The sequence below is a fragment of the Acinetobacter sp. ANC 5414 genome, assembly GCF_013004295.1.
Classification (GTDB): Bacteria; Pseudomonadota; Gammaproteobacteria; order Pseudomonadales; family Moraxellaceae; genus Acinetobacter.
The window spans coordinates 115,344-173,014 of the sequence record NZ_JABERM010000002.1; the positions used below are offsets into that span (position 1 = coordinate 115,344).

55 protein-coding genes, 1 pseudogene and 1 riboswitch (2 of these 57 cut by a window edge) are annotated in these 57,671 nt (G+C 39.9%); of the genes and pseudogenes, 37 read left to right on the forward strand and 19 right to left on the reverse strand.

The window, feature by feature from the left end; all coding sequences use genetic code 11:
- Nucleotides 1-635: the final stretch of an AMP-binding protein gene (locus tag HLH18_RS02500; protein WP_171527969.1), read on the forward strand. Its footprint begins 1,057 nt before the window's first position; only the last 635 of its 1,692 coding nucleotides appear in the window; its start codon lies off the left edge, out of view; it ends in the stop codon at nt 633-635.
- A 134-nt stretch (nt 636-769) separates the two neighbouring features.
- Here HLH18_RS02500 and HLH18_RS02505 read toward each other — a convergent pair whose 3' ends face one another.
- Nucleotides 770-1,210, reverse strand: a complete 441-nt coding sequence (locus HLH18_RS02505) for a DUF2147 domain-containing protein (RefSeq protein ID WP_171545672.1) — start codon at nt 1,208-1,210, stop codon at nt 770-772.
- Between the two features lie 497 nt (nt 1,211-1,707).
- Here HLH18_RS02505 and HLH18_RS02510 point away from each other — a divergent pair, with 497 nt between their 5' ends.
- Entirely contained in the window at nt 1,708-1,977 is a 270-nt protein-coding gene (locus tag HLH18_RS02510; RefSeq protein ID WP_171527970.1) for a hypothetical protein, read from the forward strand.
- 74 nt (nt 1,978-2,051) lie between these two features.
- Here HLH18_RS02510 and HLH18_RS02515 read toward each other — a convergent pair whose 3' ends face one another.
- On the reverse strand, nt 2,052-2,651 hold the full coding sequence (locus tag HLH18_RS02515) for a hypothetical protein (RefSeq protein WP_171545673.1): 600 nt from the start codon (nt 2,649-2,651) through the stop codon (nt 2,052-2,054).
- Nucleotides 2,652-3,356: 705 nt separating this feature from the next.
- On the opposite strand from HLH18_RS02515, the gene urtA reads away from it, so the two are divergent.
- From urtA to urtE, 5 genes are all read left to right on the forward strand, one after another.
- Nucleotides 3,357-4,637, forward strand: a complete 1,281-nt coding sequence (gene urtA / locus HLH18_RS02520) for an urea ABC transporter substrate-binding protein (RefSeq protein WP_171529238.1) — start codon at nt 3,357-3,359, stop codon at nt 4,635-4,637.
- Between the two features lie 152 nt (nt 4,638-4,789).
- Complete coding sequence (gene urtB / locus HLH18_RS02525; protein WP_502707646.1) at nt 4,790-6,394, forward strand: urea ABC transporter permease subunit UrtB; 1,605 nt, start codon at nt 4,790-4,792, stop codon at nt 6,392-6,394.
- 5 nt (nt 6,395-6,399) lie between these two features.
- The gene (gene urtC, locus HLH18_RS02530; RefSeq protein WP_131287116.1) at nt 6,400-7,470 is read left to right on the forward strand and encodes an urea ABC transporter permease subunit UrtC; all 1,071 of its coding nucleotides are present in this window, start codon (nt 6,400-6,402) and stop codon (nt 7,468-7,470) included.
- On the forward strand, nt 7,471-8,298 hold the full coding sequence (urtD, locus tag HLH18_RS02535; RefSeq protein WP_131287114.1) for an urea ABC transporter ATP-binding protein UrtD: 828 nt from the start codon (nt 7,471-7,473) through the stop codon (nt 8,296-8,298).
- A 10-nt stretch (nt 8,299-8,308) separates the two neighbouring features.
- The gene (urtE, locus tag HLH18_RS02540; RefSeq protein WP_171529207.1) at nt 8,309-9,007 is read left to right on the forward strand and encodes an urea ABC transporter ATP-binding subunit UrtE; all 699 of its coding nucleotides are present in this window, start codon (nt 8,309-8,311) and stop codon (nt 9,005-9,007) included.
- 293 nt (nt 9,008-9,300) lie between these two features.
- Here urtE and HLH18_RS02545 read toward each other — a convergent pair whose 3' ends face one another.
- The 4 genes and pseudogenes from HLH18_RS02545 to HLH18_RS02560 form a co-directional block, all read right to left on the reverse strand.
- Nucleotides 9,301-10,722 (reverse strand): cryptochrome/photolyase family protein, encoded by a 1,422-nt coding sequence (locus HLH18_RS02545; protein ID WP_171529208.1) that lies wholly within the window; start codon nt 10,720-10,722, stop codon nt 9,301-9,303.
- A 120-nt stretch (nt 10,723-10,842) separates the two neighbouring features.
- Nucleotides 10,843-10,992 (reverse strand): annotated as a pseudogene (locus tag HLH18_RS02550) (lipocalin family protein); the annotation flags it as partial.
- 190 nt (nt 10,993-11,182) lie between these two features.
- Nucleotides 11,183-11,428, reverse strand: coding sequence for a hypothetical protein (locus tag HLH18_RS02555; protein ID WP_171545674.1), 246 nt, complete (start codon nt 11,426-11,428; stop codon nt 11,183-11,185).
- Nucleotides 11,429-11,648: 220 nt separating this feature from the next.
- A complete protein-coding gene (locus HLH18_RS02560; RefSeq protein WP_171529210.1) occupies nt 11,649-12,122 on the reverse strand; it encodes a CinA family protein in 474 nt (157 codons plus the stop codon).
- A gap of 239 nt (nt 12,123-12,361) precedes the next feature.
- Between HLH18_RS02560 and HLH18_RS02565 the strand changes: the two genes are divergently transcribed.
- Together HLH18_RS02565 and katE are read left to right on the forward strand one after the other, a co-directional pair.
- The gene (locus HLH18_RS02565) at nt 12,362-13,774 is read left to right on the forward strand and encodes an iron-containing redox enzyme family protein (protein ID WP_171529211.1); all 1,413 of its coding nucleotides are present in this window, start codon (nt 12,362-12,364) and stop codon (nt 13,772-13,774) included.
- 58 nt (nt 13,775-13,832) lie between these two features.
- Nucleotides 13,833-15,992 (forward strand): catalase HPII, encoded by a 2,160-nt coding sequence (gene katE, locus HLH18_RS02570; RefSeq protein WP_502707645.1) that lies wholly within the window; start codon nt 13,833-13,835, stop codon nt 15,990-15,992.
- Between the two features lie 112 nt (nt 15,993-16,104).
- On the opposite strand, the gene HLH18_RS02575 is transcribed toward katE, so the two are convergent.
- On the reverse strand, nt 16,105-16,428 hold the full coding sequence (locus tag HLH18_RS02575; protein WP_131287102.1) for a pyrimidine/purine nucleoside phosphorylase: 324 nt from the start codon (nt 16,426-16,428) through the stop codon (nt 16,105-16,107).
- A 629-nt stretch (nt 16,429-17,057) separates the two neighbouring features.
- Between HLH18_RS02575 and HLH18_RS02580 the strand changes: the two genes are divergently transcribed.
- A complete protein-coding gene (locus HLH18_RS02580) occupies nt 17,058-18,248 on the forward strand; it encodes an MFS transporter (RefSeq protein ID WP_171529240.1) in 1,191 nt (396 codons plus the stop codon).
- 95 nt (nt 18,249-18,343) lie between these two features.
- Here the strand turns inward: HLH18_RS02580 and HLH18_RS02585 are convergent, their stop codons facing one another.
- Together HLH18_RS02585 and otsB are read right to left on the reverse strand one after the other, a co-directional pair.
- Nucleotides 18,344-19,777, reverse strand: a complete 1,434-nt coding sequence (locus HLH18_RS02585; protein WP_171529213.1) for an alpha,alpha-trehalose-phosphate synthase (UDP-forming) — start codon at nt 19,775-19,777, stop codon at nt 18,344-18,346.
- Nucleotides 19,765-20,613 carry a trehalose-phosphatase gene (gene otsB / locus HLH18_RS02590; RefSeq protein WP_250850268.1) on the reverse strand — a complete coding sequence of 283 codons (849 nt, stop codon included), beginning with the start codon at nt 20,611-20,613 and terminating at the stop codon, nt 19,765-19,767. The genes HLH18_RS02585 and otsB overlap by 13 nt, the downstream gene beginning before the upstream one ends.
- A 475-nt stretch (nt 20,614-21,088) precedes the next feature.
- Between otsB and HLH18_RS02595 the strand changes: the two genes are divergently transcribed.
- Nucleotides 21,089-21,271, forward strand: coding sequence for a hypothetical protein (locus HLH18_RS02595; protein WP_171529214.1), 183 nt, complete (start codon nt 21,089-21,091; stop codon nt 21,269-21,271).
- Between the two features lie 258 nt (nt 21,272-21,529).
- On the opposite strand, the gene HLH18_RS02600 is transcribed toward HLH18_RS02595, so the two are convergent.
- From HLH18_RS02600 to HLH18_RS02610, 3 genes are all read right to left on the reverse strand, one after another.
- On the reverse strand, nt 21,530-22,078 hold the full coding sequence (locus HLH18_RS02600) for a hypothetical protein (RefSeq protein WP_171529215.1): 549 nt from the start codon (nt 22,076-22,078) through the stop codon (nt 21,530-21,532).
- Between the two features lie 87 nt (nt 22,079-22,165).
- On the reverse strand, nt 22,166-22,762 hold the full coding sequence (locus tag HLH18_RS02605) for a hypothetical protein (protein WP_171529216.1): 597 nt from the start codon (nt 22,760-22,762) through the stop codon (nt 22,166-22,168).
- On the reverse strand, nt 22,762-23,910 hold the full coding sequence (locus HLH18_RS02610) for a hypothetical protein (RefSeq protein WP_171529217.1): 1,149 nt from the start codon (nt 23,908-23,910) through the stop codon (nt 22,762-22,764). The genes HLH18_RS02605 and HLH18_RS02610 overlap by 1 nt, the downstream gene beginning before the upstream one ends.
- 708 nt (nt 23,911-24,618) lie before the next feature.
- Here HLH18_RS02610 and ureE point away from each other — a divergent pair.
- The 14 genes from ureE to HLH18_RS02680 all read left to right on the forward strand — a co-directional run bounded on the left by ureE (nt 24,619) and on the right by HLH18_RS02680 (nt 36,032).
- Nucleotides 24,619-25,101 (forward strand): urease accessory protein UreE, encoded by a 483-nt coding sequence (gene ureE, locus HLH18_RS02615; protein ID WP_171529218.1) that lies wholly within the window; start codon nt 24,619-24,621, stop codon nt 25,099-25,101.
- The gene (locus HLH18_RS02620; protein ID WP_171529219.1) at nt 25,088-25,753 is read left to right on the forward strand and encodes an urease accessory protein UreF; all 666 of its coding nucleotides are present in this window, start codon (nt 25,088-25,090) and stop codon (nt 25,751-25,753) included. The genes ureE and HLH18_RS02620 overlap by 14 nt, the downstream gene beginning before the upstream one ends.
- Before the next feature lie 36 nt (nt 25,754-25,789).
- Complete coding sequence (gene ureG, locus HLH18_RS02625; RefSeq protein ID WP_131287086.1) at nt 25,790-26,404, forward strand: urease accessory protein UreG; 615 nt, start codon at nt 25,790-25,792, stop codon at nt 26,402-26,404.
- A gap of 11 nt (nt 26,405-26,415) precedes the next feature.
- Nucleotides 26,416-26,982, forward strand: coding sequence for a HupE/UreJ family protein (locus tag HLH18_RS02630; protein WP_171529220.1), 567 nt, complete (start codon nt 26,416-26,418; stop codon nt 26,980-26,982).
- Nucleotides 26,983-27,010: 28 nt separating this feature from the next.
- The gene (locus HLH18_RS02635) at nt 27,011-27,901 is read left to right on the forward strand and encodes an urease accessory protein UreD (RefSeq protein WP_171529241.1); all 891 of its coding nucleotides are present in this window, start codon (nt 27,011-27,013) and stop codon (nt 27,899-27,901) included.
- 188 nt (nt 27,902-28,089) lie between these two features.
- On the forward strand, nt 28,090-28,392 hold the full coding sequence (gene ureA / locus HLH18_RS02640) for an urease subunit gamma (RefSeq protein ID WP_131287082.1): 303 nt from the start codon (nt 28,090-28,092) through the stop codon (nt 28,390-28,392).
- Nucleotides 28,393-28,408: 16 nt separating this feature from the next.
- Nucleotides 28,409-28,717: an urease subunit beta gene (locus tag HLH18_RS02645; RefSeq protein ID WP_171529221.1), complete on the forward strand. Its 309-nt coding sequence runs from the start codon at nt 28,409-28,411 to the stop codon at nt 28,715-28,717.
- 41 nt (nt 28,718-28,758) lie between these two features.
- Nucleotides 28,759-30,459 carry an urease subunit alpha gene (ureC, locus tag HLH18_RS02650; protein ID WP_131287078.1) on the forward strand — a complete coding sequence of 567 codons (1,701 nt, stop codon included), beginning with the start codon at nt 28,759-28,761 and terminating at the stop codon, nt 30,457-30,459.
- A 98-nt stretch (nt 30,460-30,557) separates the two neighbouring features.
- A complete protein-coding gene (locus HLH18_RS02655; protein WP_171529223.1) occupies nt 30,558-31,688 on the forward strand; it encodes a PIN domain-containing protein in 1,131 nt (376 codons plus the stop codon).
- Between the two features lie 192 nt (nt 31,689-31,880).
- Nucleotides 31,881-32,843: an allantoinase PuuE gene (gene puuE / locus HLH18_RS02660; protein WP_171545675.1), complete on the forward strand. Its 963-nt coding sequence runs from the start codon at nt 31,881-31,883 to the stop codon at nt 32,841-32,843.
- Between the two features lie 143 nt (nt 32,844-32,986).
- Nucleotides 32,987-33,490: a 2-oxo-4-hydroxy-4-carboxy-5-ureidoimidazoline decarboxylase gene (gene uraD, locus HLH18_RS02665; RefSeq protein ID WP_171545676.1), complete on the forward strand. Its 504-nt coding sequence runs from the start codon at nt 32,987-32,989 to the stop codon at nt 33,488-33,490.
- Nucleotides 33,487-33,807 carry a hydroxyisourate hydrolase gene (uraH, locus tag HLH18_RS02670; RefSeq protein ID WP_171545677.1) on the forward strand — a complete coding sequence of 107 codons (321 nt, stop codon included), beginning with the start codon at nt 33,487-33,489 and terminating at the stop codon, nt 33,805-33,807. Before uraD ends, uraH begins: the two co-directional genes overlap by 4 nt.
- A 33-nt stretch (nt 33,808-33,840) precedes the next feature.
- A complete protein-coding gene (locus tag HLH18_RS02675) occupies nt 33,841-35,199 on the forward strand; it encodes a nucleobase:cation symporter-2 family protein (protein ID WP_171545678.1) in 1,359 nt (452 codons plus the stop codon).
- Nucleotides 35,200-35,318: 119 nt separating this feature from the next.
- A complete protein-coding gene (locus HLH18_RS02680) occupies nt 35,319-36,032 on the forward strand; it encodes an outer membrane protein OmpK (RefSeq protein ID WP_171545679.1) in 714 nt (237 codons plus the stop codon).
- A 57-nt stretch (nt 36,033-36,089) separates the two neighbouring features.
- Here the strand turns inward: HLH18_RS02680 and HLH18_RS02685 are convergent, their stop codons facing one another.
- Together HLH18_RS02685 and alc are read right to left on the reverse strand one after the other, a co-directional pair.
- Complete coding sequence (locus tag HLH18_RS02685) at nt 36,090-36,587, reverse strand: ureidoglycolate lyase (protein ID WP_171545700.1); 498 nt, start codon at nt 36,585-36,587, stop codon at nt 36,090-36,092.
- A gap of 12 nt (nt 36,588-36,599) precedes the next feature.
- Nucleotides 36,600-37,604, reverse strand: coding sequence for an allantoicase (alc, locus tag HLH18_RS02690; RefSeq protein WP_171545680.1), 1,005 nt, complete (start codon nt 37,602-37,604; stop codon nt 36,600-36,602).
- Between the two features lie 207 nt (nt 37,605-37,811).
- Here alc and hpxO point away from each other — a divergent pair, with 207 nt between their 5' ends.
- Entirely contained in the window at nt 37,812-38,969 is a 1,158-nt protein-coding gene (hpxO, locus tag HLH18_RS02695) for an FAD-dependent urate hydroxylase HpxO (protein WP_171545681.1), read from the forward strand.
- A 165-nt stretch (nt 38,970-39,134) separates the two neighbouring features.
- Nucleotides 39,135-40,022 (forward strand): DMT family transporter, encoded by an 888-nt coding sequence (locus HLH18_RS02700; protein ID WP_171545682.1) that lies wholly within the window; start codon nt 39,135-39,137, stop codon nt 40,020-40,022.
- 48 nt (nt 40,023-40,070) lie between these two features.
- Here HLH18_RS02700 and HLH18_RS02705 read toward each other — a convergent pair whose 3' ends face one another.
- Nucleotides 40,071-40,286, reverse strand: coding sequence for a hypothetical protein (locus HLH18_RS02705; RefSeq protein WP_171545683.1), 216 nt, complete (start codon nt 40,284-40,286; stop codon nt 40,071-40,073).
- 13 nt (nt 40,287-40,299) lie between these two features.
- Nucleotides 40,300-41,232: a LysR family transcriptional regulator gene (locus HLH18_RS02710; RefSeq protein WP_171545701.1), complete on the reverse strand. Its 933-nt coding sequence runs from the start codon at nt 41,230-41,232 to the stop codon at nt 40,300-40,302.
- 279 nt (nt 41,233-41,511) lie between these two features.
- On the opposite strand from HLH18_RS02710, the gene HLH18_RS02715 reads away from it, so the two are divergent.
- The 7 genes from HLH18_RS02715 to HLH18_RS02745 all read left to right on the forward strand — a co-directional run bounded on the left by HLH18_RS02715 (nt 41,512) and on the right by HLH18_RS02745 (nt 49,953).
- A complete protein-coding gene (locus HLH18_RS02715; protein WP_171545684.1) occupies nt 41,512-42,567 on the forward strand; it encodes a Rieske 2Fe-2S domain-containing protein in 1,056 nt (351 codons plus the stop codon).
- A 158-nt stretch (nt 42,568-42,725) separates the two neighbouring features.
- Nucleotides 42,726-43,211, forward strand: coding sequence for a nucleoside deaminase (locus HLH18_RS02720; protein ID WP_171545685.1), 486 nt, complete (start codon nt 42,726-42,728; stop codon nt 43,209-43,211).
- Nucleotides 43,212-43,617: 406 nt separating this feature from the next.
- Nucleotides 43,618-44,718, forward strand: coding sequence for a BMP family ABC transporter substrate-binding protein (locus HLH18_RS02725; RefSeq protein WP_171545686.1), 1,101 nt, complete (start codon nt 43,618-43,620; stop codon nt 44,716-44,718).
- 124 nt (nt 44,719-44,842) lie between these two features.
- Nucleotides 44,843-46,447 (forward strand): ABC transporter ATP-binding protein, encoded by a 1,605-nt coding sequence (locus HLH18_RS02730; RefSeq protein WP_171545687.1) that lies wholly within the window; start codon nt 44,843-44,845, stop codon nt 46,445-46,447.
- 38 nt (nt 46,448-46,485) lie between these two features.
- Nucleotides 46,486-47,583, forward strand: coding sequence for an ABC transporter permease (locus tag HLH18_RS02735; RefSeq protein WP_171545688.1), 1,098 nt, complete (start codon nt 46,486-46,488; stop codon nt 47,581-47,583).
- Nucleotides 47,584-47,615: 32 nt separating this feature from the next.
- Nucleotides 47,616-48,536: an ABC transporter permease gene (locus tag HLH18_RS02740; RefSeq protein WP_171545689.1), complete on the forward strand. Its 921-nt coding sequence runs from the start codon at nt 47,616-47,618 to the stop codon at nt 48,534-48,536.
- A 43-nt stretch (nt 48,537-48,579) separates the two neighbouring features.
- Nucleotides 48,580-49,953, forward strand: a complete 1,374-nt coding sequence (locus HLH18_RS02745; protein ID WP_171545690.1) for an amidohydrolase family protein — start codon at nt 48,580-48,582, stop codon at nt 49,951-49,953.
- A 147-nt stretch (nt 49,954-50,100) separates the two neighbouring features.
- Here the strand turns inward: HLH18_RS02745 and HLH18_RS02750 are convergent, their stop codons facing one another.
- Nucleotides 50,101-50,559 (reverse strand): universal stress protein, encoded by a 459-nt coding sequence (locus HLH18_RS02750; protein ID WP_171529226.1) that lies wholly within the window; start codon nt 50,557-50,559, stop codon nt 50,101-50,103.
- A gap of 271 nt (nt 50,560-50,830) precedes the next feature.
- Entirely contained in the window at nt 50,831-51,220 is a 390-nt protein-coding gene (locus HLH18_RS02755; protein ID WP_131287045.1) for a hypothetical protein, read from the reverse strand.
- 316 nt (nt 51,221-51,536) lie between these two features.
- Nucleotides 51,537-51,646, forward strand: a riboswitch (guanidine-I (ykkC/yxkD leader).
- A gap of 28 nt (nt 51,647-51,674) precedes the next feature.
- Here HLH18_RS02755 and HLH18_RS02760 point away from each other — a divergent pair.
- Genes HLH18_RS02760 through uca form a run of 3 tightly spaced genes read left to right on the forward strand, consistent with a single transcriptional unit; the run spans nt 51,675 to nt 56,715 of the window.
- A complete protein-coding gene (locus tag HLH18_RS02760) occupies nt 51,675-52,412 on the forward strand; it encodes an urea amidolyase associated protein UAAP1 (protein WP_171529242.1) in 738 nt (245 codons plus the stop codon).
- Between the two features lie 15 nt (nt 52,413-52,427).
- Complete coding sequence (locus HLH18_RS02765; RefSeq protein WP_171529227.1) at nt 52,428-53,090, forward strand: urea amidolyase associated protein UAAP2; 663 nt, start codon at nt 52,428-52,430, stop codon at nt 53,088-53,090.
- A gap of 4 nt (nt 53,091-53,094) precedes the next feature.
- On the forward strand, nt 53,095-56,715 hold the full coding sequence (gene uca, locus HLH18_RS02770) for an urea carboxylase (RefSeq protein WP_171529228.1): 3,621 nt from the start codon (nt 53,095-53,097) through the stop codon (nt 56,713-56,715).
- Nucleotides 56,716-56,792: 77 nt separating this feature from the next.
- Here the strand turns inward: uca and HLH18_RS02775 are convergent, their stop codons facing one another.
- Nucleotides 56,793-57,671 carry the 3' portion of a HEPN/Toprim-associated domain-containing protein gene (locus tag HLH18_RS02775; RefSeq protein ID WP_171529229.1) on the reverse strand. Its footprint extends 285 nt past the window's final position, so only the last 879 of its 1,164 coding nucleotides appear in the window; its start codon lies beyond the right edge, outside the window; the stop codon is at nt 56,793-56,795.

The window sequence follows — 57,671 nt, forward strand, 5'->3', positions numbered from 1 at the left end:
GTATGACTGAAACAGCGCCTGTGAGTGCGCAAAGTTCAACAGCAGATTCTGTGGAACGTCGTGTCGGTACGGTTGGCCGGGTTCATCCACACCTTGAAATCAAAATTGTCGATGAAAATGGCAAAGTTGTCCCACGTGGAAACCTCGGTGAACTCTGTGTACGCGGCTATTCAGTCATGCTCGGTTATTGGGAAGATACGGACAAGACTCAAGAAGTGATTGATGTTGCCAAGTGGATGCATACTGGTGATATTGCAGAAATGGACGAAGAAGGCTTTGTTAAAATCAAAGGCCGGATTAAGGATATGGTCATTCGTGGCGGTGAAAACCTGTTCCCGAAAGAAATTGAAGATTTTCTGTATACCCATCCAGACGTTTCTGATGTACAGGTCATTGGTTTACCGGATGCCAGATATGGTGAGGAACTCTGCGCTTGTATTATTCTGCACGAGCATCATCAGGTAAATGAAGAAGCGATTCGTAGGTATTGTGCAGAGCATATTTCTCACAATAAAGTACCGCGATATGTCCGCTTCTTTACTGAATTTCCAATGACTGCTTCAGGCAAGGCACAAAAATTCAAATTACAGGAATTGATGCGTCAGGAACTAAATTTACTGGAAGATATTGCTTAATATTGATTCAATATGGGCTAGCATCATCTGCATACCTCCCGATATTATTAAATAACGGGAGGAGCAGACATGGTAATCCTCCCATAAAAAAGCGACTTTAATCAGTCGCTTTTTTTTTGATACATCAATCAGGATTAGTTCATACGAATCCAGGTTTGGCTACGTCCTAAAACCGAAATACCAATATAGCCACGACCCGCTAAGGTTTTACCATCATTGGATAATTTGACACTAAAACTATAGGTTTTACCATTTTTAGGATCGGTAATTTTTCCGCCATCATAAACATTCTTTGCAGTCTTTTTCAGACCTGAAACAATCTGCAAACCTTCAATTGGTTTATTATGGAATTTACCTACACATTTCGTGCATTTTTTACCTTCAGTACCGTCCAGTACATCTAGAATTTTTGCAGAAAGGACACCGTTCGAGGTTTCAGAAAATTGAACAATCGATAATGGCTTTTTGGTTTCATCATCGATGGTTTTCCATTTATTGCCATGTAATGGATCAGAAGCTAAAGCAAGGCTAGACACTAGAGATAGTCCCAATACGCTTAGAGTTGTTTTTATCATCATTAGACCTCAACTGATTTGAGTAAGTTTGTTCTTTAAAATGAATAGAAGTTTTGTATTACACATGCCTAGACTTCTACTCGGAAAAGAAGAACATATATTCAATTAGAATTATTATAAAAAAAATAGTCGTTATTATGGATTTTTTATATATTTATGTTTGTAGTCTTTGCCAAAATAAAGTGAGCAGTAAATAGAGTCCTGGCATTGAATCCTATATTCGCTGTCTTATATTTAATTAAAATCTGGCTCATATCATCAAATATTTTCTTCATATTACAGTTACGATTGATCCAGTTTCTAAAAAAATCACTCATGCAAGTTGTGGTTGATTTTTATAACAGTGATTGACGTATAAACAAGAAATTAAAAACTCATTGCAAGGTGGGTTTTTTTTATAACTAAATGTGAACAATCAGCTAACAAATGCAGTGAATATTTTTAAAATTCTTCGGGTATATATTATGGAATGAATATGCTTGCTGGAGCAATGAAAAATGAAAAGTGCCGTTAATTTTCAGATGTTACAGCAGGTTTATAACTTTATGGCAGAGCAACCAAATTTCAAAACTAAGGCGGAGCTCGATCTATTATTAGAATTTTTTTCAGAAATACAGCAGGATCAAAAAACAGGAGTCAGGCTTGATTCACCTTCTAAAATTATCGGTAAATTTGGGAGTCGGCAAATAATCAATATTAATTTAGCACCTCCGATAAGGCATAAAAACGAGTTTCTGGCATGGGTATATAAACAATTACATCGCTAATGATTTGATTTATTTTAGCAATATCACCCTTAATCAGTACAAATAACAACAGGAAGCTTACTTAATAAAAGGGCTTATTGATTTTCCAAAATTGATAAAAATGCTTCAATAAAGTTAGGAAGTTTTTTTCGGTGACTTTGACCCACTTTTATTACCTCGAAGGTCAAATCTTCAAGTTTTAATTTTTCACTTTCTGTTTTTAGTTTTTGATGAGTGGATTGTAAGCCTTTCACCCAATCCTCAAGTACCTCTATAGACATATCTTTTTTAATATTTAGACTTTGAGTAGCTGTTTTAAAATGACTTATAGTTGTACTATCTTTAAAAGATACTTCTATACGATGATTTATGCTCTCAAATAGGTCATGCTTAATAATAAATTCAAATTTTCCACTTGCTGGTTTTATAGCACTTATATAAATGTTTTTAAAAGCTTGCGTATATCTTTTATTCTTTGCATCTTGGATTTCTGAAATCCATCCTTGAGATTCCAAGAATTTATCCATCTCAATAAATATTAAATTCGTGACTTTTTCTTCAATTTTATGCGCCAATTCTTTAAGTTCATGACTTTTTGCGACCAGCTTATTGTCCAATTTAGATCGATAAGATTGCTCACCATCATGTTGTATTGATTTGGCAAATATTGCTTGCAAGCGTTGTTCAGGTGTCATGGTTTCTACTCACTTTTAATTAATAAAAGCCTTATTCATTATAATGTGGCTCAGTTCATATATTTCAAGTCAGCATGAAAAAACAGGACTCAATCCTAAAAACGAGTAGAGGATGGGAGTTTTACTTCGATTTTTCGTTTCGTACAAATCATTGGATGTATATTGCAAATAGATGATTGAAAATAGCGCTACAAAATTGATTGCGCTTTATTTTTGTAGGTAAATGCTTACAAGAAAACAAGTAATTGTCACTATAATTTAGCTTAAATATATGTAATTATTCATTTAATAAATTCCATCATGTATAGATGGAAATCGCATAATAATAATTATAAACACATAACTTAACTTATAATAAGGTAAGTTATGAAGAGGAAGCAACAGATCTAAGCCTTATAGTTTTGGGAGAGACTATAAGGCTTTATTTTTTTAAATATTTTTCTTATCTACTTAAAAAATGAACTCAACCTGGATACTTTCAATTCTGCATCCTCATCGGTCAATTATTTATATTTATTCCATTTCTATGGTGTAGCACTCGTTCCATTTTAGTGCTCATAGAATAGAAAGCGCCGACCATTTAATCATTAATATTTATAATAATCATTAATTTAAGTATAGGTAGTCACAATTGGCACATTATTTGAATAACACATTCTGACTTTACAAGAAAATGCCTTAAAAAGGGTCGGAGAATAAATGATGATGCAACAAAAATTGATTTCTAAAAGTTTACTTACTGCTGCATTACTGGCAAGCATTTCACTTGCAGGATGCTCAAAATCTGCTGAAAAAAAAGAAGCAACTCAGCCTGAAGCAAAAGCAGCTGCGACAAGTGGCGATACGATCAAAGTCGGTATTTTACATTCCCTTTCAGGCACGATGGCAATTTCTGAAACATCGTTAAAAAATACCGCATTAATGGCGATCAATGAAATTAATGCAAATGGGGGGGTATTAGGTAAAAAATTGGAAGCTGTTGTGGTTGACCCGGCTTCCGATTGGCCTTTGTTTGCAGAACGTGCACGTCAGTTAATCACTCAAGATAAAGTAGCAGTGATTTTTGGTGCCTGGACTTCAGTATCGCGTAAATCAGTATTACCCGTGGTTGAAGAATTAAACGGCTTAATGTTCTATCCAGTTCAATATGAAGGACAAGAACAATCAAAAAATATTTTCTACACCGGTGCTGCACCAAATCAACAAGCAATTCCTGCTGTTGAATATCTTATGAGTGAAGAGGGTGGTAACGCTAAGCGTTTTGTATTGTTAGGTACAGACTATGTTTACCCACGAACCACTAACAAAATCTTGCGTGCATTCTTAAAATCCAAAGGTATTGCTGAAGCCGATATTATGGAAGAGTATACACCCTTCGGTCACAGCAACTATCAAACCATTGTGGGGAATGTTAAGAAATTTGCTGCAGGTAAAAAGACTGCGGTAATCTCCACAATCAATGGCGATTCAAATGTACCCTTTTACCGTGAATTGGGTAACCAAGGTATAAAAGCTTCGGATATTCCTGTTATGGCATTTTCAGTGGGTGAGGAAGAACTCCGCGGCATTGATACCAAACCACTAGTAGGACACTTGGCGGCATGGAACTATTTCATGACCGTGAAAAATCCGGTTAATACTAAATTTATTGATAAATACAAACAATTTGCAGTGGAGTACAAGCTACCGAATGCAGCGAAGGTTGTAACCAATGATCCAATGGAAGCGACCTATGTCGGTATTAACATGTGGAAGCAAGCGGTAGAAAAAGCGGGTACTACAGATGTAGATAAAGTGCGTGAAGCAATGGCAGGGCAAACTTTTGCGGCTCCATCGGGTTATACCTTGAAAATGGATGAAACCAATCACCATTTACATAAGCCGGTCATGATTGGTGAGATTCGTGGAGATGGTCAGTTTGATATCGTTTACAAAACACCGAATGCTATAAAAGCGGAGCCATGGAGCCCGTATATTCCTAAATAAGTTTTCCCTAAGCCTGTTGCATGTGCAGCAGGCTTTTTTGATTTATTTTTCCCTCATGGGATTAACACTTAATAGGGAGGCTTAGCATGATTTATCGAATAAATTACCCCACTATTCTATTCATTATTACTCAATTTTTTTTCCTGCAAAATTTGAATGCAGAGACGCCAAATTCTTCTTCAGCAGAAAATTCTCAAGTCATTACTCAGGCTGAAAACACGCATAAGGCAGTTGCCTCATCGGGTGATACGATTCAACAATTTGTCCATGCGGGATTTTCTGAACGTCGCAATATGTTAAACCAATGGCCAGCCAGCATTGAAGAGCTCGATCGTTTGGTTGCCTATGTGAATAAAAATGAACTGTATACAGATGGTTCTGGACAAACCTATATTTTAAAAAATGATGAAAAATTATTCAGCTATCCAAATGAGCAAGTCATAGAAACTTGGCCATCAGATTTATCTCAAGTCACCTTGGTGAACACCTTGCGTAAGGCCTTGAGCTTTGGACAAGCCAAAGTAAGATTACAGTCTGAAGATGCTTCTCAGCGTTTAGAAGCTATTGAAATTTTGGAAAATAATTTATCCGAATTGGATACAGCAATGGTGAATGCGCTGTATTTAAATGAAACGAATAACAAGGTTAAAGCCCGATTAGAACAACTCAAAGCACGTTTGGACTATAGCAGTACAGATGTATTGGTCCAGATCCAAGCGGCAAAAGTATTAAAACAATCGAATCATCCCGATGTACTGGCTTTGGTTGAACAAGAACTGCAACAACCAAATTTAAATCCAGAATTAAAAGCTGCATTAAGGGATGCTAAAAGCAGTATAAAAACCCGACTTCAAGCCAGTGAATGGACAGGACATGTCTTTTCAGGTTTGAGTACAGCCAGTATTTTATTGTTGGCTGCCTTAGGTTTGGCCATTACATACGGTTTGCTCGGTGTCATCAATATGGCGCATGGCGAACTGATCATGATTGGCGCATATACCACCTATGTGGTGCAAAGCCTGTTCAAGACCCATTTTTCAGGATATATCGACTGGTACTTAATTGCTGCAATTCCTGCAGCATTTGTGGTCAGTGCATTGATTGGCATGTTGATTGAAAGGACCGTGATTCGTCCCTTGTATGGTCGTCAACTTGAAACTTTATTGGCAACTTTTGGAGTCAGTCTGATTCTTATGCAATTGGTACGTATGATTTTTGGTGCACAAAACGTCGAAGTCTCCAATATTTCATGGCTTTCAGGGGGCATTTCAATCACTCCAAGCCTGATGCTGCCTTATAACCGCATCGCCATTATTGTCTTTACTGTGGCAGTTTTTCTGCTCTTGGTTTATCTACTGAATAAAACACGTTTTGGTCTATTCGTTCGTGCCGTAACGCAAAACCGTCAAATGGCACGTGCTGTAGGGATTCGTTCAAGCCGTATCGACATGCTGGCTTTTGGTTTGGGTTCAGGTTTAGCCGGCCTGGCGGGTTGTGCTTTGGCACAAGTCGGTAATGTTGGCCCTGACTTGGGTCAAAACTACATTATTGATGCTTTTCTTGTTGTTGTCGTCGGTGGTGTAGGACAAGTCTGGGGTGCAGTTCTTGCAGCACTCGGTTTAGGGATCAGCGGTACAGTCCTTGAGATTGGAATGGGAGCTGTGCTTGCAAAAATTATTTTATTGGTTCTTGTGATTTTGTTTATTCAAAAACGCCCACAAGGTTTATTCGCCATTAAAGGTCGATTTGTGGAGTAAGCACTATGAAAATCACATCATTCCTATCCGATAAACCTTATAGCGCAGTGGCCATTGCTGTGTGTTTTGCCATCATGCTGATTTTACCCTGGTTTCATTTACTGCCAAGCGATTCAAGTCTGCATCTTTCTGCTTATTGGGTGACCTTGATCGGCAAAATCATGTGTTTGGCCTTGGTGGCTTTAGCGCTTGATTTGGTGTGGGGGTATGCCGGCATTTTAAGTCTTGGGCATGGTTTGTACTTTGCCCTCGGCGGTTATGCCTTTGGCATGTACCTGATGCGTGAATCCGCAGGGGACGGTTTACCTGACTTTATGCGCTTCTTAAGCTGGACGGAACTACCGTGGTATTGGGTGGGAACAGACCATATTTTATGGTCACTCAGCTTGGTGATTTTAGTTCCGGGACTTATCGCTTTTATCTTCGGATATTTCGCTTTCCGTTCAAAAATCAAAGGCGTGTATTTCTCCATCATCACCCAGGCCATGACTTTCGCAGCTGCATTGTTGTTCTTCCGCAATGAAACAGGCTTTGGCGGGAACAATGGTTTTACCGGTTTTAAAACCATTTTAGGTATGGATATTACCTCTACCTCAATGCGTGCAAGCTTATGCTTTATTACCGCTTTAGTATTGTTACTGTGTTTTATCGGCTTACGTCATTTAATGAATAAACCTTATGGACGTGTATTGGGGGCAATTCGAGATAGTGAAAATCGTCTGCAATATTTAGGTTATCGGACACTTTGGTACAAGCTGTCTGCATGGGTACTTTCTGCAGTCATTGCGGGCATTGCAGGAGCGCTTTATGTCCCACAGGCGGGGATTATCAACCCCAGTGAAATGAATCCGGTGAATTCCATTGAAATGGCTGTGTGGGTTGCGGCAGGTGGCCGGGGAACTTTAATTGGACCTATTCTAGGGGCAGGTTTGATTAATGGCGTGAAGACCTATTTCACTGTGGCTTATCCAGAAGCGTGGTTGCTCATTTTAGGAGCACTCTTCATTGTGGTGACGATTTTCCTCCCAAAAGGGGTGATTGGCATGTTCGACCGCTTTAAAAAGGAGAAAAACTAAATGTCAGATTTAGGATTAAACGCACAACAACATGGTGGTCAACTGGGCGAAGGCTATGGACGTTTAAAAGAAGCAGGACCTGACTTTAGCCATGGCATCGCTTTATATTTAGAAAAAGTCAGTGTTTGGTTCGATGCATTTCGTGCCTTAAACGATTTGTCGCTTTACATCAAGGAAGGTGAGTTACGTTGCATCATCGGTCCAAATGGGGCAGGTAAAACCACACTCATGGATGTGATTACCGGGAAGACGCGCCCAACGGAAGGCACAGCATTTTTCGGTCAAAACTATGACCTCGCGAAAATGAGTACCGAAGAAATTGCTGAAGCAGGGATTGGACGTAAATTTCAAAAACCCACCGTGTTTGAAAATTTCACCGTGATGGAAAACCTGTTGCTTGCTGCACCTAAAAATAAACAGGTAAAGAAAAGTTTTTTCAGCAGGCTAGAGCCAGATGCTCAACTTGCTTTGGAACAGTCACTCGAGCAAATTCGTTTAAAAGAATTCATTAACAAACCTGCCGGCTTATTGTCTCATGGTCAAAAGCAATGGTTGGAAATTGGCATGTTATTGATGCAACGTCCAAAACTGATTTTGCTAGATGAACCCGTGGCAGGAATGACCGATGCTGAAACGGAACGAACGGCTGAACTTTGTCTGGAACTCAAAAAAAACCATACCTTGATTGTAGTGGAGCATGACATGAGTTTCATTAATAGCATCAGCGAAAAAGTGACGGTATTGGCTCAAGGGGCAATTTTAGCGGAAGGTACATTGGCAGAAGTTCAAGCCAATGAAGATGTGATTGAAAAATATTTAGGACGTTAAGGAGTAGACCATGTTAGAAGTCAAAGACGTCAATCAGTTTTATGGCGGCAGTCATATTTTACGTGACGTATCCTTGCAAGCCCCTATAGGTGAATGTTCGGTTGTCCTTGGACGCAATGGAGTAGGAAAAACCACTTTATTGAAATGTTTGATGGGCATCTTGCCAATCAAATCGGGACAGATCCTGCTAGATGGAAAAGACATTTCCAAACTGAGTCCTGAACAACGTGTTCGTGCTGGCTTGGCATATGTTCCACAAGGACGGGATATTTTTTCGACCTTGACTGTGGAAGAAAATATCCTGATTGGGATGGCCAAATTTTCAGGCGCTAAAACCAAGAAAGTGCCTGAGCATCTTTATGAAATTTTCCCGATATTGGATGAAATGAAACATCGCCGTGGTGGAGATTTATCAGGTGGTCAACAACAGCAGCTTGCGATTGCACGTGCGCTCGCTTCTGAACCGCGTGTATTGATTTTAGATGAACCGACTGAAGGCATTCAGCCATCGATTATTAAAGATATTGGCAAGGTGATTCGTAAACTTGCGGATGGTGGGGAAATGGCCATTGTTTTAGTGGAACAATTCTATGACTTCGCTGAAGAACTCGCAGATGGCTATACGGTCATGGCACGTGGGCAAGTGATTGCTCATGGTGAGGGAAGTGAAATGCCTGAGAAAGGAATTAAAGATTTGGTGGCGATTTAGCCTTCTCCTAAAGCCAAAAAAAAATCTCCAATTTGTATGAAAAAATTTAATTATTTTTTGTCAGTTTTAACTTACAGAAATTCAAGTCTATCTCTTATATTTTGCAAATAGACTATTATTTATGATTAAGACATCAGGAACAGGATGTTCCGGAACAAAAAACAAAAATTATAAGTTTTAAGATCAGGGAAGTAAGGCAGCGCAAAGAGATAAAAAATCCCAACAGTCATGTTGGGATTTTTTATTGTGTATTGATTCTGCTATTTCAGCTTAAATAGCTAATGCTGATTGATTTAAATATTTTTAAAAGCCTCTATTGCCCGAATTCGCGTTTGTTTCAAATCCGCAATCGGTTTGGGATAATTTAAAGCCAAATTAGAATTTTTGGCATAAGGCTCATGGATGGTTTTGGCATCTAAATGAGTCAGTTCAGGAACCCATTGGCGAATATAGTCACCATTTGCATCAAACTTTTGCGACTGGCTGATGGGGTTAAATATACGGAAATAGGGCACTGAATCCGTGCCGGTAGAGGCACACCATTGCCATCCGCCATTATTTGCTGCCAAATCACCATCAATTAAATGTTGCATAAACCATTGTTCACCCAATCGCCAGTCAATCAGCAGGTTTTTGGTCAGAAACATGGCTGTGATCATGCGAACACGATTATGCATCCAGCCCGTTGCCAATAATTGACGCATTCCTGCATCTACAATCGGAATACCGGTTTGCCCTTGCTGCCAGGCAGCCAAGTCTTCAGGTGCATCACGCCATTGGATTTTTTGTGTATCTGCCTTAAAGGGCTGATGTTTAGACACTTGCGGAAAATCAAATAAGATATGTTGATAAAACTCGCGCCATAATAATTCATCAAGCCAGGTTTGCTGACCTAAATGTTCTATATGGAAATGTCCATGCTGTCGATGAAATAAGGCCTGAATACATTGACGGATAGAAATCATGCCTAAATTTAAATAGGGAGATAATTGGCTGGTTGAATCCAGATGAGGAAAGTCTCTCTCTTTCTCATAGTGAATCACTTTATCATTGATAAAATCATCCAACAAAGTTAAGGCATATTCTTCACTGACGGGCCAATGATCCTGTAATTTTATCGAAGGATGATCTGGATATAATGCTGCAAAAGTGCAAACCGGCTCATCCTCGAGTGATTCAAATTGAAGATTAGCCTGTACTTCAATTGGAGGATAACACTGCGGTAAACTCACACTGAGTCGTTCATAGCAATTTTTCTTGAATGCGCTGAAAACCTGATAAGGTTGATGACTCTTGTTGCGAATGCTGCCCACAGGAAATAAAGTACGGTCATGATACAGCTCAAGTGATTTATTATATTTATCTAGGAGCTTTTGAAGCTGGGCATCGCGCTTTAACTCATTTACACCCAGTTCAATATTGGCATGTATGCTATTGATATTGAGTTGCTGTGCAAGCTGCAAAACGCCTTGTGGAACATCTTTCCAAAAAGGAATATGCCGAATCATTAAGGGAATATTCAGCGTTTTTAGCTGTGTTTTAAGCGCCTGAAGCTGTCTTAAATAAAAATCTATTTTAACAGCAGCATCATTGTGTAAAGCCCATTGTTCAGGTGAAATGACGACCAATGCAATGCAGGGGCCCGCTTGTGTGGCATGCCAAAGAGCAGCATGGTCTTGAATGCGTAAATCCTGTCGAAACCAAATGAATTGCATGGATGTATAATGTCTCGAGAAGGTATATTGATTATGATTCTATGCAATATTGAGGCATAAAAAAAGCATGAACATCAAGTCCATGCTTCAAATGATTCATTATGAAAATTACTTTTGAATCTATTTTGTTTTGATCACATCACTCAAGTCATATCCAATAGATTCAGCATAATCCAAATATTCCTGTACGACTTCTGGTTGAGGCTGCTGTGAACGAGAAAGAATCCACATGTATTTTGTATCGGGTTCACCGACTAATATCACGCTGTAAATCAGTGTAATAAGGGCGATTGATTTAGTTTTCGCGCCAATATTGATCAGATTCACTATTTTGAGTACGGTTTTTATTTTCTAAATTGGTCGCCATTATTTAACTCCTGATTTTTTGAACCCGCATGGGAGAGTATTATTGAATACTTTCCACAGCTGAAAATTTGAAACCTAACCGTTAATACAATATTTATTGCTGCTGATCATCATTTACATGTTTTAAAGGTTGATTAGGATTTTGTTGCTGTTGCTGTTGCTGTTGCTGTTGCTGTTGCTTTTGCTGATCTTGCTGATCTTGCGGGTTTTGCTGGTTGGGTTGACGCTGCGAATCATTTTGTTGCTGCTGCTGACCTTGATTTTCATTTTGCTGTTGTGGTCGATTTGGATTATTGCGGCTACTATTATTTTGATCTTGCTGATTATTTACATTACTCATTTCTACACCTCAATATAATATATTCGTGATTTTATAAAATCCGTATAAACCAGAGATAATTATTAGCATGAATTTTAGATTAAAAAACCCAATAGATGTTACACATTGTGTAATATCTAATTAATGTTATTTTAAAACAAGGTATATAGTGGAAATGTATTAATAAATTAAAAAGAAAAGTAATAGCTAATTAAAATTAAAATTTAAAAACACTAAAAAATTAATTATTTTGAATGATTTTAATTAAACTCTTGGAGATATAATTAATCAGTTTTTTTAATTTTTCTTCCTTTTCTCCTTTGCAAAAGCAACGATAACTATATATTTTATTATTATATAAAACGGAATAGAAAAAAGTTCCGACTGGCTTATCCTTAGTTTCTGAACCACCCTGTTTGAGCAGCCCAGTACATCCAACATAGATATCTGATTTAAATATTTTTTTTGATTTTTTAACTAGTTCTTCTGTAATTTTAGAAGATTCAGGTGTGTACTTCTTAATCATTCTCGATGGGATTTTTAAAACATTTTCTTTTATTTTTAAATCATAACAAACCAGTCCACCATTTAAAATTTCACCCGAAAATGGACCAAAGGAAAAGCGGTAAGCCAAGTAACCTGCAGAAGCACTTTCAATAAAAGTAATATTAAGTTTATTTTTGGCTATTAATTTACAGCATTTAGTAATAGACATATCTATAACTTTATTCGGACTTAATCCTATTATTTTAAGGAGGGATTTAGATATTCACAATATTTTTTTTAGCTGTGTTTTATTAAAATTTTTGGATTTATATGTGTTAAGTGATTGAATTTTATAAATAGATAAAAATTAATTAAACATAACTTAAACGAATAATAACAATTTGAATCTTTCACCGTGTCATATTGGTAAATTAGGTTTATAGCAGACTTACCGCGTGGAGAATAAAAATGCCAGTAGCAGTAAAAGAAAAATTGCTAGATTTACTTGATAACAACCATCAAAGTTATTGCGATTTAGTGAGTTTTTTTCTAGATTCAAATATTTCTACACCCGATAAGGAACGAAAAGCATCTATTTTTTTAAAAAAAGAAATTCACACCCTCAATTCGAGTCATTTCAATTTTCCTTCCAGTTTAGGTGAAATTCATCAATGGATTGTGAATAACAATAAAATTCAATGTCATGAATATCAATTATACAAAGAAAGAAGAAATAGCGGGGCAGAGCGTGAATATTTTAAAAATGTAGGGCAAGCATTTGAATTTTTAATCAAAGTTGCTCCGGTAAAGCGAGTAGACGGTTCATGGTTATATAGCATAGTTCATTACTGGAATGACCCGGTTTTCAGAGACTTAATCCAGATTTATATTGAAGAATTAGGATTAGGACGGGCTAAGTCGAATCATGTTTGTTTATTTGATGATTTACTTTTTAATTTAGGTTTAGAACATTTCGTATTAGAACTAGAAGATGAATATTATCATCATCCTGCAATTCAATTAGCACTTGCATACGCTCCACCAGAATTTATTCCAGAAATTATTGGTTTTAATTTGGGATATGAGCAACTTCCATTACATCTTCTGATTACCAATTATGAGCTTAAAGAATTAGGCATAAATTCCCAATATTTTAATCTGCATATCACCATAGACAATATGGATAATGGTCATGCAAATTTATCTATTAAAGCACTTGAGAAAATTTATAGTAAATTCAAGGATAAAAATTCCTTTATGGATAAAGTAAAGGCGGGTTTTGCTTTAAATAATAAAGGATTGAGTTCATTACAGATTATTAAAAACCTCAATTTAGAAGCTTTGGTACTTAAAATTCTTAAACGTAAAGCTTTAGTGGGGAATGTGATTCATAGCGATAAATGTAAATTGAATTCTAAATCCATAAATGAGTGGCTTTCGACTCCTAATTTAGTCGAAGAATTTGTAGAAGTCTTGATTGAGAAACAATGGATCAAGATGGATCAAGACCCTGAAGAAAGTCGCTTCTGGCAGTTGATTAGTCATGAAGAGGGAAAAATGTATGGTGTCTTTAATTCGACAGAAAAGCAGATTATTTATGATTGGATTGCAGGAGATCATTCTAAAAACTTTAATTTAAATACGCAGAAAATCCATCCTGCTGATAAAAATGATTTTATATTTAGTTATTTGTCTGACGGAGAGTTGGAGGCGATTCAACATCAGATTTCAGCAACAGGCAATCTCGCGATGAAGATGAATAAATTGCTTCCTTATTTAGCACCTCATTCCCACCACAGTGAAATTGGACTTTGGTGTACTCAACGTTTTGTCAATTTTCTTTTTCCATTTTTGAGCGATAAAAATTCATCACTCCATTAGCTGAATATCGATAAAAGGTTTTGACAGTTATTGATGATTTAAACGATATCCCCCTCAAATGATTATTTTGATCAATTATATAGGTAAAAAAATGGACAATAAATCGAACAAAAGTGAAGTGGCAGGCACGGATACTTTAGATAAACAAAATCAAAGCGCAAAAACACAACAGTTAGATGCCTTCCGTAGTGATGCCACGGATCAAGCACTGACAACCAATCAAGGCGTAAAAATTGCCGATAATCAAAACAGCTTAAGGGCTGGAGTGCGAGGTTCAACCTTATTAGAAGATTTCATACTCAGGGAAAAAATCACGCATTTTGATCACGAACGTATACCTGAGCGAATTGTGCATGCGCGTGGTGTAGGTGCGCACGGTTATTTTCAAGCTTATGCAGGAAATGAACAATATACCAAAGCCAGTTTTTTGACTGATCCCGATATTCAAACGCCAATTTTTGTACGCTTTTCGACAGTTCAAGGACCACGTGGTTCAGCAGATACCGTACGTGATATTCGTGGTTTTGCCATCAAGTTCTATACGCAGGAAGGAAATTACGACCTGGTCGGTAATAATGCACCGGTCTTTTTTATCCAGGATGGGATTAAATTTCCTGACTTTGTCCATGCAGTAAAACCAGAACCGCATACAGAAGTACCTACGGGCGGTTCTGCCCATGATACATTCTGGGATTTCGTTTCATTGGTTCCTGAATCGGCTCATGCGGTGATGTGGGCCATGTCTGATCGGGCGATTCCTCGCAATCTACGTTCAATTCAGGGTTTTGGTGTCCATACCTTCCGGTTGATTAATGCCGAAGGTAAAGCCATATTCGTGAAATATCATTGGACACCAAAACAAGGCTTGAGCCAGTTGGTGTGGGATGAAGCGCAAAAATTGGCAGGGAAGGATCCAGACTTTCATCGACGGGATTTATATGAAGCAATTGAAAATGGCTTCTATCCTGAATGGGAACTGGGCATCCAAATTGTACAAGAACAAGATGAAATGAAGTTTGATTTTGACTTGCTTGATCCAACCAAAATTATTCCTGAAGAACTGGTTCCTGTTACACCCATAGGAAAATTTGTACTGAATCGCAATGTTGATAATTTCTTTGCTGAAATTGAACAAGTCGCATTTTGTCCTGGACATATTGTACCGGGAATTGATTTTAGCAATGATCCACTTTTGCAAGCCCGCTTATTTTCCTATACAGATACGCAATTGAGCCGTCTGGGTGGACCTAATTTCCACCAACTGCCGATTAATAAGCCCGTTTGTCCATTTCATAATAACCAGCGAGATGCGATGCATCAAACTACGATTCATAAAGGTCAGGCATCTTATCAACCGAATTCGATTGACAATAACTGGCCGGTAGAAACAGCACCTGCTGCAGAAAATGGTGGTTTTGAAAGCTATCAAGAACGCATTGATGGTAAGAAAATTCGTGCACGCAGCGAGTCTTTTTCTGATCATTTTTCTCATGCACGTATGTACTATAAGAGCTTGGCGCCTCACGAACAAAAGCATGTGGTCGATGCCTATACTTTTGAGTTAAGTAAAGTGCAACGCAAACATATCCGAGAAAGGGAAGTGCAAAAAGTACTGGCAAATATTGATTTGGATTTAGCTCAACAAGTGGGTAAAAACCTGGGAATTGAAGTTGCTGAGTCAGCACAAAATATGAAGTCATCCACAGTAGAAAAATCAGCAAAATTTACCATGCAGGCTTTTATTCCTGAAGATATAAAAGCCAGAAAAATTGCTGTACTGGTTCATGACAAGGTGAACCAAGAGAATATTGAAGCCATTCAGCAGTGGGCTAAAACTGAAAATGCGGTTGCTCATATACTTACGCCTACGCCAGCAGCCGTTTTAAATAGCAAACAAGCCAAACTGGATTCCAATGGTATGCAGAAAGCAGAGCCATCTATCGCTTATGATGCAGTGATTGTTGTAGATGGTGACAACTATGAAGTGGTGAAGCAAGATGGTGTGACCAAACATTATATTCTTGAAGCTTATAAGCATTTAAAACCGATTGTATTTTTAGGTGATAAGCAAAAACTGCTTGATGCCCTGCAACTGGTTACTGATGAGGGGACTTTGAGTACGGACAGTTTTTCTACAGTACAGGATAAATTTAAGGATTTAATTCGTCATCATCGTATTTGGGAAAGGGAAAAAAATGCGGAAGCAATTCCTGCTTAAATGCTTATCAAAGCATCTGTTTATTATTAAGCGCTTGTAGAACAAATTATCACTGAATGGGGCAACGGCAATGTTTCTCCATCCAGTGATACATCATCATTTATGAGAAAATTTAGTCTTCTAGGTGACAAATATAGTCTAAGACGTCATCTGTCATAATCTTGAAACGACTATTTTTGGGGACATAAAATGATTGTCCCGCATAATAAATCTCACCCTCTAGGTCATTTGCTATTTGAACATGACACTTACCTGAAATGATTTCTATACGTTCAGCTACAGATGTTTCAAAGGTTAAAGGTCGTTCTGTAGGTAAAATGACGCCTAGTGTTTTTTTTATTCCATTTTTGAACTGGATCGTACGGCTAATAGATAAACCATCAAAATAAATATTTGGTTTTTTTACTACAGAAACAAAATCGAATTGAGTTGACATTAAGATGCTCCTGAAAGGTATTTTTATAATAATTGAGCTCTTACAGAATATATAATGATAATAAAAACATGTACCTAAGATATATATTTTTTTGTTTAATTGTGTAAATTTCATACAGTAGTTTTTTGCACAAAAATTATAACTTTGAGACAGACAGGCATTTAAAGCCTCCGAGAACCAATCCATAAAATCCAATGGATAGGTTGGCTTGTAGAGTCTAAATTATTGAACACTCAGCACGCCTAGTAGTCACTTAAAGGCTCGTGTAGCGAATGAATTTTCAAGTTTACGACTTCAGTCCAAAAACAATATTTTTGACCATCAACTCATTTGAGATGGCGGGTCTTTTCATAAAAGTGAGCGCTATTTTAAGCACTCAGATTAAATCATCCATGATTTTAAGATCTTATCTATAGCTTATAGGCAGGTGGTTTTTGTAGCCATTAAGGCAGTTACAAAACATTTTTCAAATACTGAAAAAAGCAATTTATTGACAATTTTTTTGTGTATAATTTCGCCAAATTTAGCCTCTGTATAGTTATTGGGTTTCCTATAAGTCTACAGGGGTTTTTCTATGGAAATTATTTTGGAATGGGATGCCAAAACTTTCTTACCGTGGTGGCTCACACATGTTTTCTTCCAAAACAGCACATCTAGACCATGCAAAACAACATCATGCTCAGCGTCTATCCACACTGCTGTGTTTTTTCAGTTTAGGATTGAGTACTGCGGCTTGGGCTCCGCTTATTCCTTATGCGCAGCAACGACTTCATCTTAATCATGCTGACTTCGGTATGTTGTTACTGAGTATAGGATTAGGTTCCATGATTGCTATGCCGGCAACAGGGCTATTGATTCAAAAAGTTGGCTGTCGTGCGGTTATATCTGTAGCAATTTTACTCTTATTACTGGTTTTACCTACATTTGCTTTGAGCAGTAGTGTCTTGATCATGTCAGTCGCTTTGTTCTTGTTTGGTACAGCTGCCGGTAGCTTAGGGGTTGCGATTAATTTACAAGCAGTCATTGTAGAAAAAAATAGTGCTAAAAGCATGATGTCTCAGTTTCATGGTATGTGCAGTTTAGGTGGTTTGGCGGGAGTAATGACGGTTACAGCATTGCTTGCGATAGGCGTATCACCACTGTTGAGTGCTTTGGCTATTTGTATTTTACTGGTGATTATCAGTTTAATTGCTGTTCCGAATAGTTTGTCTGAAATTGAAAATGATAAAAAAATCAATTCTGCTGAAATACAGAATAAGCCTGGAAAATTACCCAGCCCATTGATTCTACTGATTGGTCTGGTCTGTTTTATTGCTTTTCTCTCAGAAGGTTCAGCCATGGACTGGAGTGGTATTTATTTAGTGAGTGAGTATGGCTTAAAGCCGGCATTTGCTGGGCTTGCTTATACATTCTTTGCGATCGCAATGACTGCTGGTCGCTTTGCTGGCCATTACTTGCAAAAAATACTGGGTGAAAAAAATATCATTGTATATAGTGCAATTTGCGCATCGCTGGGTCTTTTCACTGTAGTCATGGCGCCACATTGGATGGTTGTGCTGTTCGGTTATTCCTTACTGGGCTTAGGTTGTTCTAATATTGTCCCAGTAATGTTTTCACGTGTAGGTCGTCAAAATGTTATGCCCAAAGCAGCAGCTTTATCGTGCGTTTCGACTATGGCTTATAGCGGATCTTTATTGGGGCCTGCTTTGGTAGGAATGACCAGTGAAATGATGGGACTCACCCTTGTTTTTGGGATGATTGCCGCTTTATTAATGCTGATTGCCTTTTTAAATCATTTTACTCAGGTCAAAACCTCTTAATTTTTAATCCCTCATTTAAAAAATCTAAAGCCGGTATATCAAATGATATATCGGCTTTTTTGTCGCTAAATATAGAGATGATTTAATGCATATCTTTAATAACTCACAATTCGGTTATAGGAGTTTCGAAGGGGAGATTTAAAAATAGGTAATACTTGAGCTCGTCTAAGATCCTTTAAAAAAGCATTACGCCAGTCATTAATATCAAAACTTTTTAGACCCTGCATTAACTGTTTATAACGCTCTAAACGCTCTGATTTTGACATGCTTAAAGCTGTCTTTAATGCCTTAATCATATCGCCACGATTTTCAGGATCGACAATAATGGCTTCTGACATTTTCTCCGCAGCCCCGGCATATTTAGAAAGAATCAAAATACCGGGATTATCAGGGTCTTGTGCTGCAATAAACTCCTTTGCAACCAGATTCATTCCATCACGTAATGAATTGACCCAACAGATATCGGACTGAAGATAAATTTTCATCAAGTCATCATGCGCTACAGTCTCATGGCTACAATTGATAGGCTGCCAATTATCCTGTGAAAACTCGTGATTAATAAAATCGACTTTTGAATCTATAAGTTCATATAAATTTTTATAAGCAGGGACATCCATGCGGCATGGGCAGGCGATTTGTAAATCGGTGATGTGTTTATGATATTCAGGGTTATTTTTCAGAAATTCTTCAAAAGCATTAAAACGCTCAATCAAACCTTTGGAATAATCAATACGATCGACGCTAATAATTGTTTTTTGATCAATTAAATCCTCAAATTCAAAGATAGGATTAGGATTTTCTTTTTTTTGTTGAGCGACTTTTTGTATAAGCTCCGGATTAATACCAATTGGATAACATTGAATAGTGATCTGGTGGTTATTATAGTGCAGCACATTGGAATGAATGACTTGAGATGGCAAAAAATGCTGACATACCTCCATACATCGTGTTTGGTCTTGTTCAGTCTGTAATCCGATTACATCATACTGACAAAGATCTTGAATGAGGGAGTGGGCAGTTGGAAGTAGATTCCAGATATTTAAATCAGCAAAGGGAATATGTAAAAAAAATCCGATTCTATTTTGCATACCCAATTCACGACAATAATGCGCCACACTTAAAAAATGATAATCATGAACCCAAATGATATCGTCTGGATGAGCGATTTGAGCAAGTTGATGAGCAAATAAACGATTCACTTGTTGGTAGATTTTAAATTCTTCTGGTTGATATTCTATTAAGTCTGCACGGTTATGCATCGCTGGCCAAAGGGTACTATTTGCAAAGCCGCAATAATAGCCGCTATATTGTGCTTCAGTTAGCGGGCAGGTAATGTATTCCACACCCTCATATTCAGTCGGGCTAAAATTTGGATCATGGTGATTTTCAATTTTTTCTCCATTCCAGCCTAACCAAATTCCTCCGATATCATTCAATGCATCTTGTAGAGCTACAGCTAAGCCACCAGCAGTGGACTTGTCGGGATTGGGTAAACTTACACGATTCGATAATACGATTAATTTAGACATGCTTTTTCTCCATTTGATACTTGAGACTGTCTTGAAAAATGTGTTTTTAAGAATTGTGAAAATAAATCCAGAAAATGAGCCACATCTGCGACATTTTTAAGGCGATAGCGCGCTTGGGTTTGTTCTTCTCCAACTTTTATACTGACGCCGTGATAGTGATTGATGATTTTAAAACAGGATTCATCTGTTTTGTCATCCCCAATAAAAATGGGTAAAACATGGGGGAAATTAAAATGATCTAAAATTTTTTGAATAGCCCGTCCTTTATCAGCCTCCGCAGGTAATAATTCAAATACATATTTACCTTCATTAATTTTAAATTTGGGGTGCATACATTGGATATCATTTGCAATTTTTTTTGCAATTTCCGCCAGTTTAGGATATTCACGATAGTGAATAGCCACCGAATAATCTTTATTTTCAATTAACAGCTGAGGATAGGCAAGGCATGCCTTTTGAACATTATGCTGGAGCAAAGAAATATCAATTTCATCAACGCATGTATTTAATTTCGTTTCCTGATCTATGTATATTTCTAAACCATGTGTCCCCGCAATGGGTACCTGAAGAGGAAAAAATAGCCGAGATGCTACTTTTACAGAACGTCCAGTCATAGCAATAACAGCAATGTCTAAATCTATAAGTTGCTGCAATGTTTGCAAGGTAGTTTTAGGAATAAAACTTTGTGAAGGATCTATATGGAATTCGGAAAGTGTCCCATCTATATCAAGAAATAAACAGTATTGTTTTTCTTTAGAAAAATGATGAGAAATAAGCTGTAATACGTTTGAAGAATAAGATTCATTATTTACAAATTGGGTGGTAGCCTTATGCATATTTGATATCTACTACTTATTCTGGTTATTAACTAATAGCATTAAAAATATAAAGATCACCTCAATTTATTATTAAACCCACACAATTTAAATAAAGTTTACATATTTTCTTGTTATTTTAACTCTGTTTATTTTTTGTTTTTATTTACATGTGCTTACCATTTTTATCAATGTGATTTATGGTTTTTTATATTAAAAAATTAGAAAAAACAACCTTAATGAGTGCTAAATTAAAGTAAATCCTATTATTTTAATGAATGGTTTTTATCATCTAAAAAATATAAAAATGTTTCTATTAGGCAACAAAAACAGCCAACCTTTTGAACTTGAAATCTTTAACTCCGATCTAATGTCCCCATATAAATATATGAGACCCAAACATAACAATACCCAATTGGGGGTACTGCTTGATTGCTATGGCGGGAGGTCAACGAGATGTTTCACTTTTTCCGTAAATTATTCTGCATGCACACTTATGAATATTTCGAAGAAGTTGAATGTCGTAAGTGTGGCAAAACCAAACCTAATTAATTGCAGGTATGATATTCCAAGTGGTGTGATTTTAGTTGCGATGTCATTACAGGGGAATGACGTTGAGCGTTTGATTCGGGTAATTCAGATTCAAGCTATGGGTTGTGGAAGTGCAGTTTCAAAATAAAACTGCTTGATATCCTGTAAAAACCTTGTGGTATTTTCCAGTAAGTTCAGACATTAAATTGCATGATGAGGGATTACAGCTCTCATCATGCAATACATTTTTTCTTGGATTGGATTCACCAAACAAACAAGAACCTAAAATATCGATTCACTTTCCGGTCTCAAGTTTCCGGAACAGCATAAATTGATTGTCCTGCAAGAATTATGTGCTTTTTCCTGGTTTTATCTTTGCAAATTATTATTGTTCATTTTTATTTTATTAACTTGCCTTTGACCAGGTTTCAAATTCATTTTGAATTTCATCAATCATAAAACGCTGACAGTCGTAATTCCAAAAGCTGATTACAGTCTCAGAGATCTTATAACCTTTTGGCGTTTTCTTATAGTGTGTATCGAAGCGCTCGAGTAGATCTTTGGGTACTTCACTTGACTTAAGAAGGTTGCGTGCAATCATTGCACGATACAACCAGGCATCCCATGCTGCCTGATCTTCTTTCAGAAGGAACTGCTGTGTCTCTGTGTTATAGCCAATATTTAAAACATGAGGTTGTAATTTGAGGAAGCGAATGAACATTTGACGTTCAGCCTCCTTTTCTTCTGCAGTTAGTTCCCCAAGCGGAATAGGCACTATAGACTTGCGACCTGAAAAAATTGGCGTGATCTCGACAGGTTCAGCGAAAGATTCTTTTAGAATTGAGCCTAAGTGAACAAAGATGTTGACCAAATCCAGTTCGCTTATTGTTGTTGGCTTACGAACTAACTTGTCCACTGTTTCTAATAGGTGGCGTTTTGCTTGAATGTCGTTCATATCATACCCTTTGAAAAAAACATATTTTTAGAATTTATGAAAAATAAGCTGGAAAACAAGGTTATCCAGCTTTAAAAGGTCCTGCCTTTAAAGGAACATTTCCTCGAAGTACAAGGGAAGCGGCAAATAGATTTCGCCTGATTTTGTCTCACCTAAATACAGCACGAAGATTTGAAACGTACGTTCATCAGATACACTTTGAATATGCACAAGCTGCTCGGCGGCTTCGGAAAGATCCAACATGCAAGTGGCGTATCGAGGGGAATCATAGAAGTGGGCATTGGCATGGGTTTGTCCAGATTCATTTAGCTCTTTCGAAATATTAGCGAATGCAAATTTGTCCTCATGCCAAAAGCCAATTACAAAACCTTGAAACTTTGCTTTTTTAAAAATTTTTTGAGTCTCGTTATCGATATTCATCAAATCCAAAACAGCTTGTTCATAATTTGTTTTTTTGAAAATGACCTTTCCTGCATTGTATGAAACAGGGTCATATTCATTGTTGATCTGTGTCGACTTCTTTAAGGTGTCAAGTCTTATATTCTTGTTTTCACCCACGATAAAAGTAATTTTATTTAGGTCATCTACTTTTGAGGTTTCATTTAAGAAACCGTTTAAATGGGACTCTTCTGCGCTTAGATGTTCGGTTACTTGAAAGATTTTATTGAAATCGTTAATTTTCACTATTTTACCTTCTGTTTTATAGTTGCTTTGTTATCGTTTAATGCATTTTCACATTCCTCAAAATTTACGTCATATAGATAGGCCGCTTCAATCACTTCACCCGCTTTGTTGAGGCGATAAAATAGGGGAGCCGAACCGTCACCATGAGCAGTGTGAGAATTGGCACCAAAATCAAATACACCACCTTCTTTCATTGATTTTTTGACACTTCGATCGTGATTACCACCTGATGATAAAGTGCATAAGTTGAAGTAAGAGCTAAGGTCCTGGTTATTACGATCTCCGTTATAACGTTCATACCAAAGCTCATCAAAAAATCCGGCTTGTCCCGAATCAACACCTACGTCAAAGTTAGTGTTGAAATGCCATTTCCCATTTTCAATTGGATTAAAGCTGGCTATGGATTCATGCTTGATGCGCAGAAAGTGGGTACGAAGCGGTTTACCTGCAGCATAAGTATCTTGCAGGTCAGTGATTTTTCTTTCGAGGTTGGCAATAAAGTCGCGTCGTTCTTCCGCTTCAATTTTCTTTACTTTTTCTCTGATCTGATCTTCGGTCAGGTGTTGGCTGTGCTGGTCAAGCATTAAGGCACGGAACTTGGAAGGACGAGTGCTGATCGAATGTCTTGCGTGGGCAAAAGTGGAATTGATTTCAAACAGCAACCAACTTTGTTTTTCCCAATAATTGTATTCTTCTGACACATAGCACTTCGAATACCATTCCACCGCATCGTCTGCTAATTCTTTATAGATGCGTTGTTTTTCAACATCCGGTTCTTCTTTGATCAATTGAAAGAGTTTTTCAACGTTTTGTAACTTGTCATCCCAATTGGCTTGATTACGCACTTTACTGACCAGTTTTTCAAAAGAGAACAAGTGATCTTTGTACTTCTCTCCAAACTTTGCGTGATAGTGCAGCAGGTATTTAAATTGGTCGATTTTTTCCAACATACTGCGTTCATCGTAGGGATCGCGGAAAAAACCAATCTGGGCTTGATACTTGCCATTGGCTGCTGGCATTGAACCTTTGCACCAAACATCATTGGCATAACAAGGGTCAGTGAAGCGAATCGCTCCTGATACAACACTGAACTCACCTAAATCACGGACGTGGCGTGTACGTGAATTCTGTTTAATTTGGATAGGCATGTTATTGATTCCTGGTAATAACTTATATTGCTTTTGTAGTATTCAGCCTGATGTGCAACAACTCCAAAATTGTTCACCACCTCCAATGCCTCTTTGAGCTAAATTATTTCTGAATTCCATTTTTTCAGTCTGAGCAATACGCTTTTTAATTATTGGTTTGGTGTAACAACTCGTTTTGTGCTGTAGCTTACGCTTCAATTGTTAGCGTTTTATTTCAAAGAGGAATTCTTTTCGTAAAAATTTTATTTCAAAGATACTTTTTTTCGTTAGCATTTTATTTCAAAGATGATTTTTTTCGTAAGCATTTAATTTTATGCTTTATACGTTGCGTGTGATTAGTCGACTAGTCCTACCAAGAGTGGCATCCCTACATTTCACCTTATATTAAGCAAGTTGTGCTTGTCGGAAAGCGTTGATCTTACGAGTGGAATTGTCACCATACAGATTTAACGATTTACTGTGCTGTTTATTTTTGGCTTTAGAAAAGTGGATGATATTACCCAGCAGCGTATCAGCAAGATGCTTCAATTTCGGTATTTACATCATTCATTAATGTCTTGGACATTTTCTCTAAAACCGACTCTATAAAAACAACTTGGTACGAAAATTGCCTAATAATCATAATGATGCACTTTTATATCCATGCTGTTTTTATTGCTTTATTTTGGATCAAAAGGTGAAATCAAGGGATACTAAAATGGAGCAAAAATGAAAATTTATACTCAACGATTAGAACAACTTAAACATAACGAGCTGTTTGAAACCATTGAATTAACTTTTGATGTGCGTCAAAAGAGCCGTTTTCGTGCAACCTTACAAAATGGGGTTGATATTGGTGCGGATTTGCCGCGCAACGGCATTTTACGTAGTGGCTCTTATATTGCAACAGCACAGGGTGATGTGTTGCAAGTCAATGCACAAGCTGAAAAACTCATGCAAGTCACAGCACAAACTGAATTTGATCTATTAAAAGCCGCCTATCACTTGGGCAATCGCCATGTTCCCTTAATGTTAACGCCTACGGCACTTTATTTTGAACCCGATCATGTTTTGGCTGAAATGGTCACAGGCTTAGGACTGTACGTGATAGAAACTTTACATCCTTTTGAGCCTGAAAGTGGCGCCTATGCCCAGCATCAACATGATCATCGTCTAAGCCCAATTAAAGCTTTACAGCATGTCCATCACTAATGCGGCGCAGCTGCTCAGTTTACTGACGCTGTCTTCTACGGCGTTGCCGATCGGAGCATATTGCTACTCGCAAGGAGTGGAGAGTGCGATTGATTGCGGCATGATTCATGATGAGGCATCCAGCATTGCTTATTTTGAAGAAGTGCTTGAGATGTTGCTGGTTCGTTTCGAGTTGCCTTTACTTAAGCGCTTAATGCAGTCCTTTGATGATGAAGCGCAATTTGAGTATTGGGCAAATCTCTATCGTTCTAGTCGTGAAAGCAAAGAGCTACTCGCAGAATCAACACAATTGGCTTTTTCTTTAAATGCCTGGATCCGCGACGTTTTAAAACAACCGGTCAGGGTTAAAAAACAACTAGGTTTTATGCCGGTGTATGGGCATTTGTGTGGCACTTTAGCCTTAAATTCAGCCGATGTACTCACTGCCTATACCTTCACTGTATTAGAAAACCAAGTGTTGGCTACGGTCAAAACAGTACCGTTAGGACAAATGAGTGGACAACGGATTTTATGGCATTTACATAGTCTTATTCCTGACGCAATTCAGCGCGCTCTGAATTTAGACGATGCCGAAATCAGTAGCGCTTTACCACGCTATGCCATGCTCAGCATGCAGCATGAAAACCAATATTCAAGATTGTTTAGATCATAAATATATAAAATTGAAGAAATAAGAGGGGAAATACAGATGTCAGAACGTAGTCCATTACGCGTTGGAATTGGCGGACCAGTCGGTTCGGGTAAAACGGCGTTAACCTTAAATTTATGTCAGGCCTTGCGTGAAAAATACAATATGGCTGTGGTCACCAATGACATTTACACCAAAGAAGACTCCAACTTTTTGACCCGCAATGAAGCGATGTCCCCCGATCGCATTGTGGGGGTGGAAACTGGCGGTTGTCCCCATACCGCAATTCGTGAAGATGCCTCGATTAACCTGGCGGCGATTGATGACCTATGTGAAAAATTTGACGGTTTAGAACTGATCATTATTGAAAGTGGCGGTGACAATTTGGCGGCAACCTTTAGTCCAGAATTGTCTGATTTAACCTTGTATGTGATTGATGTGGGGGGCGGAGAAAAAATCCCACGTAAAGGCGGTCCTGGGATTACCAAATCCGATTTACTGATCATCAATAAAACTGACTTGGCGCCAATGGTGGGTGCCAACCTGGATGTGATGGATCAAGATGCCAAACGCATGCGTGGCGAGAAACCGTTCTTATTTTCCAATATGAAAACCAAGGATGGACTGGAATCCATCATTTCCTTTATTGAAAAACAAGGCTTATTTAAGGCTTAAGCAGGAGTGTGATGTCAATGTTAAAAAGATTTTTTGCTGTTGTCATGGGAAGCTTACCGATGATCGCCATGGCACATCCTGGTCATGCGCATGAAAGCAGTTTTTGGAATGGATTTAGCCATCCTTTTACCGGCTTGGATCATTTAACCATGGCGATTGCTTTCGGTGTCTTGCTCTGGACGGCCACACAACGCTGGAAAGTCGTAGGCTTTTTCGGTTTAGCGGTAGCCATGATTGCAGGCTTTGTTTTAGGACAGCAGCAGGTATTACCCAATGTTTTTGCAGAATACGGCATTGTTTTATCTTTAGCGGTCTTGGCGACAGCGTTATTGATGAAATCCAATGGTATTTTTGCTGTCGCGACCATGCTACTCGCAAGTTTCCATGGTGTGGCACATGGCAATGAACTGGGACAATCAGGACACATGCTGCCACTCATGTTGGGTATGGTTTCTGCGATGTCGATCATTTATCTGACGGGTTTAGGCTTAGGTGCATTGACTGAGAAATACCTGCCGCATGGTCGAAAAATTATAGCCGCACTGGCTGCAATCCTTGCTGTTATCGGTCTGGCTTAATGCGTTTTAAGCAGTATTGATCATGAATATGTTGAATTTACCCCTTTCAAAAACAGCTGATGCACAGAACCCATCGCAGCTTTGGTACGCCTGCCTCGAGCTAGGCTTTCGTTATCAAGCTGCGCAGCAACGCACGACCTTGGCGCATCGAAAACATAGCGGACCTGTACGGGTGCAAAAAATGCTTTGGCCGGAAAAGAGCGGGATTTGTCATGCCATTATTGTCCATCCTCCTGCGGGTATTGCAGGGGGGGATCATCTGACTTTTGATATGCAGGTGGATGCTGACGCACATGCCTTGGTGACTACACCGGGTGCCGGGAAATGGTACAAAACCACCGGTAAATCGGCCTTTCAACATATTCAGATTCGTTTAAAAGACAACGCTATTTTCGAATGGCTGCCGCAAGAAACCATGCTATTCAATGGAGCGCACGCACATTCAGAAACCACCGTTCAGTTAGATCGAACATCGAGCTTTATTGGTTGGGACATGTTGGTGATTGGTCGCCAAGCCTGTGCAGAACAGTTTAGTGAGGGTCAATACCGTAATCATTTTAAGCTGCTGCGCGAAAATAAATTGTTGGTGGCAGACAGTTTAAATTTTGTCGGTAATGACCGTTGGTTAAGCTCTTGTTTGGGCATGAATGGTCAGGCCGTGATGGGCAGTTTATGGGCGGTTGCACCGGAAAAATATCGCGCTACGCTGTACTTAGATGAATACGTTACCGTGATTCGCGAGCTGATCACCCGGATGAAAATCAAGGTCACTTTGACGGTGTTGGGTGATGTCATTTGCGCACGTTTTTTAGGGGATGATGTACGGCAATGTCATGACGCTTTTGCCGCGATTCGAGCACGATTAAGACGTTATTGGTTTGATTTAGACGAAGAGTTTCCAAGAATTTGGCGGACATGATCCTTTTGTTCCCTCTCCTTATAGAAGATGAGAAGCACTGCTTCGCAAGGGAGAGGTGATTAAACATTTATTAAAATCCTCCCTCTCTTGCCAGACATTGTCTCTCATCCCAAAGGGAGGGAGAACACCCAATATCTAATCTTGCACACATTTTGCTTAGACATAAATACATGAATTAGGAACCGTTTATGGAACTCAATCCAACAGAAAAAGACAAAATGTTGATTTTTACTGCCGGCTTGGTGGCGGAGCGTCGTAAAGCTCGCGGCTTAAAACTGAATTATCCGGAAGCGATTGCTTTTATTTCCGCGGCATTACTTGAAGGGGCGCGTGACGGTATGAGCGTCAGTGAATTGATGCATTACGGCACGACTTTACTTAGCCGCAATGATGTCATGGATGGCATTGCTGAAATGATTGCTGAAGTGCAAGTTGAAGCGACTTTTCCGGACGGTTCTAAACTGGTCACGGTACATCAGCCGATTCTTTAATAATAAGGACAAGATTATGATTCCTGGCGAAGTCATTACTCCAGACAGCGATATCGAGCTGAATGTCGGTCGTGAAACTTTAAAAATATCTGTAGCCAATACCGGCGATCGACCGATTCAAATCGGCTCACATTTTCATTTCTTTGAAGCCAATGATGCGCTGCAATTTGACCGTGAGGCTACGCGTGGTTACCGCTTAAATATTGCTGCCGGTACCGCTGTGCGTTTTGAACCGGGGCAAAGTCGCTCGATTGAATTGATTGCTTTAGTCGGACTGCGTGAAGTTTACGGATTTGCTGGTCGTGTCATGGGCAAACTTGACTAAATTAAACCCAATTAAAAATTTAAAAAATGAAGGTAGCCAGTATGAAAATGTCACGCCGCGCTTATGCAGAAATGTTTGGTCCAACGCTGGGGGATCGCGTTCGTTTGGCCGATACTGAATTGTTCATTCAGGTTGAAAAAGATCTGACCACCTATGGCGAAGAAGTCAAATTTGGCGGCGGTAAAGTGATTCGGGATGGTATGGGGCAGTCCCAACTCTTGGCGCAAGATGTTGCTGATACAGTGATTACCAATGCCTTGATTATCGATTGGTGGGGCATTGTCAAAGCCGATGTCGGTTTGAAAAATGGCCGAATCTGGAAAATTGGTAAAGCCGGAAATCCAGATATTCAGCCCAATATCACCATTCCTTTAGGTGCAGCGACCGAAGTCATTGCCGGCGAAGGACAGATTCTCACCGCAGGTGGAATTGATACCCATATTCACTGGATTTGCCCGCAACAAGTTGAAACAGCACTCATGTCTGGTACCACCACCATGATTGGTGGCGGTACAGGACCGGCGGCAGGGACTTCTGCAACTACAGTTACTCCGGGACCTTGGCATATTGCCACCATGTTACAAGCTATTGATGATTTACCCATGAACATTGGTTTACTCGGCAAAGGCAATTTGAGTTTGCCGGATCCGATTCGTGAACAGATTGAAGCTGGTGTGGTGGGTTTAAAATTGCATGAAGATTGGGGATCAACCCCGGCAGCCATCGACAATTGTTTAACGGTGGCAGATGAATATGATGTCCAGGTCGCGATTCATACCGACACGCTTAACGAAAGTGGTTTTTTAGAAGAAACTCTGGCTGCATTTAAAAACCGGACCATTCATACCTATCATACCGAAGGTGCGGGTGGCGGACATGCACCAGATATTTTAAAAGCCATCGGTCAGCCCAATGTTTTGCCGTCTTCAACCAATCCGACGCGTCCCTATACCATCAACACTATTGATGAGCATTTAGATATGTTGATGGTTTGTCATCACCTTGACCCGGCTATTTCAGAAGATGTTGCCTTTGCAGAAAGTCGGATTCGCCGAGAAACCATTGCAGCTGAAGACATTTTGCAGGACTTGGGTGCAATTGCGATGATGTCTTCAGATTCGCAAGCCATGGGCCGTGTTGGTGAAGTGATCATTCGAACATGGCAAACTGCACATAAAATGAAAGTGCAACGAGGTGTACTTGAAGGTGATAATGCCGCGCACGATAATAATCGGGTGAAGCGTTATATTGCCAAATATACGATTAACCCTGCCATTACCCATGGTCTAAGCCATGAAATTGGTTCGGTTGAAGAAGGTAAACTGGCAGATTTAGTGTTATGGAAGCCGGCTTTTTTTGGTGTAAAACCTTCCATGATTATTAAAGGCGGCATGATTGCCGCGGCACCGATGGGGGATATTAATGCCTCTATCCCAACTCCGCAGCCTGTGCATTACCGTCCGATGTTTGGTGCAAACGTACGAGGTGTACATAACACCTGTATTACCTTTTTGTCGAAAGCGGGTATTGAAAATGGTGTAGCGGAAAAATTAGGGCTTAAAAAAATAATTTCACCCGTGAAAAATACCCGAAATATTTCTAAAGCGGACATGAAGCACAACACCTATACCCCAGTGATGGAAGTTGATCCAGAAATTTACGAAGTGCGGGCAGATGGAGTGCATTTAACTTGTGAGCCAGCTGAAGTGTTGCCGATGGCGCAGAGGTATTTTTTGTTTTAATCAAGTATTGATGCCCTCTAATAAAATAGAGGGCATCAATACTATCGCGTAATCGAATTTTGATTTATTTTGATACTAATAATGAAATGGTAGTAAAAATGAAAAAGTTTTCAAAATACAATGCGATTAGTATCGATAACTCAACTTTAAAGTCACTTAAATATAATTTTGAAAAAAGTTTATTAAATAAGTTAGAACAATTCAAAGATACAGGGGTTGAGCTTTTAGTACCAGATATAATCTTAATTGAAATAAAGAAACATTTACTACAAGATACAATTAATGCAAAGCCAAAAATTGAAGAATTTAAAACAATAATAGAAGCAAATTTTTTTCCTGAATTGAACTCTGCTTTAGAGGTTATGAGGAATTTAAAAACCGATGAAATAGCAGAGTTAGTGGATAGTCGAATTCAAAGTTTTTTACAAGCCACAGGTGCAAAAATCCTGAATTCATCTGAATATTTACATGTCAACAGTTTGATTGATTTATATAAAAATACTCAGTTACCTTTTGAAAATACTGAAAAAAAGAAAAGGGAATTTCCTGATGCAATTGCTTTACTAGTATTAGAAGGTTATGCCGAGACCCATGAAAAGAATATATTAACTGTTTCCGGGGATAAGGGTTGGGGGAAGTATTGTTCACAATCTAATGAACTTGATGTTCGAACTAAATTATCAGAGGCAATAGAAATTCTAGTCTTGCAAAATAATCAAGATAAGTTTTTTGAACAGTTTGAAGATAATGGATTTGATATTGTATTTTTAAATGCTTTGAATCAAAAATTGGACGGAAAAATCTCAGTTATTTTAGAACAAGAATATATTCATGCTGAAGCTGATTCACATTTATCTACATGTGATAATGAAGTTGAAAATCTCAGTTTTATTTCAGCAGACTATCAATCAATTGAATTAATTGAGATTAATCATGAGATTAATGAATTTTCAATAAAATTAAGAGGATCAATTAATTTTGAGGTTGAAGCTAGTTTTAGTTTTTCTGTATGGGATTCAATTGATAAGGAAGAGATAAATTTAAGTAGTCGGATGGTTAGTGGTGAGTTTGAAAAAGATTTTGAAGCTATTGTGATTTGTGATTTCGAACCTGAAAAATTGAAAGATTTAGATAATATAGAAATTTCAATTGAAAATTTTAGTTTGGATAACGATATTGTTGATTTCGGATATATTGAAGCCTTTGATGAAAGTTGGTATGAAGAATAAAACTCACCAATATTCTATTTTTACTACTCGTATTATCCTATGACAAAATTCCAACGACATTTGATGGTATGGAGCAATTAGCTAAGATGGTGGATATATTTAGAAAGAATTAAATGAATCCTTTTGGCGCATAAATTGCTTATCGCTGTTATAGAAAATTGATGATTTGATATAACACATTAGGGATTTAACGTGACGACGACTTATTTACGCGGCCAAGAACTCATTGATGACATTCGCAGCGCGCCCTATTCACGTGACCTGATTGGCTACCATGGCGAACCACCCAAAGTGGAGTGGCCAAACCAAGCCCGTATCGCGGTACAGTTTGTACTGAATTATGAAGAAGGTGGCGAAAACCACGTTGAACATGGTGATGTCGGCTCCGAACAGTTCTTATCTGACATTATTGGCGCAGCAAGTTTTCCTGACAAACATATGTCGATGGATTCAATGTATGAATACGGCTCACGTGCTGGCTTTTGGCGGATTCATAAAGAGTTTAAAAAACGCAATTTACCCATGACCATTTTCGGCGTCGGTATGGCATTGGTACGTAACCCCTATATTGTCGAGGCGATCAAAGAAGCCAATTATGACGTGGTTTCTCATGGACAGCGCTGGCTGCATTATCAGGACATGCCCATTGAACTTGAACGCCAACACATGGATCAAGCCATCAGCGTGTTACAGGCGCTTTTTGGCGAAGCACCAATGGGCTGGTATACCGGTCGTGACAGCCCAAACACCAGGCAGCTACTGGCTGAATTTCCCCAGATTAAATATGACTGTGACTATTATGGTGACGACTTACCATTTTGGAGCAGCGTGACTACGACGAATGGTGAAAAACGCCCGCATTTGATCATTCCTTATACCCTGGAAAGCAATGACATGAAATTTGCTTCACCGGGTGGCTTTAACAGCGGTGAACAGTTCTATCAATATCTCAAAGATGCCTTTGATGTACTTTATGCCGAAGGGGAAACTGTACCAAAAATGCTATCGATCGGGATGCATTGTCGTATTTTAGGGCGACCGGGACGTTTTAAAGCATTGCAAAAGTTTCTGGACTATATTCAAAGTCATGACAAGGTCTGGATTTGCCGACGTGGTGATATTGCTGAACACTGGTATAAACATCACGCGCCATAATTAAAAAATATATTTAGAAAGAGAACCTTGTGTTCTCTTTTTTGATTTATGCATTTTATAAAAATAATACTGAAACCAGATTTGGCACTGTTATTGCAAATCCTGTTTTGAACAAAAATTCAATATTAACAGGTGATTTAATAATGCAACTCGTTGAATTTAATCGAGCATCATCAGAAGATGCCATCACCTTTTTAAAGCACTGTGTGCAAATACCCAGCTGGTCGACCGAAATTGTAGCCAAGCGTCCTTATGCATCAATTGAAGCGGTTATGGAGTTGGCCAAACAACAAGCAGCAACCTGGACATGGGGTGAAATTAAAGCGGCTTTGGATAATCACCCACGTATTGGCGAGAAAAAAGCACAAGCTGAATTGAGTGAAATCGAAAAGAGCTTTTCTAACCGTGAACAGTCATCTATTACAGCGGATGAAGAAACCCAGCTCGCTTTGATTAAAGGTAATCTTGCCTATGAAAAAAAATATGGCTATATCTTCCTGATTAAGGCTGCGGGTTTAAATAGTGAAGAAGTCCTGCAGGCCCTGAAATATCGTTTGGACAATGATCCTGAAACTGAAAAGCGGATAGTCCACAACCAACTGGCTGAAATCGCTTTATCAAGACTGTCTCAGGAGCTGCAAGCATGATCAGTACCCATATTTTAGATACCCATCTGGGCAAACCCGCAGCCCAGGTTGCCATCAAGCTTTATGCGGAAGATGGTCATTTGCTCGGCGAAGCATTTACCAATACCGATGGCCGGGTAACAGACTTCGGTTTAAGCGCTTTAAAAGCAGGGAATTACAGCCTTGAATTTTCCACTGCTGCCTATTTTGAACGCTTGGGACTAGATACCTTCTTTCCTAAAGCAGTCATTCATTTCTATGTGAAAGATGCATCGCAGCATTTTCATATTCCTTTACTGATCAGCCCGTTTGCGTACTCCACATATCGCGGTAGCTAATTATATTTTTTGACTTTGAGGGAGAGAAAAAGAATGATCGAAGAAAATAAGACCATTTCACCGGAACATGAATATTTAGGTGCGGGTAAAAGTGCAGCCTATGGTTTACAGCACGTATTGACCATGTACGGCGGGATTATCGCGCCACCCTTGATTGTAGGAACTGCAGCCGGGTTGGAACCCTATCAAATCGGTTTATTGATTGCAGCTGCGTTATTTGTGGGGGGACTGGCTACGATTCTGCAAACCCTGGGAGTGAAATATATCGGTGCAAAACTGCCGCTGGTGCAAGGTGTTTCCTTTGCCGGTGTGGCGACCTTGGTCGCAATTGTGACCACAGGCGGAGGCCTCTCGGCAGTGTATGGTGCAGTCATTGTCGCTTCATTAATTGGTTTCTTCCTCGCACCTTATTTCTCCAAGATCGTTCGCTTTTTCCCGCCGGTGGTGACGGGCTGTGTGATTACCATTATTGGCTTGTCACTTTTACCTGTGGCCGTTCGCTGGATGATGGGGGGCAATAAAAATGCACCTGAATGGGGAAGTGTTGAAAATATTAGTTTGGCCATCATGACTCTGGCGATTGTGATCTGTCTGAACCTGAGCAGAAATGCCTCGATTCGCCGCCTGTCCATCCTGCTGGCGATTGTATTGGGTTCGGTATTGGCCTATCTCTTAGGTTTTGGTGATTTCAGCAAAGTCAGTCATGGTGCGTGGGTGCAGGTACCCAGTTTCTTTGCTTTCGGACTTCCAACTTTTGAGCTGACTGCCATCATTTCCATGCTGATCGTAACCTTGGTCATTATGACGGAAACCACTGCGGATATTATCGCGGTTGGTGAAATTATCGGAACCAAAGTGGATTCAGAACGTATTTCCAATGGTCTACGTGCCGATATGCTCTCCAGTGCAGTAGCGCCAGTTTTTGGATCCTTCATGCAAAGTGCATTTGCACAAAATGTGGGCTTGGTGGCAATTACCGGGGTAAAAAGCCGTTTTGTGGTCGCGGCAGGCGGCATCATTCTCGTGGTATTAGGGCTGTTGCCGATTATGGGACGTTTAATTGCGGCGATCCCGGTTCCGGTACTTGGTGGTGCAGGATTGGTCCTATTTGGTACAGTGGCCGCGAGTGGCATCCGTACTTTGGCAAAAATTGATTATAACGAGCAGAAAAACCTGATCATTGTCGCGACTGCTATTGCTGCCGGTATGATTCCGATTATCGATTATTCTTTCTATGCCAATTTCCCAAAATGGTTTCAAACCCTGTTTCATTCAGGCATCAGTTCCACTTGTTTGATGGCGATTATTTTAAACTTGCTGTTTAACCATCTGACTCTATTCAAAGCGCGAAATGCCGAGGCGCTAAAGAATATTGCAGAAACACTGCACTAAAATTTTACCTCTTCAATAAACCTGTGCCAGTCATAGGTTTTTATCAAAAATTAAAAAGTTGGCTTTGTTTTTGCTTAATTTATAACGTTATTTTTTCATTCTACTGGGGATCCTTATTTATGAAATTCACTCAACTTGCTGTTGCAACATTACTCGCATTCGGCGCTCTATCGGCACAGGCAAAACCGATCTGGCAAGACTTCAGCGTGACCGGACTTTATGGTGAAAACTATGAAGTGGTGGATGAGAAACAGACCACCTTAACCCTTGAATATACGGCAAAAGTGAAATATGCAGATGTATTCTTCTTCATTGACCGGATGCATGGCGCTGATGACAGTAAATCAAGTTATTTTGAATTGTCACCACGTTTAAGCTTGGGTGAAGTATCAGGGCAGAAACTTGCCTTTGGTCCGGTCAAAGATGTATTGGTATCCACGACCTGGGAAGGAGGAGAAGGTTTTGATAACTTCCTGTACGGCGTAGGTTTCGATCTGGACATTCCGTATTTCCGTTATGCCAGCATTAATCTTTATCGAGCTAATAATGAGAATATTGATGATGACTACCAGTTAACATTGACCTATGGCGTACCATTTAAACTCGGGACTGAAGAATTCCTGGTGGATGGCTTCCTGGACTGGTCAACAGAAGAGGATGATCATGACAGCGAGATGAACTGGACCACACAATGGAAATGGAATGTCGGTAAACACATTTCTCCAGACACCAATTTATATCTGGGGATTGAACATTCAATCTGGAACAATAAATTCGGCATTCCAAATGCCGATGAAAATAATGTCAGTGCCTTGGTCAAATATCACTTCTAAGCAAGGTGAAGAAGCAATGAGTTAAAAGCCCTTATAAAAAGGGCTTTTTTAATGCATTTAAAACTCTATCCGGATTTTTTTAGGAAAAGTATAAACATCACAATTTGCTCCGGTTCCTATACGATCCACGACTACAAAATCACTCGGTGCTTCCAAAGTGAGCAAGGGATGATGCCAGGTTCCGGCACGATAATTCACGCCTTGCCTACCATTACTGATAAAAGCCTGGATCTGATCCAGATCTGGATGTTGATGATCCAGACAGGGGGCAACGACAATTAAAAACTGTTGACCCTGCATCGGAACAAAAGCCTGTGAACCTACAGGATGCCTTTCCAGCATTGCAATTTCAAAAGGGATGGCGGTGGCCTGAATATTTTTAAAAATACTGAGTCCAACCTTGGCATCACTTTCTACTTCAGCCAAGGTATGGTAACGCTCGGTCTGCTGATCATTGATCTGAAAAAAGTGATTACCCTGACAGGCAATGACGTCACCATAAGGCAGAAACTTTTCAGTGCTTAAAGGCTGTATTTTTATGCTTGGCATACCCATGCTATTCATCACTTAATCCACCTTCCCCCAGAGACGAATCCGGCTAATACCGCCATCGGGAATCATGTTGACCCGGATATGGGAAATCTTTTCCTGTTTCAAAATTTCCTCCACAAACGTATGGATATGATCCATCTGCATATCTTGTGCTTCCAGTAAAAATGGCCAGAACATGCTTTGTGGAATGAGTTGCTGATCGGTGGCATCTTCAATATAGATGGCTTGTATGGACACTTGGGCAGGAAAGTTGCCTTTAAAATGGGCGGTATCAATTTCAACTTTTTCAATCTTTCCGCTTTGACCCAAAGCCAGAAGGCACCAGTCAAAACCGGGCGCACGGCGGCGCTTGGTTTCCCAGCCATCGCCCATATTGATGCCACGACCCGGATTAATCAGATTACGTGGATGACCAAAATGCGCATCACTATAAGCAATCACGCGACCACCGTTTTCTAAAGCTAACAAGTCTAAAGTTTGGTTGCTACCGTGCCTTTGAAGTTGTACTTCACCATAAACTTTAAACCGTGCCACGCCGCCATCTGGATAAATATTTAAACGGACATGCGTAAAGACCTGCTCGGTATCAATATTAAAAATGTGATGATCACTTGGGCCTAAAATATTATTTTTTAGAATGTTTTGCCATTTTATGCTGTTCAAGTCTCCATCTGGTGCATAGCATGCCTCTACAGCAGCAGAAGCTGGATAGTTCCCTGTAAAAAAAGTGGTATCGATATCGAGTGCTTTAATTTTGCCTGCCACCCCTAATTTAATAATGGCCCAGTCATAACCCGCATGGCGTTTACGGCGGGTTTCCCAACCATCCATCCATTTGCCATGTTGATCGAATTTGTCTTCTACAAATATGGGTGGATTGAATTGCAACATGCGTTTTGCTTCAGCAAAAAAATCATCCGAACAATCCATGATTTCTGCACCAATTCGGTCATCTGCCAGATTAGTCAGTTGCTGCATATGGAGAGGAATATCAAAAATTGGTGCAAGCAAAGTTGCCATAAATATCTTCCATTAACTTTATTAATCAAATGAATAGACTTGTTTTGTTTAGTGATTCATTTTGAACAATCGATAAAAACAAGCTTTTACATATGTTTAGAAGCACAGCTTGTGCCAACTTTTGAAATTTTTAAGTGCATGAGATAAAAAATGGCACGTTTTTAGCATTTTGTGGTGCAGATACTTAAATATATAAAGGAGTTATAGATGGAAATTACAATTATTGGTGCAGGTATAGGCGGTTTAACCACAGGAATTGCACTAAAAAAGTTTGGACATCAAGTCACCATCTATGAGCAAGCAGAACACATTTTACCTATGGGGGCAGCCATTTCTTTATGGTCAAATGGGGTTAAGTGTTTAAATTATCTAGGATTAACGGATCAGATCGCGAAACTTGGCGGACAAATGAATAACTTGGCTTATATGGATGGCTTAACAGGCGAGGTGATGACACAGTTCAGCTTGCATCCCCTGATAGAAGAAGTTGGACAACGTCCATATCCGGTGTCGCGTTCAGATTTACAAAATATGCTGATGGATGAGTTCGGTCGTGACAATATTCATTTAGGCAAAAAAATGTTGTCCTTTAAACAAGTCAAAGAAATTGTAACAGTGCAATTTGCAGATGGAACGCAAGTGCAAACCGAACTGTTAGTCGGGGCAGATGGGACACATTCGAGTACCCGTGCTTATGTATTGGGTGAACAGGTTGAGCGTCGTTATGCAGGCTATGTAAACTGGAATGGTCTGGTTGAAATTTCAGAGGAGTATGCACCCGCTGATCAATGGACGACCTATGTCGGTGAGGGCAAGCGTGTATCATTAATGCCTGTGGCAGATCATCGTTTTTATTTTTTCTTTGATGTGCCTCTGGCAGCGGGTTTAAAAAATAATCGTAGTCACTATAAAACTTTATTAAAAGAATACTTTGCAGGATGGTGTCCGCAAGTTCAGAAACTCATAGATCATATGAATGAGCAAAAAACCAATCGTGTGGAAATTCATGACATTGAACCATTTGCACAATACTATAAAGGGCGTGTGGTGATTGTTGGAGATGCTGCACACAGTACCACGCCTGATATTGGCCAAGGTGGCTGCCAAGCGATGGAAGATGCGATTTATTTATCTCGTGCTTTGCAAATTAACACCTTGGGCCTGGAAGATTCCTTAAAGCGTTATCAAAACAAACGTAATGAACGTGCCAATGAATTAGTGCTGCGTGCACGCAAACGCTGTGATGTAACGCATATGAAAGATGAAGATGTGACAAAGCAATGGTATGAAGAACTACGAAAAGAACAGGGACCACATATCATGAAAGGAATTATTAGCAATATTATTGGTAATCCCTTGGACTGATATTCAATTCAGCTCAAAAAATCCCTTCCTGGTGAAGGGCTTTTTTGATCAGCATAGTTCGCAAAAAATTTCAAATCATTAAAACCTTTTGGAAAAAAATGATTCGTTAATTCCGTGATGAAGGAGTAAATTACTTGCATTTTATAGCTTTAATAAGGTCAAGTAATGGCATCCACATGGATTCTGTTTACGCTTATGGCTGCATTTATGCAGGCTTGGCGTAATGCATTTCAAAAACAACTGAGTACTACTGTTGATGTCTATGGCGTAACACTGGCGCGATTTATTTTTGGTTTTCCTTTGGCCATTCTTTACTTGACCTTTTTATATCAGAGTCAGCCCATACCACTCCCGGTTAGCTTTACACCACGTTATGCCATTTATATTGTCATTGCCGGGATGAGTCAGATTGCTGCAACCGCATTAATGGTGCAGTTATTTAAACAAAAAAACTATGCCGTTGGTGTCGGATTGGCCAAGAGCGAAGCCATTTTAGCCGCGCTCATTGGTGCATCATTGCTGAGTGATCGTTTAACTGTACTGGGCTGGTTCGGGGTGGCCTTAGGGGGGCTGGCAGTCTTTTTACTCAGTAGAGGATCCAGAGCAGAAAAACTTTCCCTACCGACCTTATTGATTGGTATAGGCAGTGGTCTGTGCTTTGCCATTACCTCACTACTGGTGCGTGAAGCCAGTCTGGAATTTCCCCAACTGCCATTTATACATCGGGCAGCTTGGGTATTGCTCAGTATTATTGGTTTTCAATGTGTCAGTATGCTGATTTACTTAAGTTTATTCAGTCGCCAGACCTTAAAGGCCATGTGGGCAAGATTAGGCTTAACCTTCAAAGTCAGTCTGTGCAGTTTTATTGCGTCCTTGGGATGGTTCACTGCCATGAGCATGCAATCGGTGGCCATTGTAAAAACACTGGGACAAATTGAAATCTTGTTTAGCCTGTTAATTTCAGCTTATTTTTTTAAAGAAAAACTGGCCAAAGCAGAGCATTGGGGATTATTACTGGTGGTTGTGGCTGCCATACTGGTGATCTGGGCTTGATTATCATGACTCCCTTAAAACATAGGCCATTTAATAATATGCAATTAGCTAAAACCAGCAGATTTGCGCATCAAAACTTTCATCGAAAGCCTTGATCGGTGCTTGCCCTAAAGGCACCGCTTCAACGATTTTTCCCTCTGAAATGACAATACCCCTACAGGCATCACCTGTATTTCCGCTAAAATAGTCAGTGATGTTTAATCCAAATAGTGGACATCGCTTTACCTTAACAATTGAAATTTCAATCAAAAGAGCAAGGGCCATACTAACAAACGGTTTAGGTCGAGAAAATATTTTTAACTTTGCTTTTCAAGTCTTCCATTTGTTCAATAATATTTTTAATCATCAACTGGGAAACGCGTGAAATTTGTCGTTTCGGCGCAACACAGAGGGCGATAGTCAATGGATGCAGACCTTTGTCTAAAATGGGCTTAAAGATTAATTCCTCACGTTCAAGCTCAGGAAAAACGTCCAAATAACTTAAAATTCCGATGCCGGTATTGGCTTTGATTAGGTTATTCATTAAGCGTATGTCATTTGATTCAGTTTTACGTACGGGTATAAATTTATGGTGTTTATACATGGCTTGCACATAGTCATGAATAATTAAAGGTTCTGAGGGAATAAAATGATTGTCATTTAAAGTATCTGAAAAATAAATCTTTTCTGCTTGAGCCAGAGGATGTGATTTCCCCATCACAAAACCTAAAGGCAATTCTAAAAAATGAACCACTTCAAGGTGTTGATGTGCTTTTGGATTCAAGATCAAACCAAAATCCAATTCTGCATCCATGATCTTCTTGGCGATAATCTCACTGTCTGCGACCCGAATATTAAAATTGATCCACGGATAGTTTTCATACATATATTGTACAGATTGCATGACAAACCCGTCACTTAAGGCAGAGATTAAACCAAACTCGATGGTTCCACGCGTGAGTCCCTGAATTTCATCAAAACGTATCCGAGTTTGCTGGAATTCTTTTTGCCATTTCAATACATCGGCATAGAGTAATTCACCGGCAAGGGTCAGTTTTAAACCACTGGGCAAACGCTCAAACAAAATAATACCGAGTTCTTCTTCAGCCAAAGCGATCTGCCGGTGTACCGCAGACACGGAGATAAATAATTGGTCTGCGGCTTTACGTAAACTGCCTGTTTTCGCCACAGCGATAAAATATTCTGAAAATCGGGAAAAAGGCGTATTCATCAATTTAGTCAAGCGAAGTACCACCTGTTATTCATATCAATAGTTGAGATAACCGTGCTTATGCGAGTTTTATGCCAAATAAGGTAGTTTTAATCGGCAAGTACATTTGCACGCCGTTGAGGTGTTCTTATTTTAAGAATGAATAGTACGAATCATTCTAATAGACAGAATGATAAAAAAGTAAGTAATTTCAATGATAAGCAAAGCCAAAATTGCATAGTTCTGCAATGTTCAAGGCCTGTAAAAAGAGACCATCCACAGAAAGACTATAGGTTTTATATGAACGCCATTCCAGTCACCAATTTATTCAACAAACCCTGCTATAGCCAGTTTGATGATCAGGACTGGGACATTCTGACTCATCACTGGTATCCGGTTGCACGGATTCAGGACGTTTCTACCCAACCGCAACAAGTGACGCTGCTTGATGTCAAGCTGGCATTGTATAAAACAGAAAGTGGCGATATTCATCTGGTCCGTGATATCTGTCCACATCGGGGTGTACCCTTAACCAAAGGCTGGGTATCGGGTGAAAACCTGGTCTGTCCTTATCATGGCTTACACTACAACGGGCAGGGTAAATGTATCAAAATTCCTGCCCAACCCGAGCTAACCAATATTTCTGAACGCTTTTCTCTGACTAAATTTCCAGTAGTTCAAAAATATGGCTTGATCTGGACCAGTATTTTTGGCCGTGACGAAGCAAAAGCCAATTTTCCTTTTTTAGATACCTGGGAGATGCCAGATCATCAGGCAATTTTACCGCCGTTTGTGGATATTGCCGGTTCGAGTGGTCGTCAATTGGAAGGCTTCATTGATGTGGCCCATTTCGCTTGGGTGCATCAAGGGTCATTTGCCGATCCCGAGAATCAGGTGGTGCCCAAATATTCAACAGAACGTACAGATTACGGCCTGCATACCGAATATGTCAGTGATGTCAGCAACTATCCGCATGGGATGCAACATTTGGCGCCAGAAGGCTTTTTGTGGAAACGTGTATTTGATGTCTATCCACCGTTTTCTGCGGTGCTAACCGTACATTTCCCAGAACAGGGACAATTAAAAATTCTCAATGCCTGTTGCCCTGTGTCTCACAACCAAACCCGTTTATTTGTGCCGTTGACACGAAACTTTGATACCACAGGGGATTTACAGGCGGTATATGACTTCAATGCACAAATATTTGCCGAAGATCAGGACATGGTGGAAAGTCAAAAACCCGAAGAGCTACCCCTGGATATTTCCATGGAAGCGCATTTTGAAGCAGATCGTTCTTCAACGACCTACCGTCGAATCTTAGCAGAGTGGGGATTAAGTAAACGTTATGTTGTTTAATATGTTTTAATTTTATTAATATGAATTAAAGCTTAAATATAAATGGTGAATTTTATAATATCGGATTTTAAATTTATTATATTTTAAGGTGCAAGATTATTTTAGATCATCTGTTTAATTATCACTGCTGAATAAAATAATATAGGGTGAAAAATAAAATGAATCGACCCAATCAAGCTCAAATCATCCAGTTTTTGACCTTGTCCAATGAGGTGGGAAGCAGAGCGATGTCTTTGGGAAATCACCCTTTCGGTGCAGTATTGGTGGGACCGGATCATGAAACAGTGCTATTAACCCAGTGTAATATTGATACGGTAAATCATGCCGAGTCTACTCTGGCACGTGTTGCTGCCAGTAATTATCCAGCTGAATATTTATGGCAATGTACCTTATATACTGCGGTAGAGCCTTGCTGCATGTGCGCCGGTACCATTTATTGGGCCAATATTGGTCGAGTGGTTTATGGCATGACTGAACAACGGCTATTAGAATGTACGGGAAACCATGTCGAAAATCCGACCATGCGTGTGTCATCTGCTTATGTGTTTGAACATGGTCAGAAAAATATTGATTTGATTGGTCCAATTGCAGAAATTGAAGAAGAAACCACAGCATTGCAACAGGCATTCTGGGCAGAACGCTAAATTGTTTTAATCCCCCTCTGTATTATTTTATCCTTTTGCTCACGCAGAGGGATTTTTAATATCTGGATTTTTTACTCAAGATTGAATTGGATATTAATGCCCAAATATCATGCATTTTATTTTAATGCACTAATCCCAAGCATAATTAAAAAGAAATCTAATTTAAAATAGAAAATGATCATTTACATAATACAAAAAAGGCAAATTAAAACCCTATAAATTTAATATAAAAATGCTTCACTGCATGAATAAAAAAATATTTTATTTAAACAGTCTCTATTTATTATTTTTTTCAAAAGTTGGAATACTTATTGCTATTTATATATTGAACAGACTGAGCTCATTCGAGTAAAGCCATTTTTAAGATGTATGTCATACGACATAGAACAACCAAGAGCAGAACATAATGAAAGAAAAAAATGCATTCAAAACAGGATTCAAAAAATTAGTTGGGGTGTTAATGGCAAGCGGTGTGATGAGCATGGCCGCTGTAGCTAATGTTCAAGCCCAAGATAAAGCCGCGTTTGTTTATATTGGTCCAACCAGTGACCATGGCTGGACTTATTCTCACGACCAGGGCCGTATTAAAACTGAAAAAGCACTTGCTGGAAAATATAAAACTTCCTATATCGAAAATGTCCCTGAAACGGCAGATGCTGAACGAGTGATCCGTAACCTGGCACAACAAGGCAATAAAGTCATTTTTGCAACCTCGTTCGGTTATATGAATGCGATGGAGAAAGTATCCAAGCAATTTCCAAATACAGTATTCATGCATGCAACCGGTTATAAGCAGGGAAAAAATTTAGGGGTATATGACGTACGTACCTATGAAGGTGCTTATATGCTGGGTGTGGTTGCAGGTCAAAAAACCAAAAATAATGTATTGGGTGTGGTGGCCTCTTTCCCGATCCCTGAAGTGGTACGCAACATCAATGCCTATACCTTGGGTGCACAAAGTGTAAATCCAAAAATTAAAACCAAAGTCATTTGGGTGAATTCATGGTTTAACCCGGGTAAAGAACGTGATGCAGCCTTGGCACTGATTGCTCAGGGTGCGGATGTGCTGATGCAAAATACCGATTCTCCAGCTGTGGTACAAGCCGCTGAACAAAAAGGTGTCTTTGCTTTTGGCTGGGATTCTGACATGAGCAAATTTGGCCCTAAAGCGCATCTTGCTGCATCGGTTTTACATTGGGAGAAAATCTACACCCCGGTAATGACTCAAGTCAGCAATAAAACCTGGAAACCAAGTGCGATGTGGTATGGCGTGAAACAAAAAGCCGTCGATATCGAAAGCTTTGGTCCTTCAGTGTCGGCAGCCTCTAAAGCAAAAGCACTCAGCGTACGTGATGCAATTCTGAAAGGTAGCTTACATCCATTTGCCGGTCCACTTTATAAACAGGATGGCAGCGTGCTCCTGGCTAAAGGTAAATCATTGGATGATGCCGCTTTAAGCAAAATGAATTACTACGTTAAAGGCGTAGAAGGGGCCTTACCGAAGTAACAGCAGCGAGATTCAGCAATTAAATGACCTTGAATTAACGCGGTTGATTTTATTTTTCATCCATCTGAATGCATAACGCAATTCAGGTGGATGCCGCATTATCGCAGCATTAAATAGAGTGCCTATGATGACTCCTCCACACGATCTATCTGCTGATACGCGAGAGATGAATACAGGATCTGTTTCGAGTGTACCGCGTTTACAGCTCATCAATATCTGTAAAAGTTACAATTCATTGAAAGCGAATGACCAGATACATTTAACCGTTCAACCTGGACAGATTCACGCCATCTTGGGTGAAAATGGTGCCGGAAAAAGTACCCTGATGAAAATCATTTATGGTGCAACCAAGGCTAATCAGGGACAAATCTTATGGAACGGCAAAGAAGTCCAAATTGATAGCCCGTCGATGGCGAGAAAGCTCGGGATTGGCATGGTCTATCAGCATTTTTCTTTATTTGAAACCTTGACCGTGGTGGAAAATATTTCTCTAGGATTAGATGAAAAGACTCCTTTAAAAGCTCTAAGTCAAAAAATTATTGAAGTCTCAGAGCAATACGGTTTAGCAGTTGACCCACGCCGTGAAGTACATTCTTTATCGGTAGGTGAACGGCAACGCGTCGAAATTATTCGTTGTCTTTTACAAAACCCGGCTTTAATCATTTTAGATGAACCCACCTCGGTATTGACGCCACAAGCAGTGCGGCAACTGTTTAAAACCTTGCGTTTATTGGCATCCCAAGGTGTTTCGATTTTATATATCAGTCATAAATTACATGAGATCAAAGAACTCTGTGATGAAGCAACCATCTTGCGCAATGGTCGTGTTACCGGAAATGTTGATCCCAAAGACAACAGCACCAGTGATTTAGCGCGCTTAATGATTGGCCGTGATTTACCGACCTATGTACGCCCAGAATATACAGGTGAAAAACAGGTGCTATTCCAGATCGAGAATCTGGATTACCAGTCTGATGACCCTTTTGGTGTATCGCTGAAAAATATCAATTTAAATATTTGTGCCGGTGAAATTTTAGGAATTGCAGGGATTTCTGGCAATGGGCAAGCAGAATTGCTGTCTTTATTGTCGGGAGAAAACAGCTTGAAACATAGCAGGATGGTTCTGGATCAAATCGATATATCCAGCTTCAGTCCCGGACAACGGCGTGACTTGGGCCTGGGCTTTGTACCTGAAGAACGTCTGGGCCGAGGAGCAGTTCCGAACATGACACTGTCCCAGAATGCCTTGCTGACTGCATTTCGGCATAACCTGACGCAATGGGGATTAATCAAGTTTTCACAATGTAAGCTTTTTGCCGAGCACTGTATTGAAAAATTCGGGGTTAAAGCCAGTGGGCCAGAGGCAGAAGCACGTTCCTTGTCGGGTGGAAATCTACAAAAATTTATTGTTGGCCGAGAAATTCTACAAAACCCGAAATTCTTGATTGTGGCTCAACCGACCTGGGGTGTTGATGTAGGTGCGTCCATGTTTATTCGGCAAACCCTGATTGATCTCTCTCGACAAGGCGTCGCTATTTTGGTGATTTCAGAAGAATTAGAAGAGCTGTTTGAAATCAGTGATCGTCTCTGCGTGTTGGCCAATGGTGAACTATCTCCAGCGATACCTATCCATGAAACCAATACTGAAAATGTTGGAGTCTTGATGTCAGGCATTCCAAGCCATGACACTGCGATCGTAAATGCAGAGGAGCAGCAAGCTCATGCTTAATACAGCCAAAAATAAATATAAGTTGAGAGGAGAGCGACATGCATTTATTAGAACCGCGTGAACATCCATCTCAAATGATGAAGTGGCTTTCACCGATCATTGCACTGCTGGCCATGTTGATTGTCGGCAGTATTCTGTTTTTAATGCTGGGCATCAATCCCGCGCAAGCCATGTACATCTTCTTTATTGAGCCGCTGACATCATCTTATGGCTGGAGTGAACTGGCAGTGAAAGCCGGACCTCTGATTCTGATTGCCTTGGGACTGGCGGTCGGATTTCGAGCCAAATTATTCAATATCGGTGCTGAAGGTCAGCTTACGATCGGGGCAATTTTTGGCGGTGGTATTGCGATTTTATTTCATGATCAAATCGGCTGGTGGATTCTACCTTTGATGATCGTCATGGGCGCACTTGGTGGTGCACTCTGGGGTGCAATTCCAGCCTTACTGAAAACCCATTTTAATGCTGAAGAAACCCTGACCACCTTGATGATGAATTATGTTGCAGTGTGTGTGCTGTTGTACCTGGTTAATGGTCCTTGGCGTGATCCGGACGGCATGAATTTTCCACAATCGGTGGTTTTTAGTGAGAGTGCTACGCTGCCATTCATTGTAGAAGGCACCCGTATTAATGCCTCTATCTTTATCATTTTTTTTGCAGTCCTCCTGTTCTGGGTTTTTATGCGTAAAAGTCTGACGGCCTATAAACTGGAAGTCAGCGGTCAGGCACCTTTAGCTGCCAAATACGCAGGTTTTTCTTCCTCCAAAGCTATCTGGATGAGTCTGGTGATTTCCGGAATGATGGCAGGTATTGCCGGAATCTGTGAAGTGGCTGGGCCTATTGGTCAGCTGAATCCGAACCTGTCCCCAGGTTATGGCTATGCAGCGATTATCGTCGCCTATCTAGGGCGTTTAAACCCCATCGGTATTGTGCTGTCAGGCTGTTTTATGGCACTGATTTATCTGGGCGGCGAAATGGCACAAATGCAGCTCCAGCTTCCGGTCGCGATTACCGGTATTTTCCAGGGGCTGCTGTTGTTTTTCCTGTTGGCTTCCGATGCATTAATTGAAAACCGTTACCGTTTTAGCAAAAAAATGGCGCCACCGGTCCCTCAGCCCACAGCAACCACCCTTTAACCAATGTTGTTTACAACAAAAGGAAGCATGATATGGCTTTAGAAATAACTGCAATTCTTGCAGGTACTGTTGCAGCAGCAACACCACTGATTTTCGCAGGTCTGGGAGAATTGGTCACACAGCGTACCGGTGTGATTAATCTTGGAGTAGAAGGGATGATGCTGGTCGGTGCCATTGCAGGTTTTGCTTTTGCTGCGCAATACGATGCTAGTGTGTTAAGTGCCTTATTGATGGGTGGTCTGGCAGGAATGCTGATGGCCCTGATTTTTGCCTTTTTTACCTTGTCTTTAAGTACCAATCAATCCGCGTGTGGTTTAGCTTTAACCATTTTTGGACTCGGCATCTCTGCATTTTTGGGTCAGAACTACGTCAGTATGGCTTTACCGGGTCTGGCTAATTTTAATATTCCACTATTAGCGGATATTCCAGTATTGGGTCCGATTTTGTTCCAGCAAAACTATGTGGCGTATCTGTCGATCTTGGTCTTCTTTCTGGTGTGGTTTGTCTTGACGAAAACCCGTTTGGGCTTATTGCTTAAAGCAGTTGGAGAATCACCGGAAAGTGCGCATGCCATGGGTTATCACGTGTTGGCGATTCGTTATGGCGCAGTACTATTTGGTGGTTTGATGGCAGGGGTTGGCGGAGCATTTTTATCGACCGTATATACCCCGATGTGGATTGAAAATATGGTGGCAGGTCGCGGCTGGATTGCGATTGCACTGGTGGTATTTGCGGTTTGGAAACCTACACGTTTAATGCTCGGCGCTTACCTGTTTGGGGGCGTGACCATTTTACAATTTCATGCCCAGGCGCTTGGAATTAAGGTTCCGAACGAGCTGCTTGCCGCATTGCCCTATATAGCCACCATTGTGGTACTGGTCATGATTTCGCGGAATAAAAAAGTACTCAAAATGAATTTGCCATCTTCTTTAGGTAAAACCTTCGTGCCATAACCGCAGCCATTCATCATAAATAGAATAGATTTGAGTATAAATCATGAAAATTTTAACAGCTTCCTATGTCCTGACCATGAATGCGCAGAATGAATGTATTAAAAATGGCGCGATACTGATTGATGGAGACCAAATAAAAGCAGTTGGTACATTGGCACAGTTAACCCAATGCTATCCAGAGGTGCTCATTGAGGATTACCCACAAACGATCCTGATGCCGGGCTTGATCAATACCTATTGTCATTCCGGTTTATTACGTGGCACGGCAGAAGGATTACCGGTTTGGGATTGGTTACAGCAGTATATTGACCCGATGCACCGGGTGTTGACACCAGAGGATGCGAAAATTGCCTCTTATTTGTGTTATGCCGAGGCACTTTTGTCGGGAACCACCACCATTGTCGATATGTGGCGCTATATGGACGGAAGTGCTGAAGCTGCGCAAGCGTTGGGAATTCGTGCTGTTCTTGTGCCTTATGTCGCAGAGCATCCGGATCACAATTATTTTGAAACCTTAAAAAGTAATGAGGCTTTAATCAACCGTTGGCATCAGCAGGCGAATGGACGCATTCAGGTTTGGGTGGGTTTAGAGCACCTGTTTTATGCTGAAGCTTCAGCATTAAGCCGTATTGAGAAACTTTGTCAGGATTATCAAACCGGTTTTCATACCCACAGCAATGAAAGCCAATTTGATGTACAGGAAAACCTGCGCCGTTCAGGCATTCGCCCGATTGAGAGTCTGCAAAAACTGGGCTTGCTGGATCTGCCTAAAACCCTGTTGGCACATTGCGTCTGGGCAGATGCAAATGAAATTCAGATTTTAAGGCGACATGCGGTCGGTGTAGCGCATAATCCGATTTCCAATATGAAATTGGCCTCCGGTGCAGCGCCTGTCGTTGAAATGCTACGCCAAGGCGTTGCGGTGGGTCTGGGTACTGATGGGGAAAAAGAAAACAATAACCTGGATCTATTTGAAGAAATGAAAACGGCGTCACTACTAGCCAAATTTTCTTCGCTGGATGCGGCCGCACTGGATGCTTGGTCAGTTTGCCAAATGGCGACTATCACAGGAGCTAAAGCTTTGGGTATGCAAGATGAAATTGGTTCATTGGAAGTCGGTAAACAAGCAGATCTGATCGCAGTGAATATTGCTACTCCCCGTATGACGCCATTGATTGACCAAGGAAAGTTATTTAATTTGCATACCAATTTAGTCCATGCAGTTCAAGGTCAAGATGTTGTCATGACAATGGTGGCGGGACAGATTGTGGTTGAAAATGGTCGCTTGGTAAATGCCGATTTACAGGCTTTAATTGATGAGGTCAATCACGCGGCGCCACGTTTATTTGAGCGTCGTGATCAGTGGTTTGCAAAGCAGAGACAAACGGTGAATGAATTACAGCGTGAAGAATCTTAAGCTTTTAAGCTAAATTGCTCAATCAAGCCAATGGACAACCTATTTTGTATAAATCGGTTTTTTAAATATTTTTAATTACTTTTATAACCATCTTTATAGGGAATCATAGAATAAATTAGCCCACTTTTGCGTGGGCTAATTTATTATTCATCCCGAATTTTTTGTGTGTTTTACCACAAGTACCGGTACATGGCTTGAGGTCAAAATCTCTTGGGCCATACTGCCGAGAAAAGCTTTTTTAAAACCGGTACGCCCATGAGAACCGACGACGATTAAATCAACATTTAATTCATCAGCCAGTTTAGAGATGGCCTCCGCTGGGGATTGACCACTGAGAAGTTTTGTATGGGTTTCAATACCTAGATTGGTAAATTTCAGTCCTAACTCAGCCAAAATGTTTTTAGCATGAGCTTTTGCTTCCATATAATAATCCGTTATTCCAGGTACACTTTTATAAAAACTGACACTGGTTAAAGGATCTATCACGACAACACTCGCTATGGTGACTTTACTGCCTAATGCTTTGGCTAAAATAATAGTCTGATCAGCTGCAGCAATGGCAATAGGGGAATCATCAACAGCCAGTAATATGTGTTGGTAACCCATGATACGTTCCTCTTTTTTTCAAGATTTGTTATCTACGCAAAATCTACCCAAAGATTAACATAGCTAGAGTACAGTGATAAAAAAGGATAAAAATACATCTTTTACTTCTCTTATAAAGCATTAGCGTTTGCAGTTCCCATAGTGGTTGTCGGTATTTATCAGCAGTGACTATTTATTCCTTTTCACCAAAAAACGAATAAAACCATGATCTATAAACTGCTTGTTAGCTTGAACGTAAACCCAATCATTTAGGAAATACTTTAAATACTCATCAATCCGCCCAGATAGACGTAGATAAGAAATATTTCAAAGATTTTTTTAAATCGTCACAACTATCAAAACTATTGGTAACTTCTTTGAACGCAGAATGATATTCACGTTGGTATGGTTTACCGGTTAATGTTTCTCCATGAGTATTTTCATAATCATAGATTGCAGTCCGAAGATATATTTCTAATATTTTTTTATGTTCGGGAGAGGCACAGTTTTTTTGAACTATTTCATTGCTAGACTGACAATCGAGTTTGACATGGCGATAAAATTCACTCGAATTTTGATAAATATTATTTAATTCTTTTGATTCACTTGTTGATAAGCATTGTGCTGCATGAGCAAAATTACAAGTCAAAGCCATATAAACAACGAGCAAATGGAATTTCATTTTTTTATTCCTTATTATTTTTTTAATGATCTAACCACACAGTCAAAATTTACACAACTACAACATTAGAAAATCAGACGAATCGAAATTTTGTTCAAACCAATGGAGGGCAAAAGCAATAAGAAATGTTGCCAATAGCCCCTAAAAACCAAGAATATAAAAACAAGTATGTATTATAAGCTATAGAAATTGATCAATCATGGTGCATGCATTTTACCGTCCATCTTAAATGTATCATTTTTGAACCCAAATAGTATGACTAAAACAGAAAAAAGTATTACTAAATTGGCACAGCCTTTGCATTGACCTTGTTAGATTAAAAGTGATCTAGGGTTCCGATATGTTTCGCTCCACACGTGACATATGCCTGAGACCGAGAGTTCACGGTTCGCAAGAACTACACGGAGGGATAAAAGCCCGGGAGGTCATGCCAACAACCGAAGAGGTAACCGCAATGGGCTTAAGCAACTATCATAATAATCAATCACTTTGGACTGAGGTTTTGCCGGGTGGACATCATTGGTCTGCACGCATTCAGCGTGGCGCAGTATTACAACTTAAAGCGTTAAGTGAAAATGCCAATGTTTCTCTATTCTGCGTCAATGCAGAAGATAAGCTTGAAGCCTATAACATGCCAGACAGCTTAAAAGCTCAACACACCGCATTTTTGAGTACAGGGCATATCTTAGCCTCTGACCTTGGACGTGCGATGATTTCCATTGTCAAAGATGATCACGGTTGGAATGACGCTTTTTGTGCGCCAAGTACCGCACAGCAAATTGAAGCGCAGTTTGGCGCTAAGACTTTCCAAGACGCACGCAACGATATGTACCGCAATGGCAAAGACAGCTTATTGCTCGAGATGACCAAATTTGGATTATCTGCAACTGACTTAAGCAGTACCTTAAATCTCTTTTCCAAAGTCGCGCCAGATGACAATGGTAACTTGTCTTATGTGGCATCTGACAATACCGATCAAGTGATTGAACTGCGTTTTGAAATGGACTGCTTAGTATTTTTATCAAGTGCACCACATGCTTTAGACAATTCGACTGAATATGCACCTGCCGATATTCAACTGTCACTGTTTAAAGCACTGCCTTTAGGCGATACCGACGTGTGCCGTGATTCATGCCCGCAAAATCAGCGAGCGTTCCAAAACAACAATCGTTATTACGCTCTTAGCGCTTAATTGGGGGAATACAACATGACAGCCTTAGTCAACCCAACACAAAATCAGGATAAATCTGTGTTAAGTGAAGTATGTCCTGCCGGTGAAGCGTGGATGTGCGAAGTCAAAAAAGGACAGTATTTCCGTATCGTCGACTTAGAAGGTAACCAAGCAGTCGATACGCTGTTTATTTCTGCTTCCAATCCTGAAGAGCGTTATAGCGCAACCGATACTTTGGCGATGAATCGTCAAATATATTTAGAAAAAGGCACAACGCTTTATACCAACTTTGGCAATGAAATCGCCACCATCAACGATGACAATTGCGGTCGCCACGACACTTTAGGCGGTGCATGTTCATGTGAAAGTAACACGGTACGTTATAGCTTAGACAAATACCCAATGCACAGTTGCCGTAACAACTTCATGATTGCATTGTCGCAACATCCAATTGCCAAAAAGCATAGTTTAAATGTGCGTCACATTGGGCCAAACATTAACTTCTTTATGAATGTACCAGTAACTTCGGACGGTCACTTAAAGTTTGATGATGGTATTTCTGCACCGGGCAAATATGTGGAAATTAAAGCCGAGATGGATCTCATCGTACTGATCTCGAATTGCCCACAACTGAATAACCCATGCAATGCCTATAACCCCACTAAAATTCAACTGATTGTCCGTGAAGGCGAGGTATAAGACTATGACTTTAAAATATGGGTTTAATAAAGTTCTCATCGCCAACCGTGGTGCAATTGCGTGTCGTGTTATTCGTACCCTTAAAAAATTAGGTATCCAATCGGTTGCGGTGTATTCAGAAGCGGATCGAGATTCATTGCATGTGACTTTAGCCGATGAAGCGGTGTTGATAGGTGATGCACCTGCTAGCCAAAGCTATCTCAATGTCGATAAAATTTTAGAAGTCGCAAAACAAACCGGTGCTGAAGCGATTCATCCGGGTTATGGCTTCCTGTCTGAAAATGCAGAATTCTGTAATCTTTGTGAAGCCCAAGGCATTGTATTTTTAGGGCCAAATGCAGAGCAGATGAAAGCTTTTGGTTTGAAACACACGGCGCGTGAATTGGCGATTCAAGCCAATGTGCCGTTACTTCCGGGCAGTCAGTTGTTGGCTGATGAAGCCGAAGCACTGCTTGAGGCTGACCGTATTGGCTATCCTGTGATGCTGAAAAGTACCGCAGGCGGTGGCGGAATCGGCATGCGTTTGGTGTGGAATGCTGAAGAACTGAAAGATGCATACGCAACCGTGTCCTATTTAGCGCAAGCCAACTTTAAAGATGCAGGGCTGTATTTAGAGAAATTCGTACAAAATGCCCGTCATATCGAAGTGCAAATCTTTGGTGATGGTCAAGGTCAAATCTTGGCACTCGGCGAGCGTGATTGTTCGGTGCAACGTCGTAACCAAAAAGTGATTGAGGAAACACCTGCACCACACCTGAATGATGAACAACGTACGTATTTGCAAAATGTCGCGATTCAACTAATGCAATCAGTCAACTACCGTTCTGCCGGAACCGTTGAATTTGTGATGGATACCGAAACCCAAGAATTTTATTTCTTGGAAGTGAATACCCGTCTTCAAGTTGAACATGGGGTGACGGAGCAAGTCTTCGGTGTCGACCTTGTCGAATGGATGGTGACTTTAGGGAGTGGCGATTGGGTTGCACCAAAAACACAACTCGAGTCTAAAGGGCATTCGATTCAAGTACGTCTCTATGCGGAAGATCCTATCAAAAACTTCCAACCAAGTGCGGGCTTACTCACTCATGTCGAGTTTGATGCCGATGCCCGTAATGAAACATGGGTAGAAACAGGCTCAAACGTCTCATCATTCTATGATCCGATGATTGCCAAAATCATTGTCACGAACGACACGCGTGCATCAGCGATTCAAGCCATGACCGATACGCTCTCTAAAACGCAAGTGGCAGGGATTGAAACCAACCTTGAATATTTACAAAATATTATCGACTGCGATGTTTTTAAAGCAGGCACACAAACTACTCGTTTTTTAAATACCTTTGAGTGGAAAACTCAGAAAATTGAAGTCCTGCAAGCGGGCATTCAAACCGCCGTGCAAGATGTCACAGGTCGTTTGGGCTATTGGGATGTCGGTGTGTCACCATCCGGTGCGATTGATCCACTGTCTTTAAATGTGGCGAACCAACTGTTGGGCAATGCACCCAATACCACAGGTTTAGAATGTACACTCCAAGGACCAAGTTTAAAATTCCATTGCGATAGCCAAATTGTCTTGGCAGGTGGCGATATGCCATCAACTTTGGAGGGTGTTGCCGTTCCAATGTGGCAAACCGTGAATGTCCGTAAAGGTCAAATTTTAAAATGTGGCAAGATCGCCACAGGTTGCCGTACCTATATCGGGATTAAAGGCGGTCTGAATGTACCTGAATACTTAGGCTCACAAGCGACCTTTACTTTAGGTCAGTTTGGTGGTCATGCCGGTCGTAACTTATTGATTGGCGATATGCTTCCAATTACGGCATTTACATCGGATGAAGTGAAAGCGTTGGCAGAAGATCAAATCCCGACATTCTCAAATACTTGGGAAATTGCGGTCATGTATGGTCCGCATGGTGCGCCAGATTTCTTCACAAAAAACGATATTGATACTTTCTTTGCCAACGAGTTTGAAATTCACTTTAACTCAAGCCGTACTGGTATCCGTTTGATTGGGCCTAAACCTGAATGGGCACGTCAAGACGGTGGTGAAGCAGGTCTGCATCCATCGAATATTCATGATAATGCCTATGCCATTGGTGCGATTGACTTCACCGGTGATATGCCGATTATTTTGGGTCCAGATGGTCCAAGTTTAGGTGGTTTCGTCTGTCCTGCGGTGGTGATCAACTCTGAGTTATGGAAACTCGGTCAAGTCAAAGCAGGTGATAAAGTTAAATTTGTGCCTGTCAGCTACCACCAAGCCAAATTGCTCAATGAAAAATTTCATGCGCAATTGACATCAGCGGATACGCAAGATGTGACATTTGATGAGTCGTTCTATCCTGAAATTAGCACCTTAAAATCTGCAATTTTAGATACCTTAAAAGGTCAAAATGGCACACCTGATGTGGTCTATCGTCCTGCCGGCAACAACTATATGTTGGTGGAATATGGCGAGCTGGTTTTAGATCTGAATCTACGTTTCCGTATTCATGCCTTGATGCAATGGGTGAAAGATCAAAATATTCAAGGCATTATTGACCTCACTCCGAGTATTCGTTCGCTACAAATTCACTTTGATTCGACTAAGCTTGATCAGATTGATTTGTTGCGTATGCTTCAAGTGGCTGAAGCAGAACTTCCTGATGTGGCCGAAATGCAAGTGCCATCACGTACGGTGTATTTGCCACTGGCTTGGGAAGATTCTCAAACGCAACTGGCAACCGAACGTTATATGCAAACCGTGCGTCCAGATGCGCCGTGGTGTCCGGACAATATCGAATTTATCCGTCGTATTAATGGCTTAAAAGACAAACAAGCTGTAAAAGATGTGGTCTATAACGCCAGTTATTTGGTCATGGGATTAGGCGATGTGTATTTGGGCGCGCCTGTGGCAACCCCACTTGATCCACGTCAGCGTTTGGTCACCACCAAATATAACCCTGCACGGACTTGGACCCCTGAAAATGCTGTCGGTATTGGCGGTGCCTATATGTGTGTCTATGGTATGGAAGGCCCAGGTGGCTACCAGTTTGTCGGTCGTACTTCGCAAATGTGGTCACGCTACCGTAAAAACCCTGACTTTGAGCAAGGTATGCCGTGGTTATTGCGCTTCTTTGACCAAATTAAGTTTTATGAAGTCTCTGAAGCCGAACTCATGCAAATGCGTGAGGACTTTAAGGCGGGTCGTTTAAAACTTCGTATTGAAGAAGGCGTATTGAACCTGAAAGAATACAACGACTTCTTAATTGAAAATCAAGAATCGATTTCTGCCTTTAAAGCCGTGCAACAGGTCAACTTTGATGCTGAACGCCGTCGTTGGCATGAAGCAGGTCTTGCAGAATATGTCTCTGAAAGCCTGGATGCTGTGGATGATGGTGAAGGTGTTGAAGTGCCTGAAGGTGGCTGTGCGGTAGAGTCGCATATGCCGGGTTCAATCTGGAAAATTGAATGTCAGTCGGGGGATATTGTGGAAGAAGGTGCAACGCTTGCAGTCATTGAAGCGATGAAGATTGAGATTCCTATTATTGCGCCTGAGCGTATGCGTGTAGATGCCATCACTATTGAAAAAGGGCAAACGGTGAAAACGGGGCAGGTGTTGTTTACCTTGGCGCCAGTGGCTTGATAAGATAGGAATAAAAAAGATCGCTTAGGCGGTCTTTTTATTTACGTATTATGAGCAATTCTAACGAAATTGGTTTTTTACTCATCTAATAAATGATTAATAATTTGTGAATCAATATCTTTAATAAAATTAAAAATACATTCAAATGCATTATTTAAATCATCATTAGAAATTGAAATTATTTCATTCGACACGGTTTTTCCATTACGATGAACAATATCGTGTCTATTTTTTATAATTTCATTGAGCTTGGATAGAAAAGACTCATTGAATTGGCAATGCAGAATGTTATGGTAAAGTCCTTTTACAAGGTTAATATTATGAAATGATATTTCATCAATTTCTCTAGAAATTTTTTCGTCTAAGGCATCTAAAAAATCAAAAAGTTCATTTGCATCTAATTTACCGCCTCTATGAAAACTTTTATAACTTTTAACGTATTTTCGTTTGATCGTTTCTCGCTCTAAGACTTGTTTTTTGAATGTATCGAATAAATATGCTTCCATTGCAGATATTGAACTAGATAGGAGCATCTTATTTAATACAGGATTTTTAGCTTCTAAAGTTTGAAGTTTTCTCAAATCATTTATAGATATCTCAAAATTTTCAAAAAAATAAGTTTTATTATTTTCTTGTTGAGCTAAATCTTCAAAGTCTTCAATCCAACCACCTTGATACAGATCAGTTAAGTCAACCTCACAAAATCCCTTAGTATTTTCTAATTCAATTAAAGCTATAGTTAAGCTTTCTAAGTGTTTACATGGAAAAGAACATGATGCACTCGCCATGACGCTAATATCAAAATTAAGAATAATATTAGATAGTGATGAAGCTAATTCATTATTTTTTATATCTGTATCAAGTTGATTTGAGCTAGAGTTTAAAAAATCGGGCAAAAGCCTTAACCATTTATCAAAATCTATATCCATTAATAAATTTAATTGTTCTTTGGATAA

Bases quoted from the DNA above. Each gene is read 5' to 3' on its own strand.
- HLH18_RS02505 (WP_171545672.1), bottom strand. From the start codon at position 1,210: ATGATAAAAACAACTCTAAGCGTATTGGGACTATCTCTAGTGTCTAGC.
- urtD (WP_131287114.1), top strand. From the start codon at position 7,471: ATGTCAGATTTAGGATTAAACGCACAACAACATGGTGGTCAACTGGGC.
- HLH18_RS02515 (WP_171545673.1), bottom strand. From the start codon at position 2,651: ATGACACCTGAACAACGCTTGCAAGCAATATTTGCCAAATCAATACAA.
- HLH18_RS02705 (WP_171545683.1), bottom strand. From the start codon at position 40,286: ATGGCCCTTGCTCTTTTGATTGAAATTTCAATTGTTAAGGTAAAGCGA.
- HLH18_RS02715 (WP_171545684.1), top strand. From the start codon at position 41,512: ATGAACGCCATTCCAGTCACCAATTTATTCAACAAACCCTGCTATAGC.
- ureE (WP_171529218.1), top strand. From the start codon at position 24,619: ATGAAAATTTATACTCAACGATTAGAACAACTTAAACATAACGAGCTG.
- HLH18_RS02710 (WP_171545701.1), bottom strand. From the start codon at position 41,232: ATGAATACGCCTTTTTCCCGATTTTCAGAATATTTTATCGCTGTGGCG.
- HLH18_RS02575 (WP_131287102.1), bottom strand. From the start codon at position 16,428: ATGTCAACTCAATTCGATTTTGTTTCTGTAGTAAAAAAACCAAATATT.
- HLH18_RS02750 (WP_171529226.1), bottom strand. From the start codon at position 50,559: ATGGGTTACCAACACATATTACTGGCTGTTGATGATTCCCCTATTGCC.
- ureA (WP_131287082.1), top strand. From the start codon at position 28,090: ATGGAACTCAATCCAACAGAAAAAGACAAAATGTTGATTTTTACTGCC.
- HLH18_RS02745 (WP_171545690.1), top strand. From the start codon at position 48,580: ATGAAAATTTTAACAGCTTCCTATGTCCTGACCATGAATGCGCAGAAT.
- HLH18_RS02700 (WP_171545682.1), top strand. From the start codon at position 39,135: ATGGCATCCACATGGATTCTGTTTACGCTTATGGCTGCATTTATGCAG.
- otsB (WP_250850268.1), bottom strand. From the start codon at position 20,613: ATGCATAAGGCTACCACCCAATTTGTAAATAATGAATCTTATTCTTCA.
- HLH18_RS02675 (WP_171545678.1), top strand. From the start codon at position 33,841: ATGATCGAAGAAAATAAGACCATTTCACCGGAACATGAATATTTAGGT.
- HLH18_RS02580 (WP_171529240.1), top strand. From the start codon at position 17,058: ATGTTTTCTTCCAAAACAGCACATCTAGACCATGCAAAACAACATCAT.
- uraH (WP_171545677.1), top strand. From the start codon at position 33,487: ATGATCAGTACCCATATTTTAGATACCCATCTGGGCAAACCCGCAGCC.
- HLH18_RS02610 (WP_171529217.1), bottom strand. From the start codon at position 23,910: ATGCCTATCCAAATTAAACAGAATTCACGTACACGCCACGTCCGTGAT.
- urtA (WP_171529238.1), top strand. From the start codon at position 3,357: ATGCAACAAAAATTGATTTCTAAAAGTTTACTTACTGCTGCATTACTG.
- uraD (WP_171545676.1), top strand. From the start codon at position 32,987: ATGCAACTCGTTGAATTTAATCGAGCATCATCAGAAGATGCCATCACC.
- HLH18_RS02585 (WP_171529213.1), bottom strand. From the start codon at position 19,777: ATGTCTAAATTAATCGTATTATCGAATCGTGTAAGTTTACCCAATCCC.
- hpxO (WP_171545681.1), top strand. From the start codon at position 37,812: ATGGAAATTACAATTATTGGTGCAGGTATAGGCGGTTTAACCACAGGA.
- HLH18_RS02740 (WP_171545689.1), top strand. From the start codon at position 47,616: ATGGCTTTAGAAATAACTGCAATTCTTGCAGGTACTGTTGCAGCAGCA.
- HLH18_RS02510 (WP_171527970.1), top strand. From the start codon at position 1,708: ATGAAAAGTGCCGTTAATTTTCAGATGTTACAGCAGGTTTATAACTTT.
- HLH18_RS02685 (WP_171545700.1), bottom strand. From the start codon at position 36,587: ATGGGTATGCCAAGCATAAAAATACAGCCTTTAAGCACTGAAAAGTTT.
- HLH18_RS02630 (WP_171529220.1), top strand. From the start codon at position 26,416: ATGTCAATGTTAAAAAGATTTTTTGCTGTTGTCATGGGAAGCTTACCG.
- urtE (WP_171529207.1), top strand. From the start codon at position 8,309: ATGTTAGAAGTCAAAGACGTCAATCAGTTTTATGGCGGCAGTCATATT.
- HLH18_RS02720 (WP_171545685.1), top strand. From the start codon at position 42,726: ATGAATCGACCCAATCAAGCTCAAATCATCCAGTTTTTGACCTTGTCC.
- HLH18_RS02765 (WP_171529227.1), top strand. From the start codon at position 52,428: ATGACAGCCTTAGTCAACCCAACACAAAATCAGGATAAATCTGTGTTA.
- urtC (WP_131287116.1), top strand. From the start codon at position 6,400: ATGAAAATCACATCATTCCTATCCGATAAACCTTATAGCGCAGTGGCC.
- HLH18_RS02565 (WP_171529211.1), top strand. From the start codon at position 12,362: ATGCCAGTAGCAGTAAAAGAAAAATTGCTAGATTTACTTGATAACAAC.
- HLH18_RS02595 (WP_171529214.1), top strand. From the start codon at position 21,089: ATGAATATTTCGAAGAAGTTGAATGTCGTAAGTGTGGCAAAACCAAAC.
- HLH18_RS02735 (WP_171545688.1), top strand. From the start codon at position 46,486: ATGCATTTATTAGAACCGCGTGAACATCCATCTCAAATGATGAAGTGG.
- HLH18_RS02730 (WP_171545687.1), top strand. From the start codon at position 44,843: ATGATGACTCCTCCACACGATCTATCTGCTGATACGCGAGAGATGAAT.
- HLH18_RS02635 (WP_171529241.1), top strand. From the start codon at position 27,011: ATGTTGAATTTACCCCTTTCAAAAACAGCTGATGCACAGAACCCATCG.
- HLH18_RS02725 (WP_171545686.1), top strand. From the start codon at position 43,618: ATGAAAGAAAAAAATGCATTCAAAACAGGATTCAAAAAATTAGTTGGG.
- HLH18_RS02560 (WP_171529210.1), bottom strand. From the start codon at position 12,122: ATGTCTATTACTAAATGCTGTAAATTAATAGCCAAAAATAAACTTAAT.
- HLH18_RS02645 (WP_171529221.1), top strand. From the start codon at position 28,409: ATGATTCCTGGCGAAGTCATTACTCCAGACAGCGATATCGAGCTGAAT.
- HLH18_RS02680 (WP_171545679.1), top strand. From the start codon at position 35,319: ATGAAATTCACTCAACTTGCTGTTGCAACATTACTCGCATTCGGCGCT.
- HLH18_RS02600 (WP_171529215.1), bottom strand. From the start codon at position 22,078: ATGAACGACATTCAAGCAAAACGCCACCTATTAGAAACAGTGGACAAG.
- uca (WP_171529228.1), top strand. From the start codon at position 53,095: ATGACTTTAAAATATGGGTTTAATAAAGTTCTCATCGCCAACCGTGGT.
- HLH18_RS02555 (WP_171545674.1), bottom strand. From the start codon at position 11,428: ATGAGTAATGTAAATAATCAGCAAGATCAAAATAATAGTAGCCGCAAT.
- HLH18_RS02760 (WP_171529242.1), top strand. From the start codon at position 51,675: ATGGGCTTAAGCAACTATCATAATAATCAATCACTTTGGACTGAGGTT.
- ureG (WP_131287086.1), top strand. From the start codon at position 25,790: ATGTCAGAACGTAGTCCATTACGCGTTGGAATTGGCGGACCAGTCGGT.
- HLH18_RS02620 (WP_171529219.1), top strand. From the start codon at position 25,088: ATGTCCATCACTAATGCGGCGCAGCTGCTCAGTTTACTGACGCTGTCT.
- HLH18_RS02545 (WP_171529208.1), bottom strand. From the start codon at position 10,722: ATGCAATTCATTTGGTTTCGACAGGATTTACGCATTCAAGACCATGCT.
- katE (WP_502707645.1), top strand. From the start codon at position 13,833: ATGATTATTTTGATCAATTATATAGGTAAAAAAATGGACAATAAATCG.
- alc (WP_171545680.1), bottom strand. From the start codon at position 37,604: ATGGCAACTTTGCTTGCACCAATTTTTGATATTCCTCTCCATATGCAG.
- HLH18_RS02655 (WP_171529223.1), top strand. From the start codon at position 30,558: ATGAAAAAGTTTTCAAAATACAATGCGATTAGTATCGATAACTCAACT.
- ureC (WP_131287078.1), top strand. From the start codon at position 28,759: ATGAAAATGTCACGCCGCGCTTATGCAGAAATGTTTGGTCCAACGCTG.
- HLH18_RS02755 (WP_131287045.1), bottom strand. From the start codon at position 51,220: ATGAAATTCCATTTGCTCGTTGTTTATATGGCTTTGACTTGTAATTTT.